The sequence below is a fragment of the Microbacterium sp. SA39 genome, from assembly GCF_000967865.1.
Classification (GTDB): Bacteria; Actinomycetota; Actinomycetes; order Actinomycetales; family Microbacteriaceae; genus Microbacterium.
This window is the reverse complement of record NZ_JXRU01000027.1, coordinates 1-54,489: the sequence shown is the minus strand read 5'-3', so window position 1 is coordinate 54,489 and position 54,489 is coordinate 1. Positions and strand designations below refer to the sequence as shown.

The window sequence follows — 54,489 nt, the reverse complement described above, 5'->3', positions numbered from 1 at the left end:
AAGTGACAGATGCCATTGTTGTTTCTCCTCACCGGCAGGTACGTGCCGGACGATCCGTAGTGATGGAAGTGGCGGAATGAACCGCCATGACCCGTCTTTGGGTCGGGATCAGTATGACATGAACCGTGGCACCTGGGTATTTCTCAGCCTGGCTGGTTAACATCGAACCTGGCCGCGCATTGCGGCGATCGTCGCTCCGCGCGATGGTCGGGGCCAACCCGGACCCCCTCAGACTTTCAAGAGGAACGATGTCGAGCGACGAAACGCCGAACGTCCCCACGCCTCGCAATTCTCGCGAGGCCGTGCGGGAGAAGGCCCAGAAGGTGCACGCCCAGCAGTCCAGGGCTCGACTGATGCGACGAATCATCATCGGTGCCGTCGCGATCATCGCCGTCGGTGCGGTGGGCACCGCCGTCACCCTCGCGGTGTCGGCGCAGGTCTCCAAACCGCAGCTGACTCCGACAGGCATGGAGTCTGACGGCGTCATCGTGAACGACATCGACGCGATCGCGGCGTCCGATGAGACGCTCGGGACGCCCGTGCCGGAGCCGACCGAAGCGGCTGCGACCGCCACTCCGACTCCGGCTCCGGAGCCGACCGCGCCGGAGCGCGTCGAGATCCACGTCTATGTCGACTACCTCGCACCGGATGCGGGCGAGTTCGAGCGCGCGAACGCGCGCCAGCTCGCGAGTTGGATCAGTGAGGGTGCGGTGACGGTCAGCTACCATCCCGTCGCTCTTCTGACCGCCAGCTCGAACGGCACCAAGTACTCGCTCCGCGCGGCGGCGGCGGCTGCGTGCGTCGCGACGCACTCGCCGGACAAGTTCTATGCGTTCAACCGCGACCTGCTCAGCAACCAGCCGAAGGTGGGCACTGACGGCTTCTCGGACGCTCAGCTGGCCAACGCTGCTGCCGCGGTCGGAGTCGACGACGCCAAGGCCGTCCGGTCCTGCATCGAAGACGGCGACTTCGTGACCTGGGCGAAGGAAGCGACGACCCGCGCCCTCGACGGGCCTCTGGCCGGCTCCGATGACCTCGTGCTCTCTTCCGCTCCCATGATCGTCGCGAACGGTGAGGCGTACGTCGGAGCACTCGACGATCCGGCGGAATTCTCGAACTTCATGCTCACGATCGACAACGATGCTTCCCAGCAGTCGAACGAGACGCCGACGCCGACCCCCACTCCGACCGCAACCCCCACTCCGTAGTCTCGCGGGCTCAGCGGGTCAGCTCGCGCTGACGTTCTGACGCCGTAGAATCGATGAGGCGCGCGGAATCACGCGATCCGCCGACTTGGCGCAATTGGTAGCGCACCGTACTTGTAATACGGGGGTTGCAGGTTCGAGTCCTGTAGTCGGCACAATCATCCGCCCGATCGTGTCACGGTGACCAGTTTCTCGACACGCGCGGAACCCCGAGACAGCCAGTACGAGCACCGCGACCCACGGTCCGGCGACCATGATCGGATCGAGCCACGCGTGCCGGAGGTTCAACCTCCCACGTCCGAAGCGCGAAGCCACCGGGTGGTGACGGAACTCGGCCAGCACCCCCGTCTGCGTCATGGGCTGGTCAGGCCGACAGGTGAGAAACGACCGGGCGTGAGCGCCGATCGATTCCACACGGTCGCCGAGCACGAGGATCATCCACCGAACGTTCTTCGTCTCGCTGAGATGGTCGTACGCGAAGCGCCGGATACGTCCGGAGATGCCGTGGAGTGGCTGGGCCGTTCCATAGACCGGTGGCAGCATCTCCGCGTCGCCCCGGATGTGATCGGCTGATCGTCGCGACGCTCTGCGGTCCACTGAAAACCCCGGAGCGATGTGGGGGCATGGGCTTGCCTCAACGCGGTCGAAGGGAGTAGGGCGCTCCCGCGCCTACGACCGGGGGCGCGCCGACGCGGCCCGCACGAGGACCCGTCTGCCCGCTGAGGGCTGCAACACGCGGTCACACGGAAATACCTCGGGATCGAGCGCCGTTGTCCCGAGCATGACTCGTATCGGAACCAGTGACCTCAACGTCTTCCCGCTGTCCCTCGGCGGCAACGTCTTCGGCTGGACGGCCGACCGCGACACATCCTTCGCCGTGCTCGACGCGTTCGTCGCAGGAGGTGGCGACTTCGTCGACACCGCGGACTCCTACAGTTCGTGGGTTCCGGGCAACTCCGGTGGGGAGAGCGAGACGCTCGTCGGCGAGTGGCTGGCGTCGAGGAAGCCCCAGAACGTGGTCGTGGCGACCAAGGTCAGTCAGCACCCGGAGTTCCTCGGGCTCTCCGGGGCGAACGTGCGCAAGGCCGCAGAGGCGTCGCTCTCCCGCCTCGGCGTCGACGCGATCGATCTCTACTACGCGCACTTCGATGACGAGACCGTGCCGCTCGAAGAGACGGTCGCAGCCTTCGGGCAGCTCGAGACCGACGGACTCATCCGTCATGTCGCGGTCTCGAACTACACCGCCGAGCGGATCGGTGAATGGATCGGCATCGCCGACAGGCTCGGCGTAGCGCGGCCGGTCGCCGTGCAGCCGCACTACAACCTCGTGCACCGGAACGTCGTCGAGGAGACGATCATCCCGGTGGCGGAGGAGTTCGGGCTCGGCTTGATTCCGTACTACTCGCTGGCCAGCGGCTTCCTGACCGGCAAGTACCGCTCGACGGATGCCGGCGGCCAGGCCTCACCGCGGGCGCAGGGGGCGGCGAAGTACGCGACGGACGCAGGGCTGCGGATCATCGACTCGCTCGAGGAGATCGGGCGGGCCCACGACGCATCCATCGCTGCGACGTCGCTCGCCTGGCTGCGCGCACAGCCCACGGTCGCCGCGCCGATCGCGAGCGCGAGCTCCGTGGAGCAGGTGCCGGACCTGCTGGCGGGCGGGCGACTGGAAGTCACCGACGACGAGGTGCAGCGGCTGAACCGCGTCTCCGATTGGACACCCGCAGGGGCCTGACAGACGAAGAGCGCCCCGGCTGCTCCGGTCAGGCGTCTCCGACCAGCCCCAGCCGGTGCGCGAGGATCACGGCGTGAATGCGATCCCGCGCCTCGAGCTTGGCCAACACTCGGCCGACGTGCGTCTTGACGGTGGACTCGCCGACATAGAGGGTCTGAGCGATCTCGGCGTTCGTCAGGCCTCGGCCGATCGCCAGGAAGACGTCGCGCTCGCGCTCGGTCAGGTCCGCGAGCCGCGACGTCTCCGCCGGATCCACCGGGGGTCGCCCGGCCCCGAGCTGCGGAGTGACGTGCTCCAGCAGCATCCGGGTGATCCGCGGTGCAAGCGCCGCGTCGCCGCGGTGGACTGCTCGGACGGCCGCGATCATCTCGTGGCGTTGCGCATCCTTGAGCAGGAAGCCGCTCGCCCCCGCGCGGATCGCTCCGAAGGCGTACTCGTCGAGGTCGAACGTCGTCAGCACGAGGACGCGCGTCCGCGGGTGATCGCGCACGATGGCCTGAGTGGCGGCGATACCGTCCAGACCCGGCATCCGGATGTCCATCAGCACGAGGTCCGGATCGAGGGTGGCGGTCTGGGCGATGGCAGCGCGTCCGTCGGCTGCCTCTGCCACCACGGTGATGTCGGGCTCGGCCTCGAGGACCATCCGGAATCCGACGCGGATGAGTTCCTGGTCGTCAACCAGAAGAACTCTGATCGGCTGCGTCATCCGCTCTCCTCCGTCGCATCTGGCTGTCGGGCGATGTCACCCGTCGGCAATTCGGCGCGGAGCAGCCAGCGCCCCCCACCGTCCGCTTCCGAACGTACATGCCCGCCGACGTGCGCGGCGCGTTCCGCGAGACCGCGTGCGCCGAAACCGTCGTTGCCGACAGGACCGCTGACGCCGTCGTTCGCGATCTCGATGGTCACCGTCTCGGGTGTGTAGTCGACGCGAACGGCGATCGCCGTCGCGGTCGGCGCATGGCGCATGGCGTTCGTGACACCCTCCTGGACGATCCGTCCGACCGCGTGGGCGACCGCAGGGCACACCTCTGCGCTTCCGATGACCGTGAGCGTCGCGGGGAAGCCCGCTCGCTGGGCCGCCGCGACCGTGTCATGCGGCGGCGTCGGTTCCAGCGGAGCGAGAGGTGCGGGTGAGTCGACGTCGCGGAGCACGCCGAGCATCGAACGCATCTCGGTCAGCGCGCCTCGTGCCGTCTGCGCCGCCGAGGCCGCTGCCATCCGCGCCTGCGTGTGATCGGGAGTCGACACCGCCCCTTCGGACAGGGCGACGATCACGGTGAGCGAATGCGAGACGATGTCGTGCATCTCGCGGGCGATGCGGGCACGCTCTGCCGCTGCCGCCAGTCGCGCCTGCTGGTCGCGTTCGACCAGGAGCTGGCGCGACCTGTCGATGAGCGCGGTGAGATAGCGCTTCCGCTCGCCGACGTTGACGCCGATCAGCGTGCCGATGAGACCGAAGACGACGATGCTCAGCATCGAGTCGATGCCGCCCTGGAGAGTGATCAGGTTGAGGCCCATGAGAAGGAGGGCCGTCGCTGTCACCGTCGTGGTCCCGATCGCGAACGCCGTCCAGGCGGCGCGTGTCGAACCATAGACCGCCAGTGCGTAGCAGGCGAAGAGCGGAAGAGGGGGTCCGCCCGGGCTCGGGAGCAGCATCAGCACCATCGCGAGCATGCACCCTGCCACGAACGGCACGAGTGGATGACGTCGCCGCACGAGCAGGGTCAGAGAGGCGGCGACCATGAGGACCGGGAAGATGAAGGGCGGCACGTCGCTTGCCGGAAGCTCCTGCGGGATCTCGGTGATTCCGACCGTGGTGGAGGACAAGAGCAGACAGATGCCCACGATCACCACATCGGCGAAGACCGGATGGCGTGCCCAGAACCGCCGGAACAGGCCGGGCGCACGCGGAAGCCGCAGCTCCTCGTCCTCGCGGATCGAGTCGCTGCGGCTTCGCGTTCTCTTCACAGGGCTGACTTTACGCGTCACGGGTGCGGAGCACTGCCCACGCGGAGAGCATGCCGGCTGCGACCCATCCGGCCAGCGTCAGGTAGGCGACCGGAACGTCGAGGCCGGAGCTGCCCGGCATGATCGCGCTCTGCGCCGCCGAGGAGGGGAGGTACGCCGCTGCCTCTGCGAGCCACAGGCTCGATTCCCCGGAGAAGGCGAACAGGCTGAGCACGATCGGGAGCACGAACAGCAGTCCGACCGTCGCGGCGATGGCACCCGCGCCGGATCGGAGTATGAAGCCGAAGGCGACGCCGATGAGGGCGAACACGGCCATCGACAGCGACGCCATGAGGATCGGCAGGTACGACGCGGCAGGGTCGGACCAATCGATGCTCTGATCTCGCGATGACACGATCAGTGCGACCGCCAGCGCGGCGATCACGAAGATGATCAGCGAGGAGATGAACATCACCGCCGCCGTGACCAGTGCCTTCGCGGCGAGGACCGAGCCGCGCGCCGGGTTGGCCGTGAGCGTCGAGCGGATCATCCCGGTCGAATACTCTCCGGTGACGGAGATCGCGCCGAGGATGCCGGCCAGCAGCATCGTGAACTGGATCGGCGAGACGACGGCCTGGATGGGCGCGAAGGCGGGATCGACGACGTTCTGCGCTATGAGGATGGCGATGCCGACGGTGAGCAGCCCCGTGACGCCGATCGACCACCAGGTCGAACGCAAGGTCGCGAGCTTGATCCATTCGCCGTGCAGGGCGCGCACGAAGGTGAGCCGGTGACGGGTGTCCACGCGGTGCGGAGCGACGGTGGGAGCCTGGACGGTCATGAGATCTCCTTGGTCCGGTACTCGACGGCGTCGCCGGTGAGGGCGAGGTACGCGTCCTCCAGCGATCCGGTGGTAGGGGTGAGTTCGTGCAGCGGGATGCCCCGCTCGGCGGCCAGGTCGCCGATCCGTGCGGCCGGCAGGCCCACGATGTCGAGAAGGTCGGGCGCGGAGCTCACGACCTCGACGTCGGGGCCCCCGACGGCGGCGACGAGATCAGCTGCGCGGGGTGTACGCACTCGCACCGTGTTGGTCGTCCAGGCGCGGACGAGCTCTGCGAGGGGAGCATCCGCCAGTACCTTTCCGCGTCCCATGACGATGACGTGGTCGGCGGTCTGCGCCATCTCGCTCATCAGGTGGCTCGACAGCAGGACCGTGCGACCCTCGGATGCCGCGTGCCGCACGAACTGACGCACCCACCGCACGCCTTCGGGGTCGAGGCCGTTGACCGGCTCATCGAGGATCAGCGTGTGCGGGTCGCCGAGGAGTGCCGAGGCGATGCCGAGGCGTTGCCCCATGCCGAGCGAGAACTTGCCGGCACGCTTCCGCGCGACGCTGCCGATGCCGGCGAGATCGATGACCTCGTCGACGCGTGTGGCGGGGATGCCGTGGGTCGCGGCCATCGCGCGGAGGTGATCGCGGGCGGTCCTGCCCGTGTGCACCGCCTTCGCGTCGAGCAGCACGCCGACCTCGGTGAGCGGCGCGCGGAGCTGGCGGTACTCGCGGCCGGCGACGGCGGCCCGGCCCGACGTCGGACGGTCGAGTCCGACGATCATCCGCATCGTCGTCGACTTTCCTGCGCCGTTGGGGCCGAGGAAGCCGGTGACGCTGCCCGGCTGAACGGTGAACGATACGTCATCGACGGCCGTCTTGTCTCCGAACCTCTTCGTGAGGCCTTCTGCTGTGATCATGTGGTCCACGCTACGGACCGGGGCGGGGGTGCCGCGTCCTCCCCAGGTACCTTCCTCCGCGCACGGGGGTCCTCCCGGCGGAGGACGCGAGCGGTGGGAGCCGTCGATCAGGGGCGCGGACGAGCCTGCACGCGGGCGGCCATCTCGTCGGAGGCGATGACGGCCTCGTCGATGATCTCCCTGGTGGCGGGGGCGGTGAGCCAATCGCGGCTCAGCGAGGGAGGGATGAGCAGCGGCATGCGATCGTGGAGTTCGACGAGGTGGGCGGGCGCCGGGCGCATCACGATCGAGTAGCAGGTGAACCAGGCCCCGTCTGTCGTGCGCCCGCGCTGGGTCACGGCGGCCATCCCGAACAGAGCTCCGTCGTCGACGATGAACTCGTTCCACTGCCGGGATGGCTTCTGCATCTCGTACCAGCTCGTCGCGGGCACGATGGCCCGGGTCTTCGCGCCACCGGGGCGATCCTGCAGACGCTCGGAGCGCGTGTTGATGGAGGGGAACTTCGCGGGCTCGCCGTTCACGAGGAAACCCCACCACGCGGGCTCCAGCGTCGGAGCGGTCTCGGGCTGCACGACGATCGGATTGAGATTGCGAAGGTTCTTGCCGGTCGGACGCACGGTCTCACCGGCGTTCTCTTCCGCCCAGACCCGCAGCCCTTCCAGGACGGCGTCGTCTGCCGCGGCGAGGAGCTCCGCGTCGGTGAAGCGGGGATCGAGGCCATAGCTCGCGCACATGTCGCCAGCGTAGCCGTGGCCGCCGACATCCGGTGCGCGATCCCGGATGGTGCGCTCGGGTAGGGTCGACGGGTGCCCGAAACCCGCCGCGTCCCCGTGCCGCTGGCGCTCGGCGGAGCCGTCGCGATCGGCGTGATGACAGCCGTCCAGGCGCGCATCAACGGGGTGCTCGGAGTCAAGGTCGACGACGGCGTCGTCGCCGGGCTCATCTCGTTCGCCGTCGGCCTCGTCGCGCTGATCCTCGTCATCGCCTGCATCCCGTCCGCCCGGCGCGGCGTCGTGCGACTCGGTCAGGGCATCCGACACCGGCGGATCCCGTTCTGGATGCTGCTCGGCGGCGCCTGCGGCGCCCTCACGGTCTCCACGCAGGGGCTCACCGCCGGGGTGCTGGGCGTCTCTCTCTTCACAGTGGGCGTCGTCGCGGGGCAGACTCTGCACGGTCTCGTGCTCGATCGGATCGGCTTCGGTCCTGCCGGGGTGGTCGCCGTCACCCCGGGGAGGATCGCGGGGGGATTGCTCGCGCTCGCCGCGGTGGCCGTCTCGCTCGCCGGCGACGTCCTCGCCTCTGTTCCGCTGTGGATGCTGCTGATGCCGTTCGCGACCGGTGTGGGCATCGCCTGGCAGGGGGCGACCAACGGACGGCTCGCGCAGCAGGTCGGGTCGCCCATCGCCGCGACCCTGATGAGCTTCATCGCCGGGACGGTGGTGCTGCTCATCGCGGCCGGGCTGAGCATCGCCGTCCGGGGCCTCCCCGAGGCGCCGCCTGCCGAGCCGTGGCTCTACTTCGGCGGCTTCCTGGGCGCCGCGTACATCCTGCTCGGCGCCGTCATCGTCGCGCACACGGGAGTGCTCCTGATGGGGCTGGGCTCGGTGCTCGGCCAACTCCTGACGTCGGTCGTCATCGATCTGATCTGGCCGACCGCCGCCGGTCCCGCTCTGTGGCAGATCATCGCGATGACCGCCATCGCCGTGGCATCCGTCGTCGCCGCGCGGATCCGTCCGCGGCGCTGAGATCTACTTGCTCTTCGGCTTCTTGGACTTCTTCGGCATCCGGGTGACCAGCTTCCGCGCATCGACGGCCTTCCGTCGACCGGGCCTGCGTCCGGACGGCTTGCGGCCGACATACAGCCAGCCGAGGAGCTCTTCGTTCTTGCCGAGCCCGTGGGCCTTCGCGACGGCCTTCGACCGGGTGTAGTGCCCGGTGCGCCAGAGCACGCCCCACCCGGCCTCATCGAGCAGCAGACTCAGCACGTGGGCCACGCCCGAGGCGACCGCCTCCTGCTCCCAGCGCGGGACCTTCTCGCTCTTGCGATAGCTGGCGACGACGGCGATGAGCAGAGGCGCGCGCAGCGGCTTGGTGGACGGAGACTTGTCGCCCTCCGCCTTGGCGATGGCAGCGCCGAGCACTTCGCGGTCTGCTCCGCGCAACTCGATCAGTCGCCAGGGGCGGAGCGAGGAGTGATCAGCGACTCGGCCCGCGGCCGCGACGAACGTGAGCAGCTCTTCCCGCGACGGGGCGGTGTCTTCGACCTTCGACCAGGACTGACGCGCCCGGACGGCGTCGAGTGCGCTCACGACTCGTCGGGGGTGAAGTTCATCGCGATCGAGTTCATGCAGTAGCGATCACCCGTGGGCGTTCCGAATCCGTCCGGGAAGACGTGACCGAGGTGCGAGCCGCAGTTGGCGCAGCGCACCTCCGTGCGCACCATGCCCAGGCTCGAGTCCTCGATGAGCTGGACCGCTTCCGGGCGGATCGACTCGTAGAAGCTGGGCCAGCCGCACCCGGAATCGAACTTCGTGCCGCTCTTGAAGAGCTCGGCATCGCAGGCTCCGCAGGTGTAGAGCCCGGAACGTGATTCGTCGAGCAGCTCGCCCGTCCAGGCGCGCTCCGTCGCGGCCTGGCGCAGCACGGCGTACTGCTCGTCGCCGAGCTCTTCGCGCCATTCGTCTTCGGTCTTGTCCACGCTGTACGACATATGTCCTCCTGAGTCCCCTCCATTCTCTCCCGTCGCGCGGACCTTCGGGTGCGCCGCGTCACAATGGACGGATGACGGATGCTGTCCAGCAGCGCTACGCGCGCTTCGCCAAGGAGGAGGCTCCCGGCCGCAGTGCGCTGTACGAAGAGTGGGCGGCCGGCGTTGCCTCCGACCCCGAGGTGCAGCGGCTCATCGCCCGGATCCCGGAGAACCGGCGGCAGCCGCCTCTCGTGTTCGCGGTGTCGCGGATGCTCGGCGCCGGGCTCGAGGGATACCCGGCATGGCGGCGGTTCGTGGTTCGGCACGCCGATGACCTCGTGGCGGAATGCACGGCGCGGCAGCTTCAGACCAACGAACCGCTGCGGCTGGCCGCCCTGCTGCCGGTGTTGGCGGAGATCGACGGGCCGGTAGCCCTGCTCGAGATCGGTGCCTCCGCCGGACTCTGCCTTTATCCCGACCGATACTCCTATCGGTTCGAGGGGGAGGACGGTCGGCTTCGGGTAGCCCTCGACCCGGCGGACGGGGTCTCGAGCGTGGTCCTCGAGAGCCGCGTGACGGGAGAGATCCCTCCGCTGCGCCTGCCGGAGGTCGTCTGGCGAGCGGGTATCGACCTCGCGCCGCTCGATGCCGCGGACGAACGGGACCGCCGGTGGCTGACAGCCCTCGTGTGGCCGGGGGAGACCGGACGGGAGGAGCGCATCGGGGCGGCGCTCGACGTCGTGGCATCCGATCCTCCGCATCTCGTCGCCGGAGACGCTCTGGCAGGGCTCGAAGCGCTCGCCGCGGAGGCTCCTCCGGGGGCGACGCTCGTCATCACGACGCCCGGAGTGCTCGTGCACATTCCGCGAGCAGCTCGCGAAGAACTGGTCGAACGCATCTTCCGTCTGCGCGCACGGTGGGTCACCATCGACCCACCCGGTCTGCTGGACGTGTGGGAGCCTCGGGTCGAGGCTGCGGACTGGCCGGGGTTCGTGGTCGCGCTCGACGGGCGCGTCCGCGCTGCCGCGGATCCGCTCGGGCGATGGTGGGAGTGGCGCGCGTCCGATTCGACGGCTGCGTCCTAACCTGGAGCCATGCTCGGAGACCTCACGGAACGTGATCGCGCGATCCTCGCCCTCGAGGCGTCCTGGCCGCGTCACGGCGGGGCGAAGGAAGAGATCATCCGCGCCCAGCTCGGCATGAGCGCGGCTCGCTACTACCAGCTGCTCGGGCGCCTGATCGAGTCCGACACCGCCCTCGAATACGACCCGATGCTGGTGCGGCGGCTCCGGCGCATCCGCGACACGCGTGCCGCCGGACGTACCGCCCGCACCCCGAGATTCGTCGGCTGATCCCGGACGCTCGCGATCCCGCTCCGCGCCGCCGAAGGGAATGACAGGAACGTGCCGCTAGCATCGAGGGGTGTCCAAGCCCAGCAGCGATCGCTTCGATGACGTCCCCCGTTCTTCCGGACGTGTAGGGGCGCACCGCGCCGAGGTCCCCGGAATGAACGGCTGGGTCGTGCTGCTGTGGTCGTTCGTCGCGGCCCTCGTGCTCATCATCGCCGGCATCTTCGGCTCCCTCGTGGTCATGGGGCGCATCTCACTGTTCCCCGAGGCGGTGCCGAGCGCGGTGCCGACCCCCGAGGAGACCGGTGTCGTCGACACCACCATCTCGGTGATGATCCTCAACGCGACCCCCGAAGAGGGCCTGGACACGCAGATGCGGGATGTCCTGATCAACGGAGGCTGGGCCGCAGACAGCGTCTTCGCGAGCGACAGCGCGAGCCAGGACTTCGCCACCACCACCGTCTATTACGTGGCTGAGGAGGACGAGCTCGCGGCGATCGGCCTGGCCGGTGTGATCGGGGGTGCGGAGGTGCAGCAGAGTGACTTCTACGCAGCGCTCAACGACACCGGCGCCAAGCAGCTCACGGTCGTGATCGGCCTCGATCGAGCGACCACCGTGCCCGAGACGCCCGCCGAGACACCCGCCCCCTGACCTCGGCAGACGCCCCTCGTCCGGCGGCTTGCACTCGAAGGGGTCGAGTGCCAGAATGGCGTTAGCACTCGCACACTCTGAGTGCTAAACCCAACGTCTACGTCCAGGAGGGACGAAAAAACTCATGGCAAAGATCATTGCTTTCGATGAGGAGGCCCGCCGCGGCCTCGAGCGCGGCCTCAACATCCTCGCCGACGCGGTCAAGGTGACCCTCGGCCCGCGCGGCCGCAACGTCGTCCTCGAGAAGAAGTGGGGCGCCCCCACCATCACGAACGACGGTGTCTCCATCGCCAAGGAGATCGAGCTCGACGACCCGTACGAGAAGATCGGCGCGGAGCTCGTCAAGGAGGTCGCCAAGAAGACCGACGACGTCGCCGGTGACGGCACCACGACCGCCACGGTCCTGGCTCAGGCGCTCGTCCGCGAAGGCCTGCGCAACGTCGCAGCCGGCGCCGACCCGATCTCGCTGAAGCGCGGCATCGAGAAGGCCGTCGCGGCGATCACCGAGGAGCTGCTCGCCAGCGCCAAGGAGATCGACTCCAAGGAGCAGATCGCCGCCACGGCATCCATCTCCGCCGCTGACCCCGCGATCGGCGAGCTCATCGCCGAGGCGATCGACAAGGTCGGCAAGGAGGGTGTGGTCACCGTCGAGGAGTCGCAGACCTTCGGCACCGAGCTCGAGCTCACCGAGGGCATGCGCTTCGACAAGGGCTACCTGAACCCCTACTTCGTCACCGACCCCGACCGCCAGGAGGCGGTGTTCGAGGACGCGTACATCCTCATCGCGAACCAGAAGATCTCCAACATCAAGGACCTTCTGCCCATCGTCGACAAGGTGATCCAGGACGGCAAGGAGCTCGTCATCATCGCCGAGGACGTCGAGGGCGAGGCTCTCGCGACCCTCGTGCTCAACAAGCTCAAGGGCATCTTCAAGTCGGTCGCCGTCAAGGCTCCCGGCTTCGGCGACCGCCGCAAGGCGCAGCTGCAGGACATCGCGATCCTCACCGGTGGTCAGGTCATCACCGAAGAGGTCGGCCTGAAGCTCGAGAACGCCACGCTCGACCTGCTGGGTCGTGCGCGCAAGGTCATCGTCACGAAGGACGAGACCACGATCGTCGAGGGTGCCGGTGAGGCAGCCCAGATCGAGGGTCGCGTCACGCAGATCCGTCGCGAGATCGAGAACACCGACAGCGACTACGACCGTGAGAAGCTGCAGGAGCGTCTGGCGAAGCTCGCCGGCGGCGTCGCCGTCATCAAGGCGGGTGCGGCGACCGAGGTCGAGCTCAAGGAGCGCAAGCACCGCATCGAGGACGCTGTCCGCAACGCGAAGGCTGCTGTGGAAGAGGGCATCGTCCCCGGTGGTGGCGTCGCGCTCATCCAGTCGGGCACGAAGGCTCTCGACGCTCTCTCGCTCACGGGCGACGAGGCGACCGGTGCGAACATCGTCCGCGTCGCCATCGAGGCGCCGCTCAAGCAGATCGCGCTGAACGCCGGTCTCGAGCCGGGTGTCGTCGCGAACAAGGTCTCCGAGCTCGCCCCGGGACATGGCCTGAACGCGGCCACGGGCGAGTACGTCGACATGTTCGCTGCCGGCATCATCGACCCGGCGAAGGTGACCCGGTCGGCTCTGCAGAACGCAGCCTCGATCGCGGCACTCTTCCTCACCACCGAGGTCGTCGTCGCCGACAAGCCCGAGAAGGCTTCGGCCCCGATGGGTGACCCGTCGGGCGGCATGGACTTCTGATCCACCCCGCTTGACAGAACGCCCCCGGCTCCGGCCGGGGGCGTTCTGCGTTTCGAAGGGCTGTGCGCCCGACTCTCAGCGGAAGAGGCTCGCCGAGTACTGATCGGCATCCGCGTACTGCACGGCAGCCGAGCCGAGCGAGGTGCCGATCGAGTCGAGCACCTGCTCGACGTGCAGCTGCGCGCCCTGCCACTGCTCGGCGCAGCTCTGGAACGCATTGGATGCGTTTCCCATCCACGACGACTGCAGCTGTCGAAGCTGCGCCATTAGGGTGGTCGATTCGCCGCGCAGCCGTTCCATCGTGGCTCTGGTGGCCGCGTGTGCGGATTCGACGGCGTCGGTGTCGACGGTGAAGACAGACATGGGAACTCCTTCTCGTTGGAGCTCCGACGTTATGCGGCGGCGGGTGACGGCATCCGTCGTCGGCGTGCGATTCGTCGGCAGCTGTGCAGAACCGACATCGGGCGGTGCCGGTGCAGGGAGTCCCTACAGCTCGAGGCGATCGAGAGGCTGCGTGTCTTCGAGCAGGTGCGCGGGTGTGGCGCGCGACGGAGCGAGGGGGAAGGTGACCGTGAACGTCGCGCCACCGCCCGGTGTCTCCGAGACCGTGACCGCGCCGTGAAGGGCCTTCACGATCGACGCCACGATCGCGAGCCCGAGTCCCGACCCGCCGGTCTCTCTGGCGCGCGAGGTGTCGGCGCGCCAGAACCGCTCGAAGATCTGTTCGCGGATCTGCGGGGGAATGCCCTCGCCGTGGTCCACGACCGCGATGCTCCCCGTGCCTCGAACCCGGTCGGAGTCGACGACGATCTCGATCGGACCGTCCTCCGGCGAGAATCTCCGCGCATTGCCGAGCAGGTTCGTGACCACCTGGCGCACCTTGTTCTCCTCGCCGAGAACGATGGGCGGAGTGCGCACGGGGAGGTCGGGGACCTCCGTGAAGTCGATGGCGGGCGGCTGCTCCGGTTGACGCGGCCGGCGCCGCAGCCGCGCGAGAGCAGCCCGTGAGAGACCGCGGGGACCATGAGTGGCCGTCGACGCCGTCTGCGGTTCCGGAACCGGGGTGCTGAGTGTGATCACGGGCAGTGAGACCGCGACGGTGCGGTCGATGACCGTCACGGTGCGGCCCGGCGCCGCTGCCCGCACGTCGAGCGCCGCATCACGAGCGATCGGACGCAGATCCAGTGGTTCGATCGCGGGCTCGCGTTCTTCGTCGAGGCGGGCGAGCGCGAGCAGATCCTCGACGAGGACGCCCATCCGGATCGCCTCCTTCTCGATGCGTTCCATGGCGCGCGCCGTGTCCTCCTCGCCCTGGATCGCCCCCATCCGGTACAGCTCCGCGTAGCCGCGAACGCTCACGAGGGGAGTGCGCAGTTCATGGCTGGCGTCACCGATGAACCGGCGCATGTGCTGCACCGTCCGATCGCGCTGCGCGAGGGAGCCGTCGACGCGGTCGAGCATCGTGTTGATGGCACTGTTCAGCCGTCCTACCTCGGTGGTCGGCTCGAGGTCGGTGAGGCGCTGCCGGAAATCGCCCGCTGCGATCGACATGGCAGTCGCCTCGACCTGGCCGAGTCGGCGGAAGGTGAGCGTGACCAGCCCGCGGGTGAGGAGCGCCGCGATGAGGATGGTGATCAACGCGATCGTGATGTAAATGCCGAAGTACTTGCTGATGATGCTGTCGACTTCCGAGAGCGGCATCGCGACCATCTGAACCCGCAGACCTCCGCCCTCGGAGTTCTGCGTCGCCACCGCGGCGCGGTACATCGCTTTGCCCTGCCCCGGGAGATCGAAGACCGTATCGGCCTCGGATTGCGCCTTCTGCAGCGAGTAGGTCTCGGGGAAGAGCGGAGCCTCCTCGCTCGACCCCCCGGTGGACGCCTGCCGTATGCCCTCGGCGTCGTAGACGGCGAAGGCGAAGTCGCGCGGCCGCTCGTCCTTCGCCGTGTAGATCGTCGAGCCGTCGACCACGGTGGGATCGAAGTATCGCTCGACCAGATCGCTCGACACGAGCGCGGGAAGCTGCGCGTCGATGTTCTGAACGAGTGCGGATCGCAGAATCGGTACCGTGCCGATTCCGGCGACGAGCAACCCGAGTGCGAGAACGGCGACGGTGACGCCGGTGACCTTCGCCCTCAGGCTCGTGCGACGCCACCATCCGGTGACCGCATCGGGCCTGTGCGCCATGCGGTCCTCCCGTGTGCGGCGTCTTCGCCGTCGAGCGGCATCGAGTGTGGTGCGGTGGTCAGGCCGTCTTGCCGACCTTGAGCATGTAGCCGAAACCGCGCTTGGTCTGGATCAGCGATTCCTCGGTGTGCGGATCGATCTTGCGGCGGAGATAGGAGATGTAGCTCTCGACGATGCCGGCATCGCCGTTGAAGTCGTATTCCCACACGTGATCGAGGATCTGCGCCTTGGACAGCACGCGGTTCGGGTTGAGCATCAGGTAGCGCAGCAGCTTGAACTCGGTGGGGCTGAGCTCGATGGCCTCCTTGCCGACATGGACGTCGTGCGTGTCCTGATCCATCGACAGTTCCCCGGCGCGGATGACCGACTCCTCGTCTGCCTGCATCGTGCGGCGGAGGATGGCCTGCGCCCTGGCGACGATCTCGTCGAGGCTGAAGGGCTTGGTGACGTAGTCGTCGCCACCGGCGTTGAGTCCCTCGATCTTGTCTTCGGTGCCGTCCTTCGCCGTGAGGAACAGGATGGGCGCGGTGAAACCGGCACCGCGGAGCCGCTTCGTCACACTGAACCCGTTCATGTCGGGGAGCATGACGTCGAGGATGATGAGGTCCGGCTCCTCCTCGAGGACGGCCGAGATGGTGGCGGCGCCGTTGGCCACCGTCTTCACCTGGAACCCGGCGAAGCTGAGACCTGTGGAGAGCAGGTCGCGGATGTTGGGCTCGTCATCGACGACCAGGATGCGCGCATCAGTCATGTCCCCATTATGGTGACTTCGGCCATGGGGATGCTGACTATTGTCCGGAACGGCGCAGATGCGATGCACAGGTGCACCCGGAAGGATCGAGGGATGAGTTGGATCGCATTCCACCGCCTGGCACATCTGCGACCCCGATATCGCTGGTGGCGGATGCTGCTGACCGCGCTTCTTGCCCTCGTGTTCTACGTGGTGATCCTGCTCATGGTGCTCGTGCCCGTCGGCATCGTCTCCGCGCTGGTGCCGGAATGGGGCGCCGAGGTGCAGTCCCTGCTGGGCACGATGGCGTTCTTCGACCTCGACCGGCCCTGGCTCCTCGTGGCGCTGGTTCTGCCGCTCATCCTGATGATCCCACCGCTGCTGCTCGCCTCGCGCATCGTCGAAGGTCGCGGCGTGGGGCTGTTGTCATCGGTCACCGGCCGTCTGCGCCTCGGCTGGCTCGGCAGGAGCCTGTTGCTCGCCCTCGGGGTCTTCGCGGTGTACTTCGCCGTGTCTCTGGCGGTATCGGCGGCGACGGGGACCGATGTGACGCCGGACTTCTCGCACCCGGGCCTGTGGACCATGGTGCTGCTCGTGCTGCTGCTGATCCCGTTCCAGGCCGCAGCCGAGGAGTACGTCTTCCGCGGCTACCTCATGCAGCTCGTCGGCGGCTGGCTGCGGCATCCGGCGTTCGCGATCCTGCTGCCGGTCCCGCTCTTCGTGCTCGGTCACGGATACGACGTCTGGGGCGCTGCGAGCGTGGGCGTCTTCGCGGTCGTCGCCGCCTGGCTGACCTGGCGCACGGGCGGCCTCGAGGCGGCCATCGCGCTGCACCTCGTCAACAACGTGCTGATCTTCCTGTTCGGCTCGGTCGGCATGGTCGACGCGAACGCCACCACCGGAACGCCCGTCGATCTCCTGGCCTCCACGGCTGCGATGGTCGTCTTCGCGTTCTTGGCCGACCGCTGGGCCGGCGGACTGGGAGTCGCGCGAACGGCCATCGCGCCGCCCGCCACGGTCTCCCGCGGAGCGGACGGCACACATCACCTGGAGCCGGTGCTCCACGGCTGAGGCGTGCGCCGCGCAGGTCAGGCTGCGATCGCGTCGGCGTCCATGATCGTGTAGCTGTATCCCTGCTCGGCGAGGAAGCGCTGACGATTCTGTGCGTAGTCCTGATCGATCGTGTCGCGGGCCACGAGCGTGTAGAAGCTCGCCGTGTGCCCGGACTGCTTGGGTCGCAGCAGGCGACCGAGGCGCTGCGCCTCCTCCTGGCGGGAGCCGAACGAGCCGGACACCTGAATGGCGACGGACGCCTCGGGCAGGTCGATCGAGAAGTTCGCCACCTTCGAGACGACGAGCAGCGAGATCTCGCCCTCGCGGAACTGCCGGTACAACTCCTCCCGTTCGTCCACGGGGGTCGCGCCGGTGATCTGCGGAGCGTCGAGCGCGGCAGAGAGAGACTCGAGCTGATCGAGATACTGCCCGATCACGAGGATGCGCTCACCGGGGTGCTTCGCTATCAGCTCGCGGACCGCCTGCACCTTGGCCGGCGCGGATGCCGCGAGACGATACCGCTCGTCGTCGGTCGCGGCCGCATACTCCAGTCGGTCGCTCGGTGGCAGATCGACCCGCACCTCGTAGCAGGCGGCGGGGGAGATGAAGCCCTGCGCCTCGATCTGCTTCCACGGCGCGTCGAACCTCTTCGGGCCGATCAGGCTGAAGACGTCGCCCTCGCGTCCGTCCTCGCGCACGAGAGTCGCGGTGAGCCCGATCCGTCGCCGGGCTTGCAGGTCGGCGGTGAGCTTGAACACCGGAGCCGGGAGCAGATGCACCTCGTCGTACACGATGAGGCCCCAGTCGAGGGCGTCGAGAAGCGCCAGGTGCGCGTACTCGCCCTTTCGCTTCGCGGTGAGGATCTGGTACGTCGCGATCGTGACCGGCTTGACCTCCTTGGCCTGGCCGGAGTACTCGCCGATCTCCTCGGCCGTGAGGCTCGTGCGCTTGAGCAGCTCGTCGCGCCACTGTCGGGCGGACACCGTGTTCGTCACGAGGATCAGGGTCGTGGTCTTGGTCGCCGCCATGGCGCCAGCGCCCACGATCGTCTTTCCTGCGCCGCAGGGGAGCACCACGACGCCGGAGCCGTCCTTCGAGAAGGCGTCGACGGCATCCTGCTGGTACGGACGGATGTGCCATCCGTCCTCGGCCAGGTCGATGTCATGCGGGGTCCCCGGCGTGTAGCCGGCGAGGTCCTCTGCCGGCCAGCCGATCTTCAGCAGCTCCTGCTTGATCTGTCCCCGCGCCCAGGCGTCGACGACGAAGGTCTCGGGGTTCGGGTGACCGATCAGCAGGGGCTGGATGCGTTTGTTGTTCGCGACCTGGGTGAGCACCGCAGGGTCGGACGAGCGCAGGATCAGCGTTCCCTCGTCGTCGCGCTCGATGACCAGGCGCCCGTAGCGGTTCACCGTCTCGCGCAGATCCACCGCGACGGAGGGCGGCACGGGGAAGCGCGACCAGCGATCGAGCGTATCCAGCATGTCTTCCGCGGTGTGGCCTGCAGCGCGCGCGTTCCACAGCCCGAGACGGGTGATCCGGTAGGTGTGGATGTGCTCGGGGGCACGCTCGAGCTCGGCGAAGATCGCGAGTTCGTGCCGTGCGCTCTCCGCGTCGGCGTGGGCTACTTCGAGCAGCACGGTGCGATCGCTCTGGACGATCAGGGGGCCATCAGACATAGCTGTCCAGTTTACCGGGCGGGAGACGGCGCGGGCACTACGGCGCGACGATCGTCGCGGCCCGGATGCTGGACACCGGCAGCGTGCGCTCGACATCCGCCGCGCGATCCCGTCCGCGAAGCCGGCCGCCGCCGATCCCGGTCGCCTCGAGCAGCAGCTCTCTCGTCGATCCGTCCGGCATTCCCACCGTGACCTGCAGGACAGCCTTGGCGCGGACCGCCGCCTCCAGCTCGCGGTCGAGCCAGGCGGCGTCGGCATCCGGTCCCTGGTGGGCGCGCAGGCGGGAGATCAGCGCGTGCAGATCGACCGGCGCCGTCGCCGGCGGTGCAGGCGGAGCAGCGGGGTGCCGTTCCCGCACCGGGATCACCCCATCCGGACCGACGAGCGTCGCCGGGTAGCGCGCATCGGTGAGCGCCCAGTAGACCGTCTCGCGTCCGACGCGCGTGGTCAGAGCATCGGCGTGCGCGGCGAGGGCGAGGGGCCGCAGCGACTGATCCACGGCCATGGCCTGGATCAGGTGCAGGTCGGTGCTCTCGATGCGCGTCCGACCGCTCTCCTCTTCGGTCGAGACCCTGACCAGCCCGTGCCGCTGTGCCGTCCGAGCGACCAGGTAGCTCAGCGGTTGCGGGATGCCGGTGAGGGAGATCCCCTCGAGGAATTCGAGGATCGACTCCTCCGTTTCCCCAGCGACGAACGCGTGCGCCATCGACTCCGCGGTGAAGCGGTACGACGAGGCCTGTGCTGCGGATTCGCGGGCGGCGATGGCGCGAAGCCGGACATCCAGTGCCGGCTCCAAGGGTCCGGGGGCGATCGCGGTGAGATCGTTCTGCAGGAAGATGCGGTCGACCTCGGCGGGGAGCAGGTGCACGAGGGCCTCGGGTTCGGGGTCCTCGCCCCGGCGGACGGCGGCGGCCCATTCGGGTTCCGTGCCGTCTTCGGTGATCAGCCCGAGGAGGCGCGCGGCCTCGCGGAGCGTGCGAGAGCGATCCGGCCATGTCGCGTCCCACGGATGCGCGTGCGGCCAGGCCTCCGGGGGGATCCATCCGCCGCTCTGGGTGCGCACGCCGCGGGGGAGCGACTTGCGGAACGCGGCGACGAGCAGGGTCCAACGCTCCGCGACCGATGATCGCAGCCAGCCCTCCGTCGCAGCGGTGGTGCGCAGCCGACGATCGGCGGCGACCGCGAGACCGGCGTCGATCGCGATGGCGAGCAGAGTGTCGACGACGTCGGCGGTGATGCCGGAGTCGGTGAGCTGGCGCTTCTCTCCGGCGCTGATGCCTCCCCCTGCGAGCAGCGCGAAAGGTGACTCCCTGGCGACGAGCAGCACGTCGGCCAGGACAGCGACCGAGGTGAACGCGCGTTCGGCAGCGTGCGCCGAGGTCGCCTCCGACGCCGGTCCGGGCGCGGCGGCCTCACCGCTTTCGAGGGCCCGGCGACCGGCGAGCAGGGGGATCACCGGGGCGTAGGGGGTGCCGTCCGGTCGCAGCAGGGCGAGCGCCGTCAGCGCTTCGCGCTCGCGGCCCGGATCCTCTCCCGTGGCTGCGCGAAGCAGGGCCGTCGCCTCAGCGGCCGTCAGAAGCGGGAGAACCTTCGTCAGCGCGGATGCGTCCAGCAGCGCCTCCGCGGCATCGAAGAAGTCCTGCCAGGGCACGTCGGGTCGGACCCCGCGCGATGCCAGGAGGTGGGTGAGCGCGTCGTCGCTCGCCGCGGCCAGCCAATCCGCCAGCGGTCGTGCGTGAGTGCTCATGGGCGATGCCTCAGGAGCGCGACGCTGCGCGACCCTTTCGGATGAAGCTCATCACGAGCAGCGTGATGATCATGACGAAGGCGACCGGAAGACCCCAGAACGGAATGGCCGCGATCAGTGGCCACGCGCCTTCGCCGAAAGCCGACTGATCCATGCCGACGGCAGTGCCGATGATGATCGCGAAGAAGCAGACGACGGATGCCGCGGCGATTCCGAGCGCGGAGAACGCGAGGATACGATCCAGCGGGCGGACGGGAACCTCCGGTTCGGTGTTCTGCGTGCTCATCCGCCTCAGCCTACTCGCACCGGAGCCTTCGAATCGGCAGGCCGCGCGACCGGTAGGCTGGGAGGGTGCGCGCATCAGGGCGTGCACTGTTCCGCACACCGATTTCAGCGAGGTTCGCCCATGCCCACCGGCAAGGTCAGGTTCTACGACGAAGACAAGGGCTTCGGCTTCATCGCCAGCGATGACGGCCAGGACGTCTTCCTGCACGCCTCAGCGATGCCCGCGGGCACCGCGGTGAAGGCCGGTGCGCGCGTGGAGTTCGGCGTGGCCGACGGCAAGCGCGGCCTGCAGGCGCTCTCGGTGCGGGTGCTCGAAGCGCCCCCGAGCCTGGCGAAGGCGAAGCGCAAGCCCGCCGACGACATGGCGGTGATCGTCGAGGACCTCGTCAAGCTGCTCGACGAGATGGGCGGAGACCTGCGCCGCGGGCGCTACCCGTCATCCGGCCACGGCCGCAAGATCGCAGCCGTTCTCCGCAAGGTCGCCGATGACCTCGAAGCCTGACGCCGACGCGCGTCTCGTCGACGCTCACGATCTCGCGCTGGATGCCCTTCGCGAGATCACGCCGGCGACGTCCATCGGGCCGGCCGCAGGTTACCTCCTCGAGGACGACGGCTCGGTGTCGCTGCGATTCGAGAACAGGCTCCCCGGTTACCCCGGGTGGTTCTGGACCGCGACGGTCGCCCGTGTCGAGGATGAGGAGCCGACCGTTCTCGAGGTCGAGCTGATTCCCGGTGACGGTGCGCTGCTCGCACCGGAGTGGGTGCCCTGGGCCGAACGTCTCGCGGAGTACCGCTCGCACCAGGCAGAGCTCGCGGAGCGGGCCGCCGCCGAGGGGGTGGAGTCCGTCGAGGGCGCTGACGCCGATGAGGACGACGCCGATCTCGACGACGATGAGCTCGAAGACGACGATCTCGACGACGATGAGCTCGACGACGACGACGACGATGCCGAACTCGGAACGGTCCTGCACGCGGGCGACGTCGACGGCGTCGACATCGACGAACTCGACCCGAGCGTGTCCCACGAGGATGCCGTGGACGACGATACCGATGAGGACGACGACGAGTCAGAGCACGACGAGTCAGACGACGACGCGGTCGACTCCGACGACGAGGAGTGACTCGGGCGCTCAGGCGCCCAGGTTCTCCAGCACGTAGTCGATCGACCGGGTCAGCTGACGGATGTCGTCGGGTTCGATCGAGACGAACGTCGCCACGCGGAGCTGATTGCGCCCGAGCTTGCGGTACGGCTCGGTGTCGACGATGCCGTTGGCGCGCAGCGTCTTCGCGATCGCCGACGCGTCGACCTCCTCGTCGAAGTCGATCGTGACGACAACCGGAGACCGGTGTGCGGCATCCGCGACGAACGGCGTCGCGAAAGCGGATGCCGCGGCCCAGTCGTACAGCACGGCGGAGGACTCCGCGGTGCGTGCTGCCGCCCAGGCGAGGCCGCCGTTGCCGAGGATCCAGTCGAGCTGACTGTCGAGCAGGTGCAGCGTCGTCAGCGCCGGCGTGTTGAGCGTCTGATTGAGTCGCGAGTTGTCGACCGCGTGCTTGAGGCTCAGGAATTCGGGGATGTAGCGGTCGGATGCGGCGATGCGCTCGATGCGCTCGATCGCAGCGGGGGACACCGCCGCGAACCACAGTCCGCCGTCTGAGCCGAGGTTCTTCTGCGGAGCGAAGTAGTAGACATCGGCCTCGGTGATGTCCACGTCGATGCCACCGGCGGCGCTCGTGGCGTCGATGACCGTGAGCGCGCCGTCTGCCCGGACGCGCTCGACGGATGCCGCGACTCCGGTCGACGTCTCGTTGTGCGGCCAGGCGTACACGTCGACGCCATCGACGACCTCAGCGGTGGCGAGAGAGCCCGGCTCCGCCTTGCGCACGTCCGGGCTGTCGAGCCACGGTGCGCCGGCGGATGCGGCGAACTTGCCGCCGAACTCGCCGAACACGAGATTCTGGCTGCGCTTCTCGATGAGGCCGAACGACGCGGCATCCCAGAAGGCGGTGGAGCCCCCGTTGCCGACGATGATCTCGTAGCCCTCCGGGAGTCGGAAGAGGGCGGAGAGCTGCTCACGCACGCTCCCGACGAGGTTCTTCACCGGTGCCTGGCGGTGCGAGGTGCCGAGAATGCTCGCACCGGCGGTGACCAGCGCCTCGAGCTGCGCACCGCGCACCTTCGAGGGACCGCAGCCGAAGCGGCCGTCGACGGGCAGGAGGTCACGCGGAATCTCGATCGCCATGGGTCGATTCTAGGGGGCGCGCGTCAGCGCTCCTCACCGGCGGACGATCCGATGTCCGCCCAGGAATGTAGGCTTGCCTAAGACACTCGGAGGGCCTGCACATGACCGATCTGATCGACACCACGGAGATGTATCTCCGCACGATCCTCGAACTCGAGGAGGAGAACATCGTTCCGTTGCGCGCGCGCATCTCGGAGCGGCTCGGCCACTCGGGTCCCACGGTCTCGCAGACCGTCGGGCGGATGGAGCGCGACGGTCTCGTCGTCGTCTCCGAGGACCGCACCCTCGAACTGACCGACGCCGGACGCCGCAAGGCGGTCAACGTGATGCGCAAGCACCGCCTCGCCGAGCGCCTGTTGTCCGACGTGATCGGGCTGGACTGGGCGTTCGTGCATGAAGAGGCCTGCCGCTGGGAGCACGTCATGAGCGAGCAGGTGGAGCGTCGCCTCGTCGAGCTGCTGGGGCACCCCACCGAATCTCCATACGGCAACCCGATCCCGGGTCTCGACCAGCTCGGAGATCTTCCGGCGCGCACCTTCGACGAAGGCGTCATCGGTCTCGTCCAGAAGCTCAACGCGGCCGGCGAGCCGGTCGACGGGACCGTCCGGCGGCTCGCAGAGCCCGCGCAGGTCGACCCCGAGCTGCTGGAGCAGCTGCGCGATGCCGGTGTGATGCCGGGCGCCCGCGGCGACTTCCGGTTCAGCGAGGGGTACGTGCTCATTCAGATGGAGGGCAAGGAAGACGGGCTCGAACTCCCCGTGGAGCTCGCCTCGCACATCTTCCTCGTCGGCGAACCGGCCTGATCGTCCGCGAGAATCCGCGCTCTGCGTCGATTGCCAGGGTTCTCGGGGTGACATGATCGTTATCTTCCGGTAACCTCGGTGAAGTCGTCAGCGAAGAAGCCCGCTGGCGGATACCCGCGAAGATCGCCTTTCCAGGCTCGTCGTCTTCACGGCAGGAACGCACAAAGTACCCGAGCTACATTCGTGCCACGAGAGCAGAGTGCCGACGAGCCAGCGCCACCCGAAGGCGTGAGGGCCCAGGAGGACCAAGTTTTGGCCGTAGACATCGAATCGACCGCGAAGACATCTGAAGACCGAGTACCCGCCCGCCGCACCACTGCGCGGGCGACTGCTCGAAAGGCCGTCAAGCCACTCCGATCCGTCGCCATCTTTGCGGCCGTCGGTGCACTCGTCGCCGGTATCGCGCTTCCCGCCTTCGCGTCGTCGAAGCCTTCCGAAGCCGCCCCGACCACTGTGCAGCAACTCGCCGCCGTCGACGCGCAGTCGCTCGTGGTCGCCTCGCAGGCGACCGCCGCCCCACTCAACCGTGGCACCTTCACCGCCACGACTCCCGAGGAGATCGAGAAGAAGAAGGCCGAGGAGGCCGCCGCAGCACGGGCCGCCGCTGCCGCCGCGACGGCGTCGACATCGGGCCCGAGAAACTTCAACACCGCCGGATATGCTCTGGTCTCTCCCGGATCCGGTGAGGTGCGCTATCCGCTGCCGGGCGGTTCCTACAGGGAGGGTCGTACGATCGGCGGCGGCCACAACGGTGCCGACATGCTCGCCCCGGCCCTCACCCCCATCTATGCGACGGCCGCCGGTGTCGTCCGCGCCTCTGCCGAGAGCATCGGCGGGTACGGCGTCTGCGTCATGATCGACAGCGTCGTGGGCGGCCAGCGGGTGCAATCCACCTACGGGCATATGACCTACGGTTCCCGTCAGGTCGCGGCCGGCCAGACCGTCGCCGCCGGACAGCTGATCGGCTACGTGGGCAGCACCGGACGCTCCACCGCCAACCACCTCCACTTCGAGGTGTGGATCAACGGCGGAATGGTCGAGCCGTACTCATGGCTCGCCGCCAACGCCGGCTGAGCGCAGGACACGCACCTGTCCGTTCATCTCCCGTTTCGCCCCACCCTCAGTCGTATGGGTTAGCCTGAACCCGTTGTCGTACTGGCGGGAGAGGCAGATGGAGCGAATATCGAGCATCCGAACCATGGATGCCCTCGGTCGTCACGTCCTCCTGCATAGCCCGCAGGGATGCCACGGCGTTGCCGTGCGCGAAAGGCGCTGTCTTTAGACAGCGCCTTTTTTCGTCCCTGCGATCGCTCTGCCGCCTGCGCGACCTCGTGTGAGTCGAGAGTGCCGGGAAGCCGTCCCGGCGGATCGAGAGGATGACGAATGCGCACACTGGTCCTGAATGCCGGCTACGAGCCGTTGGCGATCGTGTCGTTCAAGCGAGCACTCGTGCTGGTGATGAACGACAAAGCGACCGTGATCGAACGCGTGGAGGGCGACCCTGTCTGGGGGAGCCATGGCGTGTACGAACGCCCGGCGGTGATCATCCTGTCGCGCTACGTGCGGATACCGAACAGCAGACGGGTGCCGGTGACCAGGCGCGGTGTGCTCCGCCGCGACGATCATCGCTGCGGATACTGCGGGAAGGCGGCATCCACCATCGATCACGTTCTCCCGCGGTCGCGCGGCGGCGCCGACTCCTGGGAGAACCTCGTCGCGTGCTGCCTGCGCTGCAACAACGTCAAGAGCGACCGGACACCCCAGGAGATGCGCTGGCAGTTGCGGTTCACGCCACGCCCGCCGCACGGCACCGCGTGGACCGTCCGCGGGACCGAGCGCAGCGACCCCCGGTGGGAGCCGTACCTCGCACTCGCCGCGTGATCGCCGAGCGGGTGGCGTGGATATGCGAAGAGGGCCGCCCGTTCGGGCGGCCCTCTTCGCACGTCGTGCCCGCGACAGGATTCGAACCTGCGACCTGCCCTTTAGGAGAGGGCTGCTCTATCCCCTGAGCTACGAGGGCGCGCTCCAAGTCTAAGCGACCGTGCACGGCACCCCGCGCTAGTGCCTGCCGTGCCGCCACAGCTTCGACGGCCACCAGATGACCTTCCCGAGGTCGTACGCGAGCGCAGGAACCAGGAGCGAACGCACCACGAAGGTGTCGAGCAGCACGCCGAACGCCACGATGAACGCGAGCTGCACGAGGAACAGGATCGGAATCACCGAGAGCGCGGCGAACGTCGCGGCCAGCACGAGTCCGGCGGAGGTGATCACCCCACCCGTGATCGAGAGCCCGCGCAGCACTCCTTCGCTGGTGCCGTGTGCGCGCGACTCCTCGCGCACCCGGGTCATCAGGAAGATGTTGTAGTCGATTCCGAGCGCGACGAGGAAGACGAAGCCGAAGAGCGGGACGGCAGGGTCAGCACCGGGGAACTGGAAGACCCCGTTGAACACGAGCGCCGAGACTCCCATCGCCGTGCCGAACGACAGCACGGTCGTGAGGATCAGCAGCACCGGCGCGACGATCGACCGCAGCAGCAGCATCAGGATGAACATGATCACCGCGAGGATGACGGGGATGATGAGGTTCCGGTCGTGGATCGACGCGTCGTTCGTGTCGATCGAGGTCGCCGTGACGCCACCTACGAGAGCATCGAGGTCGTCCAGCTCCGTGCGGAGTTCGCGCACCGTGGCGGCCGCGGCATCCGAGTCCGCGGCATCCTTCAGCGTGGCCTGCAGGAGAACATCACCGTCGACGGTCGTCGGCGCGGGGACGGGCGTCCCGGGCGGGCCCACGGCCGTCAGACCGTCTTCCGTCACGGGGGCGGTGCCGGAGGGGGAGTCCGCGGCGGTGACCGCGACACCCTCGATGCCGTCGCTGGCGAGGAGGATGTCGGCCGCGTCCTGCAGGCTGTCCTCTGCGACCACGACGTATGCCGGACTGCCAGAGCCCCCGGGGAAGTGCTCGCCGAGCGCCGCCTGGCCGTCGCGCGCCTCGGAGGCCCCGAGGACGAGGTCGGACTGCGGGATGCCGACCGCATCGAGCTGCGTCACCCCGGCGGCTCCCACGAGGAGTACGAGAGTCGTCAGCACCCAGATCACGCGCGGACGTCGTCGGATCAGATTCGCCAGACGCGCCCACAGCCCGGTCGTGCGCATGCCGTGCTCGGCCTCCACGACCTCCGGCTCGAACTTCGGGCGCCGCGGCCAGAAGACCGCGCGACCGCACAGCAGGAGCAGAGCCGGAAGCAGGGTGAGGGAGGCGAGCATCGCGAACACGATGCCGATCGCGGCCACGGGCCCGAGGGTGCTGTTCGATTTCAGATCGCTGAGCAGCAGGCACAGGAGGCCGGCGATCACGGTGCCGCCCGAGGCCACGATCGGCTCGAACGAGCCCTTCCAGGCAGCCATGACGGCTGCGCCCTTGTCCTGGACGACCCGCAGTTCCTCGCGGAATCGCGCGACGAGCAGCAGGGCGTAGTCGGTGGCCGCGCCGATCACGAGGATGAAGAGGATGCCCTGGGTCTGACCGCTGAGCAGCAGGAGCTCGAGTTTCGCGAGCCACCAGACGACGAGCAGCGCAACGCAGAGTGCGAAGAGGCTCGTGGAGAGCACGACGAGCGGCAGCAGGAACGAGCGGTATACGAGGACGAGGATCACCAGCACGGCGAGCAGCGCGACGCCGAGGAGCAGGCCGTCGATGCCGGCGAAACCCGCGACGAGGTCGGCGCTGAAGCCGGCAGGTCCGGTGATGTAGACCGTAACGTCATCGGGAATCGCTGCGCGCAACTCCTCGCCGAGGGCGGCGGTCGCGTCGGCGAGTTCGGCGTCGCTCTCGATGGGGATGAACGCCTGCACGGCGAGCCCGTCCTCGGAGGGAAGTGCGGGGGAGACATCATCGCCGACCCCCTCGATGGAAGGCGCGTCGGCGACGGCATCCGAGATCGCATCGAGTTGTGTCGCGGTGAGCTCCTGCTCGGACGTGAACACGGCGATAGCCGGGATCGAGTCGCTGTCGCTGAACTCGCCGAGCAGCTTCTGCACCTGCGTGGCGTCGGCTGACTCGGGAAGGTAGGTCGTCTGGTCGTTGGACGACACCTCGTCGATCTTGCCGAACAGCGGTCCACCGAGCGAGGCGCCGACGAGCCAGACCAGGATCAGTGCCACCGGGATGAGTACGCGCACCCAGGAGGGTCGACGGGTGCGCTCTCGCGAAGGGGGCGCGGGCGCGCGATCGGGATGGGACATCGGGTTCCTTCCGGAAGGACGATCAGAGTTCAGGAGACCCACGCGAGGATGAGGATCATCGTCGCGAGGAAACCGGCGAAGTAGTTCAGGGCGATGAAACGCCGCCATGCGCGGTTCGTCGATCCCGACGTCGCGTCGGTGACTGTCCACCACGGCGCTGCATTGAGCAGATACGGCAACGCGAGGAGGGCGGCCAACGGGCCGGGCCACGGCGTGAGGAGCATCGACACCCCGGCGACCGCCCAGAGAGCGAGCGACAGCCGCACGGTGGCGCGTGCGCCGATGACGGTCGCGATGGAGGAGATCCCACCTTCGCGATCCGGACCGATGTCCTGCACCGCGCCGAACGCGTGCGCGGCCATCCCCCAGAGGAAGAAGGCGGCGAGTGTGAGAGCGGTTCCAGACGTGACCTCTGCCCCGGCGAGGGCCAGACCGACGATCGCGGGACTGACGAAATGCGTGCTCGAGGTGACCGAATCCAGGAACGGCCGCTCTTTGAACCGCAGCACCGGGGCCGAGTAGGCGATCACCGCGAACACGCTCACTGCCAGCCAGAGCCACGACGCGGGGTTGCCCACGATCACCAGGTACGCGAGGAAGGGAAGGTTCGTCAGGACCGCAGCCCACAGCGTCGCGCGATGGATGCGGGGCGCGAGCAGGGCACCCTCCATGCCGCCCTTGCGGGGGTTGGCCAGGTCGGACGCGTAGTCGAAGACGTCGTTGATCCCGTACATCGCGAGGTTGTACGGGATGAGGAAGTACAGCGTGCCGATGACGAGCGTGAGGTCGAGCTCGCGGGTGCTCAGCAGATAGGCGGCCGCGAACGGGAAAGCGGTGTTGATCCAGCTGATCGGGCGGGACGACAGCACGATCTGGGCGAGATCGCGCCCCACCGTCACGACGCCTCCTCGACGGCGTCGTCCCGGCGTTCGCGCGCGTGCCTCCGCGCGCGCAGCGCGGCCCAGACGGCGGGCAGCAGCAGTGCCCCCGCGAGCGGGTAGGCGAAGTCCTCGACGGGAGCGAGCCCGATGTACAGACCCAGCAGGTGGTCGGGCGAATAGCGGAACAGCCCCGTCGCGATCATCACGGTGTCGAAGACGGCTGTGAGGATGAAGAGGACGACGACGGTCAGGGCGATGGCGGCGGGGCGGGGCCCTCGCCGACGAGACACCAGCGACAGCGCGATGCCGGCCAGCGCGGCGGCGGCGAGGAAGCACGCGGCGAGCTGGAGGTAGGTCATCGCCGGTCCTTCCCCGAGGTGCGAAGGGCGCGGCGGTGGGAGAGCACCCGGATGGCTCCGGTGTAGATCACCATCGTGCACAGCACCAGGAACAGCAGGAAGACGGGCTCCTCGATCGGCAGCTCCGGCGCCAGCACGATTCCGGTCGCGATCGCGGCTTCTCCACGGAAGAAGATGCCGCCGGCGATGCCGGCCGCATCCCAGGCGAGGAAGAACGCGAACCCGACGACCGTCACGATGGCGGCGGAGACGGCGTCACGCCAGAAGAACAGGCGGAACCGCCGGTCGAGCAGCAGCATGCACCCGGAGAACAGGATCAGGGCGCCCAGGTAGACAGCACCCATCACGGCGTCCCCCCGTTGCGAGGCACCTGAGCTGGCTCGGGCAGCGGCCCCGCACTGTGATCGCCGCGCACGCGCTTCAGCACGATCTCGGCGCTGATGAGGCACATCGGGACACCCACGCCCGGAGCGGTCGTTCCGCCGGCGTAGTAGAGACCGCGCACTCGGCGAGAGGCGTTCTGCGCGCGGAACATCGCACTCTGACTGAGGATGTGCGCCGGTCCCAGCATCCCGCCATGCCAGGAGTTGTAGTCGTCTCGGAAGTCGGCCGGTCCGGTCGTCTCGCGAATCACGATCCGCTCGCGGAGGTCGGGGACGCCCGCCCAGTCCGAGATCATGTCGATGGCGGCATCGGCGGCGCGTTCGACTTGCGGCGAGCCGGTGCCGTCGGCGCCGCCGTGACCGAGGTTGACATCGGCCGGGACCGGGATCAGCACGAACAGGTTCTCGTGCCCTGCCGGCGCGACGTCGGGGTCGGTCGCGCTCGGACGGCACACATAGGTCGATGCGGGGGAGGGGACCGACGGCTCGTCGCCGAAGATCGCGTCGAAATTCTCGTCCCAGTCGTCGGTGAAGAACAGGGAGTGGTGCGGAAGCTCCGGCAGGGAACCGCGGATGCCGAGCATCACGAGCACGCCGCCGGGACCGCTCGTGCGGCGCTGCCACCACGATTCGGGGTACGACTGCAGCTCGCGGGGGAGCAGGACCGTCTCGGTGTGGTGCAGATCCGCGGCCGACACCACGATGTCGGCGGTCTCGACGTGCTCGACCCCGTCGGCGTCGATCCAGCTGACGCCGGTGGTCTCGGGGCCGCCGGGTCCCGTGCGAGTGCGGATGCCGGTGACGTCCGCGCCGGTGACGATGCGCACGCCGGAGTCGCGCGCGAGGTCACCGATCCGCTCGATCACCCGCCAGAAACCGCCCTGCGGATAGCTCACCCCCTGGTCGAGGTCGAGCGCGCTCATCAGGTGGTACATCGCCGGCGCGCTGCGCGGGTCCGTGCCGAGGAAGACGGCCGGATAACCGAGGATCTGTCGGATCACCGGGTGGGTGAAGCGGCGGGCGGCGAACGCCTGCAGCCGTGTGCCGAGCAGCGAGAACAGCCGGGGGAGGGCGCCGAGGACCTCGGGTGCCATGAGGGTGCGGAGTCGGGTGAACGGGTTGTACAGGAAGTACTTCTCCGCCATCGAGCTCGCCTGGTGCGCCGAGTCGAGATAGTCCTCGAGAGCCGGGGCGGACCCGGGTTCCATCGACTCGAACAGCCGGGACACCGCCGCGCGCCCTGCCGGGACGGTCACGGCAGGCTCCGCGCCGTCCGAGGAGTCCGGCGAGCGGAAGACGCGGTAACCGGGATCGAGGAGCGTGAGGTCGAGCTGCTCGGCGGTGGTCGTGCCCATCATCGCGAAGAAGTGGTCGAACACCTCCGGCATGAGATACCAGGACGGGCCTGAGTCGAACCGGAACCCGTCGCGCTCCAGGGTTCCCGCGCGGCCGCCGATCCGATCGTTCTTCTCGAGCACGACGACCTCGTGCCCGTCGCGGGAGAGCAGGCCGGCAACGGCGAGCCCTCCGACGCCGGCACCGATCACCACGACGCGGCTCATCGCTCCCGCTCCACGGCGGTGGTGAGGAGCGCACGAACCGCCAGCACGGCCTTGACCGGATCGGGAACCCGCACCCGTCGGAGGTAGAGCACCTCGGCAGGCGTCTGCTCGACGCGCCGGGTGAGGGCCGCGAACAGTGCGAGGGCGCTGCGCACGGCCGCGCGTGCGTCCTTCGGGAGGAGGGGGATCGCCAGCCGGGCGTCGTCGAGCTGCGCGTGCACGGTGGCCACCCAGGCGTCACGATCCGCGTCGGTGAGCCGGGCGGTGCCGCCCAAGTACCCGCGCTGGAGCCGGTCGGTGTCGTCGGCCAGATCCCGGAGGAAGTTCACGTTCTGGAAGGCCGCGCCGAGCTGCCGTGCGCCGCGCACGAGGTTCTCGCGCTCGGCATCCGTTCTATCTGCCTCGCGGAGGAAGACCTGCAGGCACATGAGGCCGACGACCTCCGCCGATCCGTACACGTAGCTCGCGTGGGCATCGGCGTCGAAGGCCGCGAAGCCCGCGTCGGCAGCGATGTCGGCCGTCATCGAATCGAAGAAGGGCTGCGTCAGATCTTCGCCGATCCCGCACTCCCGTGCCGTATGCGCGAAGGCATGCAGGATGAGGTCGCTGCTGTAGCCGCTGCGCATCGCACGGTGCGTCTCGGCGATGTAGGACGCCAGCGCCGCGGTCTGAGCGGGCGCATCGAGCCCGGCCTCGGCCGCGACGCCGTCGACGATCTCGTCGGCGATGCGCACCATGGCGTAGATGTTGCGCACGTGCTGTCGGTGACGACGGCCGAGCAGGCGGGTGGCGAGCCCGAACGAGGTGGAGTACGCGCGGATCACACCCGTCGTGGCGATCTCGGAGGTGCGGGTGAAGCGACGGAGAGCGCCGTCTTCCTGACGGCCGGCGGACGTGCCGCTCATACCGAGCGGCCCTCGATGCGGGAGGTGAGTCGGAGGATCGTCCGACCAGCGGAGGGAGAGATGGTACCGGCGGCCTCGGCCTCGGCGAGAACGGTCGACACAGCCCCGAACTGCTCCTGTACGAGACTGCGGACGAACTTCTCGGCACCGCATTCGCGGAGTCGGTCGCGGATGTCGGTCGCCTCCGCCGTGCTGAGATCCATGGATCCGAAGCGCAGTTCGATGCTGGGCCAGTGACCGGTCATCCGGGCGTACGCGATGATCGCCGTCTCCTTGCCCTCGCGCAGATCGGAGAAGGCGTCCTTGCCGTGCGCCTCGGGATCGCCGAAGACCGACAGCAGGTCGTCCTGGAGCTGGTACGCGAGCCCGAGGTGCCGACCGATCGCCGTGAGCTGCTCCTCGGCGGCTGGGGGCGAGCCCGCGAGCACGGCCGCCGCTCGGAGCGGTAGGACGAACGAGTACGTGGCGGTCTTGTAGGCGCTCGTCGAGAGGATCGTGCGGAGGTCGGGCGCGATGATCCCGTCGCTCAGACCGATGTCGGTGTGCTCGCCGGCCACCGTCTCGAAGATCGTCTGCTCGAGCAGAGCGAGGAGTCGGACACGTGCCTTGCTCGACACCTCTGCCCGTGCGAAACCCAGGACCGCGGATGCCAGGAGCAGGTCGCCCATGAGGATCGCGCTGGAGCGGGCCCAGTGCAGCGCGGGCTCGGCGGGTTCGGACACGCGGCGCTCGACGAGCGATCCGATCAGGTTCGGGCGACGTCGCCGGATCAGGTCGCCGTCGATCACGTCGTCATGCAGCAGGAAGGCGAAATGGAGCAGCTCGACGTGGACGGCGACATCGATCGCGCGCTCCACCTCGGTGTCGGTCAGGCCGGAGGGCGTGAGAGAACGGAGCAGGTCGATCAGCAGCCGGGGCCGGATGAGCTTGCCGCCGAGTGCGTGCTCTGCAGCGGCCTGCCACAGCGCGACGAATTCCGTTCCGTAGTGCTCAGCGGCCGAGCTGCGCTCCGAGAAACGGCGTCGCAACGCTTCTTCGATCCGGATGCCGAGGTCCTCTTCGGTCGCCGTGGTCGTCATGGATCAGACCTCGCCGATCGCGCGGAGGAGCGGGATCTGCTCGCTCATCCACGGGCTGAAGGCGAACGGGGCTCGCGCGACCACATCCACGAGATCATCGACCTCGATCCAGGCCCACTCCGCGACCTCATCCGGGTCTGCCGAGGGATCTCCGTCGACGACGGCGACGTGAACGGGGCAGATCTCGTTCTCGACGATGCCGCTCGCGTCGATCGCGCGATAGCGATAGTCAGGAAGGACCAGGCGGAGGCCGTCGAGTTGCAGGCCGAGTTCGGCGGCACCGTGGCGTCGCACCGCCGCAGTGATCTCCTCGTCGGGACGCGGGTGCCCGCAGAAGCTGTTCGTCCAGACGCCGGGCCACGTGCGTTTGCCGAGGGCTCGCCTGGTCACCAGCAGGCGACCGCGAATGTCGAACACGTAACAGGAGAAGGCGAGGTGCAGAGGCGTGTCGCCGGTGTGCACCTCGCTCTTGAGACGGATGCCGATGGCCGTTCCGTCTTCAGCGAGGAGTGTCACATGGTCCATGGCAGCTCCTCGTCGCGCTCGTGTCTTTTAGCTAACTTGGTAAGTAATCAAATTAGCATGAAACTCTTCGTGTGTAACATGATCGCATGGACACGGAGGCCGGCACCACCCCGCGGGCAGAGACGCCCGACGGTCTCAGTCATGCGGCGATCTACGACGTCGAAGCGAGTGATCCGCGCAGCACCCTGATCGACCGGTCGGGTGTGCCGCCCGAGGACCTCCGCCAGATCGCTGCCGTCATGGAGGCGCTCGCCGGGCTCCGCGACGCCGAGCAGCGGCTCTCTCAAGCGTCTCGACGATACATGCGGCTCAACGAGACCGACATGCGGGCCCTGCACTATCTGATCGTGTGTGCGAACAAAGGCCTGGTCGCGACGCCGAGCGGCATCGCGCACCATCTGGGCGTCTCCACCGCGGCCACCACGAAGCTTCTGGACCGGCTCGAAGCGGGCGGACACACGCATCGAGCGCCTCACCCGACCGACCGACGCGCTCTCGCGATCACGATCACGCCGGAGACGCGGCATGCGGCGATGGAGACGGTAGGGCGTCAACAGGCCAAGCGGTTCTATGCCGCGGCCCGTCTGAATCGGGAGGAGCGAGACCTCGTGATCCGCTTCCTCGCCGACATGACGCAGGAGATCACGCTTCGAGACGAGCCCTGGTTGAAGAAGACAGTGGACTAGAGCGCTCCTGTGAAGGAACGCCCCAGCCCGCTGCCGCCGGTCAATGTGCGGCGTTGTACGCCTCGACCACGGGGCCGGGAATGCGGCCGCGCTCCGAGAGCGAATAGCCGTTCTCGTTCGCCCACGTGCGGATGGACGCGACCTCGGGGTTCCGCGCCGGGCGCTTCCGCTGAGCGGACGAGCGTGCCGAGCCCGACGAACGGGAAGAGGTCGACGACCCGGCACGGCGCCCCGCCGCGATGTAGGGCTCGAACGCCTGCCGCAATTCGTCCACGTGCGCCGCATTCAGATCGATCTCATACGACGTGCCGTTGAGAGAGAAATGCACAGTCTCTCCCTCGCCGACCTCCAGCACGCTGCCATCGATATCGTCTACGAGTTGATGAACAATTCTTCTAGCCATGGGACGGACATTACCCTCGGCGCATATCGTGGGCAAGAAGAAATGCGGAACATGTCGTCTATTCGTGTCCCGTGTCGATGAGTTTGAGGCCGACGATGCATCCGACCAGGCCCATCAGCAGCAGGATTCGCAGCCATGACACCTCGGTGTCACCGGTGATCATGGCCCAGATGACTGTGAGAGATGCCCCGATCCCGACCCAGACCGCATAAGCCGTTCCCGTGGCGATATCGCGCATCGCGAAGGCAAGGCCGAACATCGACAGCCCAAGACCGACGAAGAAGATCACACTCGGCCAGAGCTTGGTGAGCCCTTCGGACTTTCCGAGCGCCGTGGCCCAGATGGCTTCGAGGACTCCGGAGATGATGAGCACGATCCACGACATGATCGGTCCTTCCGGACCAGTCTTTTCGCTCACCGGGTACTGGTCTACCTCGTCCGGGGTCGGAGTTCGCCGACCGCCTCCGATGGTAGTCGATGCCGCTGGGCACGGCCTGGGCACTCAGGGCAGCAGGCCCGCCCGGCGGGCGCGGGTGACGGCGGAATGACGTGTGGAGGCATCCAGCTTGGACATCGCGGTGCCGAGGTACGCCTTGACCGTGCCCTCGCGGAGCCCCAGTTGCGCGGCGATCTCCGCGTTGGTGGACCCGAGAGCAGCGCACGCGAGCACGTCCGTCTCGCGCGGTGACAGGTGAATGGTGGGCACGGGTCCGGTCGCCGCGGGGACAGCGTCGCCGGCGAGACCGACGAGGCGGCGCTCGACCTGAGCGATCCGGGCCCGCAGTGCGGCATCGTCGATGTCCGCGGCGATGCTGCGCAGTTCGGCGAAGCTCTCACGCAGCTCCTCGCGCTGCGGTGCCGGTACGGCGTCCGCCCCAGGGGTCGAAGAGCGAAGCCGTCGCTCGACCTCGTCTCGGATGCGCAGCTCGTCGGCCACCGACTGCGCGACCTGCATCGCCGGGGCCGTCGTCACGCCGCCCACCTGCTCCTCGTCCCAGGCACCGGCGTAGAGGACTCCGCGCGGTCGCCCCTGTACCACGATGGGCAGCGCCAGGAGGGTCCGCAGGCCCTCTCCCAGCACGAACACGTCATAGTCGTGGGTGATCTGCCGAGAGGAGCCGTAATCGCTCGTCATCCGAGGGCGGAGTTCCATCATGGCCCGCCCTCCGAGTCCTCGCTCGGGGCGGACGCGGAGGCCGTCGAGTGCTCTGGTGCGATTTCCGACGATGCTCGTGACACTGACGACGCCCTCGGCGATGAGGCCGCCGAAGGCGACGGGGAAGCGCGTGCGCCGGGCGAGCTCGCGCACCGCGTTGGCTACGAGTTCGTCCTCGGACTCGAGGGCGACCGATGAACTCACGACTACCTACTTTCGGGGGTGACGGCACCGTTCCCCGTTTCGTAGCGTCGACCCTATCACTCGCGCGACCCCGTCGCGCGTGCACCGGACATGTGGCAAGGAGGCCCCATGAGCGACCAGATCCCCGCGGGTTCGAACAGCACGATCGACTACATCGCGATCGAGGAATCACCGAGATTCCGAAGATTGAAGAGAACGCAGAGGTCATTCATCTTCCCTCTCGCCGCGTTCTTCCTCATCTGGTATTTCGCCTACGTGTTGCTCGCGGCATTCGCGACCGACTTCATGGCCCAGAGGGTGTGGGGCGATATAACGGTCGGATTGCTGCTCGGCCTCGGGCAGTTCGTCACGACGTTCGCCATCACCATGGCGTATGTGTCGTTCGCGAACAGGAAGATCGATCCGCTCGCCACGGAGATCCGCGAAGAGCTCGAGAAGGCGCAGGGTCAGGCATGAACATCGTCCCGTTCGCGACCGAGACGGTCGCCGTCGAGAGCAATCCGATCCTCAACATCTCGATCTTCCTCGCATTCGTGGCGGTGACATTGTTCATCGTCATCCGCGCCAGTCGCAACAACAAGACGGCCGCTGACTACTACGCCGCCGGCCGTTCGTTCACCGGACCCCAGAACGGGTTCGCGATCGCGGGCGACTATCTGTCCGCGGCATCCTTCCTCGGCATCTGCGGAGCGATCGCGATCAACGGCTACGACGGCTTCCTCTACTCCATCGGCTTCCTGGTGGCCTGGCTCGTGGCACTGCTCCTCGTGGCGGAGCTGATGCGCAACACGGGTAAGTACACGATGGCCGATGTGCTCTCGTTCCGGCTCAAGCAACGCCCGGTGCGGATGGCGGCGGCGATCACCACCCTGGCCGTGTGCTTCTTCTACCTGCTCGCTCAGATGGCGGGCGCGGGCGGCCTGGTGTCCCTCCTGCTCGGCATCGACGGCAGGCTCGGTCAGTCGATCGTGATCGCCGTGGTCGGCCTGCTGATGATCGTGTACGTGCTGATCGGCGGGATGAAGGGCACGACCTGGGTGCAGATCGTGAAGGCTTTCCTGCTGATCGGGGGCGCCCTCGCGATGACGATCTGGGTGCTCGCCATCAACGGATTCAACCTGAACACGCTCCTCGAAGCGGCGGTGGCGAACTCCGACAAGGGCGACGCGATCTTGGCTCCGGGCCTGCAGTACGGAGCGAATCCGTGGGACTTCCTCTCCCTCGGCATGGCGCTCGTGCTGGGAACGGCGGGGCTGCCGCACGTGCTCATGCGGTTCTACACCGTGCCCACTGCGAAGGAGGCTCGGCGTTCCGTCGTCTGGGCGATCTGGCTGATCGGCGGTTTCTACCTGCTCACGCTCGTGCTCGGCTACGGTGCCGGTGCGCTGGTCGGAGCCGACGTCATCGCCGCGGCGCCTGGCGGCGTGAACTCGGCGGCACCTCTGCTCGCACTCGAACTCGGCGGGCCGGTGCTCCTCGGCTTCATCTCCGCGGTGGCGTTCGCCACGATCCTCGCGGTGGTGGCCGGACTGACGATCACGGCGGCCGCCTCGTTCGCGCACGACATCTACGCGAACGTGATCCAGAAGGGGAAGAAGGATGCCGAGGGCAACCCCGTCGAGGCTGATCCGAACGCCGAGGTGCGTGTCGCCCGGCGCACGGTGATCGTGATCGGCATCCTCGCGATCATCGGCGGGATCGGGGCACAGGGTCAGAACATCGCCTTCCTCGTCGCGCTGGCCTTCGCCGTCGCGGCATCCGCGAACCTGCCGACGATCCTGTACTCGCTCTTCTGGCGACGTTTCTCGACCCGAGGTGCGGTGTGGAGCATGTACGGGGGCCTCGGGTCGGCGATCCTGTTGATCGTTTTGTCTCCGGTGTTCTCGGGAACTCCGACGTCGATGATCCCGGGTATCGACATCGCGATCTGGCCGCTCAACAACCCGGGCATCGTCTCGATCCCGCTCGGGTTCCTGCTCGGGTGGCTGGGGACGATCACGAGCAGCCGGAAGGAGTCCCCGCAGTTGGCGGCCGAGATGGAGGTGCGCTCGCTCACCGGCTTCGGGGCGGAAAAGGCTACCGAGCACTGACCGCATCATCCGAGCACGTGGACCCGGCGGCCTACTCGCCGGGTCCACGTCGTCTCAGGGGGCGAATCAGCGGATCGACCGATCAGTCGACTCGAGGTCGAGGAGGAAGCGCTTTCGATCGGGATGCGCTCCGTATTGCCCCACGGAGCCGTCGGAGCGCACGACGCGATGCACGGGGACGATGATCGAGAACGGTGTCAGACGGCAGGCGGTGCCCACGGCGCGAGCCGCGCCGGGGTGACCTGCGAGCACGGCCACCTCGCCATAGCTGAGCGTCTCTCCCCATTCGATGCGGCAGATCGTCTGCAAGGCGACTCGGGGGAAGCCTTCGACGACCCGCCAATCGAGGCGGAGGTGCTCGTCGAAGCGGACGGGCTCGCCCTCGAAATAAGCGGCGAGCAGATGAGCGAGCTCATCGGCCGCGCCGGGGTCTGGTTCGGGAACCGCACGCAGCTGGCGTGCGGCGCCCTCGAGGAGCCAGGGAACAGAGGGGTCCTCGGATTCGGAGAGATCGAAGCGCACGATGCCCTCGTCGGAGAACACCGCGAGGGCGTCGCCGAACGGCGTCGGTGCGAAGTCGTAGCGGAAGGTCATGCCCCCATACTGACCGGAGGCGATCGCTCCCAGGCCCCGTTCGCACGCCCTCGGTGGAGAACATGTCGCGCATCAGTCGGCTTGCAGGAGGAGTGCCGACCCCGGAGCAGGCCAGAATTCCGGTGAAACCCGCCTGGGATACCCGAGCTCCCGTGTTCGCCCGCCTAGGGTGTCAGTGTGTGGCGACGTGAAGACAGGTCTGCGGATGACGCAGTGGCGGCCGCCTCCGTGACCCTCGGCGATCTGCAGGAGACCAGCACCGGCGTCGTCATCGCGCACGCGGCCGAGGCCGAGCGCACGCGGCTGCGCGCGGAGGCCGCCGATCTCGGCGGGCCCTCGCCTCTCGTCAGTTTCCGCGACGGGCCCGAGTCCGGCATCGATATCTCCAAGGCGCACCCCGGCAGCCTTCCGCAGTTCATCACGGGAAAGTCCACGCTGCTGTCCAACCTTTTCCGAGACGAAGTGGGTCTGCGTACCGCCCGGCTCGCCGCGGAGCGGATCACAGCCAAGAACACCGAGCTGCGCACCGTGCGTGGGATCGAGGCCGTCCACCTCGCCGTCGGCGTCGCGCGCTGGCGTATCGGGGGAGCGGGGTTCGCCGCACCCGTCCTTCTTCGACCGCTCGCCATCCGCCGCCACCACTCCGACTTCGAGCTCAAGCTCCAGGGGGCGTTCGAGGTGAATCCCGAACTCGTGCGGATCGCCCGGGAGCACTTCGGGATCTCGATCGATGCCGCATCCCTCGCGGCGCTGGCCTACGAAGGCGGGATATTCAAGCCGCAGCCCGTGATCGACGCGCTCAGGGCGACGACCCGGTCGATCGACACCTTCTCGGTGGAGCCGCGTCTCGTCGTGTCCACGTTCGCCGACGTCGCCGGTGTCATGTCCCGCGACGGCGGCAGCCTCGACCACGTGGTGCTGAACGCGCTCAACGGTCATGTCGACGACCGAGAGCGCGTCATGGCACCGCGTGCGACGCCGCACCACACCTCTCCGGACGACCGCGCGCCGGCATCCGACAATCTCCTCCTCGACGCGGATGCCGAGCAGGAAGCGGTGCTCGCGCGGATCGCCGCCGGACACTCGCTCACCGTCGCGACTCTTCCGGGGACCGGGGGAACGCAGACCGTCATCAATGCGCTGGGCGAGCTCGTGCGCGGCGGCAAGCGCGTGCTCGTGGTGTCGGCTCGCCGTTCCACGCTCGACGGCGTACGCCACCGGCTCGCCGGCATCGGTCTCGACAGCCTCGCGATCTCACCGGCCAGTGTGCGTCGCGACCTCGTCCGCGCCATCGGCCGCAACGAGAAGGCCGCATCCCCGAAGGTCAGCGAGGTGGACGACGCGCTCGTGCGCCTGCGAACCGTGCTCCGCGACTACCGGCAGGCGCTGACGGCGCCCATCGCCGGCACCGAGGCAACCGTGTTCGACGCGACCCGCCACCTCACCCGGCTCGCCTCACTCCCGGAGCCGCCGTCGACGACGGCACGGCTCGGTCCGGATGCTCTTCGTCGCCTGGCCGCCGACCGGACGGAAGCCGCAGAAGCTCTCGCCCACGCAGCACGCCTCGGCGAATTCCGGTTCGGCCCCGGCGACTCGCCCTGGTACGGCGTCTCATTCTCGAGCACCGAGGCCGCCAGAGCAGCCCATGAACTCGCCGGCCGACTGCATTCCCGCAGCGTCCCGACGCTCCTCGAACGCGGCTACGAGCTGATCGCGCAGACGCACATGCGACCGTTCGCGACGATCGACGAGCTCGGCGAGTACCTGCGTCTGCTGGAGGGCATCCGCGACTCCCTCGACCGGTTCAGTCCCACGGTCTTCGAGCGACCCCTCGGCGAGCTCATCCAGGCGCACGGCTCGCGCCGGGACTCTCCGGGACTTTCCGCCGCCAATCGTCGACGTCTGCGCCGTCTCGCCAAGGAGTATGTCCGGCCCGGCGTCCACGTCACCGAGATGCACGAAGCGCTGCTGCGCATCCAGGCGCAGCGCACGCACTGGCAGCGCTGCGTCGACGCCGGCGTCGCCCCGGAGGTTCCGCTCGGACTCGCCGATGTGGCTTCATCGTGGCAGCGGGTCGAGGCGGAGCTCGCCGAGCTCGACACCGCTCTCCGCCGCCGCGAGCCGCTCGCCACGCTTCCGGTCGCCCGACTCGTCCGCACCCTGGCGGGCCTCGCCGAGAAGTCCGACGTGTTCGACAACCTGGTCGAGCGCGCGCAACTGCGCGATCGTCTCGCCCTGCTCGGCTTGGAGCCGCTGCTCGCCGAGCTCTCCGTCCGCCATGTGTCGGAGTCCCGGGTCGGGGACGAGCTGGAGTTCGCGTGGTGGCAGTCGCTGCTGGAATGCGCGCTGCAGGAGAATCGTGCGCTCCTCGGCGCGAACACTGCCGTCGTCGACCGGCTCGAGCGCGACTTCCGACTCGTCGACGAGGCACATGCCGCGATGGCAGGGCCTCTGCTCGCCTGGCAGCTCGCGAACCAGTGGCGGATCGCCATCGTCGATGAGCCGCAGCAGTCGCAGCATCTCCGGCGGGCGCTGACCCAGCCGACCACCACGACCGCGGAGGTCGTGAGCGCCGCTCCCGCACTCGTCGAGGTGCTCGCACCGGTCTGGATCTCCTCGCCGTATCTCGTGCCGGAGATCCCCGACTCGGTCGAGTTCGACACCGTGCTCCTGGTCGACGCCGCGGCCATCAATCTCGCGGAGGCGACGCCGGCCATCCGGCGCGCGCGCCAGGTCGTCGCTTTCGGGGATCCCATCACTCAGCGTCCGACGCCGTTCCACATCGCGGTCGACCCTGTGGACTCCTGGGAGGCGGAAGTGCCGTTCGACGACACCTCCGTGTTCGAGCGCCTGTCGGAACTGCTTCCGGTCATGACCCTCACGCGCAGCTACCGCGCAGGCGGCGAGGATCTCGCCGAACTCATCAACGACGCCTTCTACGGCGGCGAGATCGTGTCCCTGCCGTGGGCGGGGTCGTACCTCGGCCGCGGCAGCCTGACGGTCGACTACGTCGAGGGCGGGACCGGGACACCGGATCCGGTGTCCGGTGCGGTCGAGAGCCCGGATGCCGAGGTCGCCAGGGTCGTGACACTCGTCGTGGAGCATGCCGTGCACCGGCCGACGGAATCTCTCATGGTCGTCACGGCGAGTACGCGTCACGCCGAGCGCGTGCGTGCAGCGGTGACGTCGGCGTTCGCAGGTCGATCCGATGTCGCCGACTTCGTCGGGCGTGACACCGCCGAGCCGTTCGCTGTTCTCACCCTCGAGGAGTCCGTCGCCGAGAGCCGGGACCGAGTGATCTTCTCCCTCGGCTTCGGACTCACCAAGCACGGTCGTGTGCTCAGCGACTTCGGAGATCTCTCGACGCCGGACGGCGAGCGGCTGCTCACCGTGGGCATGACCCGCGCGCGGCGCTCGATGGTGATCGTCTCGTCCATCCGCCCCTCGTCCTTCGACGATGGGCGTCTCGAGCATGGCGCGGCCACGTTGATGTCGATCCTCGGCGGTCTCGCCGGGCGCAGCAGGGATGCGCGCCTGGAGGATCTGGCCGATCCGCTCACGCTCGCGCTGGCACGCGAGCTGCGGCGCCTGGGAGCATCCGTCGATGTCGACTACCGCGGTCTCCTGCCGCTCGTCGCTCAGCACGACGGAAAGGCGGTGGTCATCGAGTCGGATCCGGAGTCGCGGGGCGAGTCGCTGCGGGAGACGCTGCGCTTGCGGCCGCACGTGCTCCGGCGCTTGGGCTGGCACTACGTTCGGGTGCACGCGTTCGATCTGTACAGCGACCCTGCGACCGCCGCGATGAGGATCGCCGGGGTGCTCGGCATCTCCGAATCCGCGCCGCGGGCCGAGAACGACACGCAGCCCATCGATGTCGTCGACACCGAGAATGACTGAGCAGCCCGACGACCGTGCGAAGCGTCAGCGCGTAGTACGGGTGGCGGGGGCCCGACGGGCGCGGCTCACGCCGGTTGCCGGCAGCGATCCGGAGCCGGAGTCCGGTCCCGAGGCGGTCGGGGCAGAGGGGTCGGCCGAAGATCGCCGGCCGCGCGGACCGAAAGGTCCGAACGACGACCGGCTGATCCAGGACGTGCCGCCGCACTACTGACTGCTGCGCTGAACCTACTGAGCGCTGCGCTGAGCCTTCAGCAGGTCGCGGATCTCGACGAGCAGCTCTGCCTCGGTGGCGGCGGCGGGCTCGTCCTGCGGCTCTTCGGCCCCGGTGCCTTTACGCGCCTCGACGTGAGCCTTGAAGGTGTTCATCGGCAGGACGAAGACGAAGTAGACCACCACGGCGACGGCGAGGAAGCTGATGATCGCCGAGATGAGGTCGCCGAGCGGGAAGGTCACCTCGTTGCCGTAGATGTTCGTCAGCTTCGGGCCGAATTCTCCGGCCGCATCTGCCTCGAAGAACAGCGAGACCAGCGGCGTGATGATGCTCGCGACGACCGAGTTGACGATCGCCGTGAACGCCGAGCCGATGACGACAGCGACCGCGAGGTCGATGACGTTGCCGCGGAGGATGAAGTCCTTGAAACCCTTGAGCATGGGCACTCCCAACGAGTCGAGACCTCAGGAAGAGGCCGGAGTCGATGCAGCTGCCGGTGCGGCGCTCGTCGTCGACTCCGTCTTCGATGATGCCGAACCGTCCTTCGTTCCGTCTGATTTGGCGCGCGAGTCCGTGCGGTAGAAGCCGGAGCCGTTGAAGGTGACGCCGATGGAGCCGTACTGCTTGCGCAGGGTGCCGCCGCACTCGGGGCATTCGGTGAGCGCGTTGTCGGAGAAGCTCTGGACGGCGTCGAACTTGTGGCCGCACGACGTGCAGGCATAGGCATAGGTTGGCATTGAAGGTCCTTGCGGGTCAGCGTCGCGTGGGCGACAGTTCGAGGGTCTGCGTCGGGGTCACGACGCCGTTCACCGGCTGGTCGTGCACCTCCCGCGGCAGGAAGTCGAGTATCTCGGAATCATAGATGACCGCGTACACCGGCGGGCACTTCTCCATCGAGCCGATGGTCTTGTCGAAGTAGCCGCGGCCCCAGCCCATGCGCATGCCGTCCCGGTCGACGGCTGCGGCCGGGATGATCATCAGGTCCACATCATCGACGGCGATCGGACCCAGCACCTCGCCCGTCGGCTCCGGGAGCCCGAACAGACCCTCGGCGACCTCATCGTCGTCGGTCGCGACCGCCCAGTCGAGCAGACCGTCCGCGCGGGTGATCGGGAGCAGGACCCGGATGCCGCGGCGCACGGCGCTCGCCACGAACTGCCGTGTGCCCGGTTCGGTGGTGGAGGAGAGGTAGCAGGAGATCGACCGTGCCCCGAGTCCTTCGATCAGCGCGTCGAGGCGCTCAGCGATGGCGGATGCCGCGGAGTCGCGCTGCGAATCGGACAGGAGCTGACGACGCTCACGGAGTTCCGCGCGGAGCGCGCGCTTCTCGTGTTCGACGTCGTTGGACATGGCTCCGAGTCTACGGCGGCGCCGACCGCTAGGCTGTGAGGATGGGTGAGCACAAGATCAAGGCCGTCATTCCCGCGGCAGGACTGGGGACGCGGTTCCTGCCTGCGACGAAGGCGATGCCGAAGGAGATGCTCCCTGTCGTCGACAAGCCGGCCATCCAGTACGTGGTGGAAGAGGCGGCCGACGCAGGGATCGATGACATCCTCGTCATCATCGGACGCAACAAGAACGCGATCTCGAACCACTTCGACTCGGTCCCCGAGCTCGAGGTGAAGCTGCTGGAGAAGGGCGACGACGGTCGACTGGCGAGCGTGGTGAAGTCGAGCGATCTCGCCGACATCCACTTCGTGCGCCAGGGAGAGCCGAAGGGGCTCGGGCATGCCGTCCTGCGTGCACGCACACATGTCGGCGACAGCTCCTTCGCCGTGCTCCTCGGCGACGATCTGATCGATGAGCGGGACCCGCTGCTGACGGACATGATCGCGGAGCACGAACGCTCCGGAGCGGCGGTGATCGCGCTCATGGAGGTCGACCCGGCCAGCATCCACATGTACGGCGCCGCCGCCGTCGAATCGATCGAGGGATCCGAGAACGTCCGCGTCACAGGGCTGGTCGAGAAGCCGGCGCAGGAGGACGCACCGTCGAATCTCGCCATCATCGGCCGTTACGTGCTGCCGGCATCCGTCTTCGAGATTCTCGAGCGCACGGAGCCCGGCAAGGGCGGCGAGATCCAGCTCACCGATGCTCTGCAGGAGATGGCCGCCGACACCCACGGCCCCGGCGTCGTCGGAGTCGTCTTCCGCGGACGCCGCTACGACACGGGCGACCGCGTGGACTACATCAAGGCCATCGTGCAGCTCGCATCCGACCGGGAGGACCTCGGTCCGGAACTGCGCCCGTGGCTGAAGGAGTTCGCGGAACGCCTCTAGGCGACTCTGCGGGCGTCGGGACGACTCATGGATCTGGCGACGGGAATGCGGCACGGACAGATCGAGCTGCGGCTCGTACGCACGAAGGATGCCCGTCCGCTGCAGCACGAGCTGCTCGCCAATCGCTCGTGGCTGCAGCCGTGGGAGGCGACCGTTCCTTATGGATCGGTGTCGTTCGACATGCGTCTCAGCATCCGCCGGCTGCTGCAGCAGTATCGGGACGGCGCGGGTTATCCCTTCGTCATGGAATACGACGGTGAGATCGCGGGTCAGCTCAATGTGTGGGGTGTCGCCCGCGGTTCGTTGTGTTCGGCGACCATCGGATACTGGGTGAGCGAACGATTCGCCGGACGGGGAATCACCCCGACGGCCGTCGCTCTCGCCACCGACGCGTGCTTCACCGAGTACGGCTTGCACCGGATGGAGATCTGCATCCGGCCGGAGAACGCGGCGAGCCTTCGGATCGTGCAGAAGCTCGGATTCCGGTACGAGGGGCTGCGAAGGCGATACATCCACATCGACGGCGACTGGCGCGATCACTACGCGTTCTCGCTGACGCGGGAGGATGTTCCGCAGGGTGTGCTCGCGCGCTGGCTCAACGGGCAGGTGCCACCGGATGCCGCTACGGTGCCGCCGTCGGATCGCATCGCACTCTGAGGGTCGGTTCAGGGGACGTTCGGAAACGGAGTCGTCGCGACACGCTCCGCCTGCACGGCGCGGCGCCCCTCAGCGCTTACCGTTGTCCCTATGGATGGGCCGGTGCTGAGCGGGGGAGTGATCGTGCTCGTCGCTGTGCTCCTGTGGATGCTCTATCTGCTGCCTTCCTGGCGCGGCCGTTACCAGTACAACGCCGCGGAGCGGAATGCCGTCAGACTGAATCAGGCGCTGCGCGTACTCGCGGAGACGAGCGAGACGCCCGGCGAAGTGCACATCGAGCTGAATGCGCGAACGGTCCTCGCGCAGCAGAAGCTCGCCAAGCGGGTGCAGTCGGAACGTGAGTCGGCCGAGCTCGAGGCTCTGCGACAGGAGCTGGCGGCGACACGCGCCGACCCGGTGATCCGGCAGGCGCGGGCACGACGTCGGGTGCGGATCTTCGCCACGAGTGCCGTACTGATCGGGTTGGGCGTGGCAGGTCTCGGAGTGTGGCAGATTCTGGCCACTGGAATCCAGACGCTGGCGTGGGTCGGGGGATCGGTCGTGGCGATCGCCGCGGTGGTCCTGCAGCGGATGGCATCGGTGGCGCAGCGGGCGGCACGTCGCCCGCAGGTCTCCGCCGAGCCGGCCCGTGAGCGTGTCGCACCCGAGTTGCACGATCAGGGACGCGCCACGTGGACGCCCCGCCCGCTGCCCGAGCCCCTCATGACCGTCGCCGGTTCGCGCGCTCAGGCTGCCCGGGCCGAGATCGAGGCTCAGGAGGAGCGTCGCACGGCGGCCCGCGTCGCCGCTCTGCGGGAGCGGGCGGAGCAGATCGCGCCCCCGGCGCCGGTCGCCATGCCGGCGGCTTCCTCGCCCTACGCGAAGATGGGTTTCGTCGACGATGCCGAGATCGAGGCGCACGTCCGAGAACTGCTCTCCCGACGGGCGGCGGGCTGACCCGTGCGCGATGCGAGCGGCTCCCGCGGCGTGATAGCGTAGAAGCCGTTCACGGGCCTATGGCGCAGTTGGTAGCGCGCCTCGTTCGCATCGAGGAGGTCAGGGGTTCGAATCCCCTTAGGTCCACCGAGAAGACGGCCGATCAGACATGAGAGATCATGACTGATCGGCCGTTTCTGCACTCTTGCGTGTCTGAACCGGGGGGCTTTCTGGTCCTCCACACGATTCTCACCATCGATGCAACACTTCGGGGATGATCGGACATGAGCAGTAGTGAACGGATCATCGGAGGAAACCCATGGACGACACACAGCTCAACCGGCTGCTCACTCCACGTGACAAGTGGGCTGAGTCGCCGGAACTTTTGGACGCGATGCTCGAACGTGTCGCCACGAACGCTGCTGAGCAGCACGCACGCCCCCCGCGTCGTCGGCGGGGCGCCCGCATCGCCGCCACTGTGGGCGCACTTCTGAGCGTCGGGGTTCTCGCAACCGCGTGGGACGGGTTCTCGTTGGCAGAGGCAGCGAAGATCCTCGGCAAGAAGCCGGCGACCGTGCGCAGTAGGTACTCACGTGCACGCGCGAAGCTCCGGGCTGACCTGACTGCGAACGTGATGCCATGAGCAGGAAGATCCAGCGGATGAAGCGTGCAGCACCGATCCTCGTGCCGGCGCTCGTATTTGGGCTTGCGGGTTGCTCCGGTATCGGTGCGGAACGTCTGGACGAAGCGCCTCCGGAGCTCGACGGCGTCGCCAGCCCGGAGATGGAGCCGACAGTCGTGTGGTCTGACGACGGCGAATCGTGGCTGTTCCTCACATTCGGGAGCTCGTCGTGTCCGAATGAGCCGCGAGGCCTCCATGAAACCGGTGAGCGAGCCTTCGAAGTCACCTTGGAGAGCGCAGGCGGGTGGTTCTGCACCGCGGACGTCGGTCCGGCCATTTACAGAGTGCCCGCGCCCGTCTCTCCCGGGGATCCGATCACTGTCGACCTCGGCTACGGGGTCATCGTCACCCTTTGAACAGGAGTCGGGCACGTGACCATCGCAGGTTATCCGTAGCACCGTCGCGATTCGCGCACGGCAAAGGTCGGCGCCGAGACTTCACAGTGCTCGTGGCATGTAGGCCGAATCCTGACGAACAGGCGAGATCGAGGCGAGAGCGATGATGCCATGACCGGTGACGCGTGTTCCGCCGGTGTGGAGGAGAAGTGCGTCGTACTTACTGAGGGCGACATCCTGGACGGATAGCCGTCCGTCCAGCAACACGAGAATCGTCGTGTGCTCGTTTGCGAGGTCGATGGTTTCCGCTCCCTCGACACGGTGTGCGCTCAGCGACCCGTGGTGGAGCCCGCGCTCGACCATGAGGTTCAGGTCCAGCGTGGGTCGATCCACCCCTGTCGACGCCGCTGATGCCTCGCCGGCGAACGCGGCGACCTGCCAGTGCTCGAGCAGCTGAGTGGTGCCGTCGATCATGAGACCGATGCCATCGGCGGACAGAGCCATCAGCCAACGGTCGACGCCAGGAAACTCCGAGAAGGTGACGTCGGCCTCGACCGTGGCGATGCTGAGAGTCCACGCCGGGAGACTGTCGGCCCGGGTTTCCGACGATTCGACGGCGATCTCCTCGGCGACGCCGAGGCCATTCCGCCACCGATAGCGTCGGCGTCCGGCAGCCGGGAGGACCGTGAAGCCGGCGCCTCCTCCGGCGCTGCCCGATTCCTCGCTCATGAGATTGCCACCGCTACGGCTGCTCCGCGTGTTGCCGCCCGGACCGCGTCCGCGGCGGCGCCCAGCCAGGGGATTCGTCCGTTTGCGATGACGATGGCGGCATCGCTGAGGCGGTTCCCGTGCGTGTCGTGGGGTCCGGCGCCGGGCGTCACGTCGATGACCCGAGTGCAACGATGGCTTCCGCGAGCAGGGTCTCCGGTCGGGCGCTCCGCCCCGTGAGACGCCCACGTTCGGCGACGACGCGGCCACCGACGACGACGCGTTCGACATCCGATGACGTCGCAGTCAACGCGAGCTGGGCCGGGTCGCTCCCCGTCGTGCGAAGACTCGTGGTGTTGACCTCCACCAGGTCGAGCGGGTCGCCGACCGCGAGCGTGTGCCGCCCGAGGCCGAGCGATTCGTACCCGGCTGCGGTACCGGCGGTGAGGAGTTCGGTCGGTGTGAAACGACCCCGCCGTCCCGAGGCCAAGCGCTCACCGGCTTCGAGGCCGCGCAGTTCGAGGAAGGGGTCGATGACGGCGTTCTGGTCGGAGCCGACGGCGATGCGCGCGCCTGCGTCGGCCAGGCGGCGGGCCGGACCGATGCCGTCGCCGAGGTCGGCTTCGGTCGTGGGACACATCACGATCGTCGCCCTGGCGCGCCCGATCGCCTCGATGTCGGCGTCGGTGAGGTGGGTGGCGTGGACGAGGCTGAGGCGCTCTTCGAGGGCACCGAGCGCGGCGATCAGTGCCGTCGGCGTGTTGCCGGTGGCGGCGAGGGTGTCGACGTTCTCCTGAGGTTGTTCGGACAGGTGCAGGTGCAACGGGACATCGGCGGGCAGGGAAGCGAGGATTGTACGCATGGCGTCGATCGGCACCGCTCGCACGGAGTGCAGCGCCGCGCCGAGCGTGACGAGCCCGGTCGAACCGTGGGTGGCGGCCAGAGTGTCGCGGAGTGCATGCCAGCGCGCCAACCAGCCCTCGGCGTTGCCGTCGCCGAAGGCAACCTGCTCGGGCAGCAGCGGTGTCGCAGGCCCACCGGCAGGTCCGATTCCACTCGCGAGGTATGCCGTGTCGAGCAGCGTGAGCCGGATGCCCACGTCCACCGCTGCATCCGACACCGCGAGCTCCATGGCATGCCTGGTCGGATAGGGGATGCCGTCGGCTTGGTGGTGCACATAGTGGAACTCGCCCACGGCCGTCCATCCGGAGACGAGCATCTCGCCGAAGACAGCGCGGGCCACACGGCGGTAGAGCACGGGGTCCAGACTGGCCGCCGCCGCGTACATGGCTTCGCGCCACTGCCAGAAGTCTCCTCCGTCGGCATGCGTGCGACCGCGAAGGAGCCGGTGGAAGGCGTGTGAATGCGCGTTCGCCATGCCGGGGACGACGGTGCCGAGGACCCGGTCGTCCGCTCGCGCGTCGACGTCGTGTTCCACGGACGCGATGCGACCGCCGTCGTCAGACGTGAACCGAACACGAGCGATCGCACGACCGTTGATGATCGCGGTCGAGGCCCAGAGGGGGCGGCGGGCCTCCGGCGCGGCCGGGCTGCTGCCGCCGAGCTCGCCCGTCACAGCACGCTCCGGAGCAGCGACTCGAGTGCTTCGACACCCGCGATGCAGTCCTCCGCCTCGGCGAACTCCTCGGGGGAGTGAGACACCCCCGTCGGGTTCCGCACGAAGACCATCGCCGTCGGAACACGGCCGGACAGCACCCCGGCATCGTGACCGGCGCCGGTCGGCAGCAGCGGTACTCCTCCAAGCGTGCCGACGAGTTGCGCGGCGAGGGCACTGTCGAACTCGACGAGGCCGGACCACGACTCCTCGATCAGCTCGACCGTGCAACCGGAACCAGCGACCACCTCCTGCACCCGCGCCTCCATGTCGGCGACAAGCGCTCTCGTCTGCGCGTCGCTCGACGCCCGGGCATCCACCCATGCGTCGACGGCGGATGCGATGACGTTGGTGCCACCGGGGACGATGCGCATGCGCCCGACGGTGGCGCGTGCGTCTTCCGTGGCCAGTGCGGCCTGTTCGACCGCGAGTACGGCGCGTGCGGCGGCGACCACCGGGTCGCGACGCTCGCGCATGCCGGTCGCCCCGGCGTGGTTGCCCTGGCCGTTCACCCGGAGGCGCCACCGGCCGTGGGCGAGGATCGACGAAGCGATCGCAACAGGCGAGCCGAGGTCGATGAGTCCGCGTCCTTGCTCGACGTGCAGCTCGATGAAAAGTCCGATACGAGCGAGTGCCTCGTCGTCGCGGCCCAGGTGCTCGGGAGCGAGGCCGGCGGCGGATGCGGCCTCGGCCACAGTGACGCCGTCTGCGTCGGTCAGCGCGCGGGCGGCGTCCCCGGAGATGGCACCCGACAGAAGCCGTGACCCTAGGCAGGCCACGCCGAATCGGGAGCCCTCCTCCTCGGCGAACACCACGACGGCAAGGGGGCGACGGGGACGGAATCCACTGGCCTGCAGGCGGGCGACGGCGTCGAGCGCGGCCACCACCCCGAGAGGCCCATCGAAGGCCCCACCACCGGGCACGGAGTCGAGATGGCTGCCGGTGACGACTGCGTCGGGGCCCGGCGCGCCCCACCATGCCCAGAGGTTGCCGTTTCGATCCGTCTCGACATCGAGTCCGAGGCGGGCAGCGCGGGCGGTGAACCACTCTCGCAGCTCGAACTCCGCCGTCGTCCAGACGTGCCGTGAGAATCCGCCGCGCGCTGCGTCGACGCCGACTCCCGAGATCTCGTCGAGCCCGGCAAGTCGGCCGTGGGCGAGCAGGCCGCCGGTCACTGGCCCTCCCACATCGGTACGCGCAGGCCGCGCTCGCGGGCAACCTCAGCCGCACGTTCGTAACCGGCGTCGACGTGGCGCATCACGCCGGTGCCCGGGTCGTTCACGAGGACGCGGGAGATCTTCTCGGCTGCGAGATCGGTGCCGTCGGCCACGATCACCTGCCCGGCGTGGATGGAGCGGCCGATCCCGACCCCACCGCCATGGTGGATCGAGACCCACGTCGCGCCTGACGCGGTGTTGAGGAGGGCGTTGAGGAGCGGCCAGTCGGCGATCGCATCAGAACCGTCGGCCATGGCCTCGGTCTCGCGGTAGGGCGAGGCCACGGAGCCGGAATCGAGGTGGTCGCGGCCGATGACGACGGGTGCGCTCAGCTCGCCTGAGGCGACCATCTCGTTGAACTTCAGACCGGCCAGGTGCCGCTCCTGATAGCCCAGCCAGCAGATGCGTGCGGGCAGACCCTCGAATGCGATCTTCTCGCCGGCCGAGGTGATCCAGCGGCGCAGCTTCTCGTCCTCGGGGAAGAGCTCGAGAATCGCGCGGTCGGTGGCAGCGATGTCCGCCGGGTCGCCGGAGAGCGCCGCCCAGCGGAACGGACCCTTGCCTTCGGCGAAGAGTGGCCGGATGTACGCCGGGACGAAGCCGGGGAAGTCGAACGCTCGCTCGCAGCCACCGAGCTTCGCTTCGGCGCGGATGGAGTTGCCGTAGTCGAACACCTCTGCGCCGGCATCCTGGAAGTCGACCATCGCCTGCACCTGCTTCGCCATGGAGAGACGTGAGCGGCGCGTGAAGTCGACCGGGTCGGCGGTCGCCTCCGTCTGCCAGTCGGCGAGCGCGGTGTCTTCCGGCAGGTAGGCCAGCGGGTCGTGCGCGCTCGTCTGGTCGGTGACGATGTCGATGGCGACGCCCCGACGCAGCAGCTCCGGGAAGACAGTCGCGGCATTGCCGACAAGGCCGACTGACAAGGCGCGCCGCTCGGCCTTGGCGGTGAGCACCCGCTTGACCGCGTCCTCGAGGTCGTCGGTCATCTCGTCGAGGTAGTGGTGCTCGACGCGGCGTTCCAGGCGGGTGGGGTCGACGTCGACGATGAGGACGACGCCCTCGTTGAGCGTCACGGCGAGCGGTTGCGCTCCGCCCATGCCACCGGCGCCACCTGTCAGGGTCAGCGTCCCGGCGAGTGTCCCGCCGAAACGCTTGTCGGCGATCGCGGCGAAGGTCTCGTAGGTGCCCTGGAGGATGCCCTGGGTGCCGATGTAGATCCATGATCCGGCAGTCATCTGCCCGTACATGGTGAGTCCCTCGGCTTCGAGCTTTCGGAACTCAGGCCAGGTCGCCCAGTCGCCGACGAGGTTCGAGTTCGCGATGAGCACGCGAGGCGCCCACTCGTGCGTGCGGAAAACGCCGACGGGCTTGCCGGACTGCACGAGCAGGGTCTCGTCGGCCTCCAGCCCCTCCAGCGTGCGGACGATCGCGTCGTAGGCCTCCCAGTTGCGTGCCGCTTTGCCGGTGCCGCCGTAGACGACGAGGTCTTCGGGGTGTTCGGCCACCTCGGGATCGAGGTTGTTCATGAGCATCCGGAGCGGTCCCTCGGTCTGCCAACTCCTGGCTGTGAGGGTGGTGCCGCGGGCGGCGCGGATGGTCCGGGCGGGGGTCGGCATGCGCTGTTCCTTCGTTGTGTCGTGCGAACGCGGGTGAATGACTGCGGAGAGGGCCGTCAGCCGTGGGCTGGCGAGACGGCGTTGATCGACGGCGAGCGACCCGTCCGGGTAGGCGCTCTCGACGTTCGTGGAGCGAATCATGCGCGTCCCTCCAGGAGATCCGAAGCGTCGTCGGGGACGGGCGCCGACGTGTCGTCGGTATGCCCGGTGTATGAGGCGAGACCGCCGGAGAGGCGCTCCGTGGCCTCGACGAGGAGATCGCCGTAGGAGGTGGCGAGATCCTTGGTCATCCGATAGCTCGGGATCACGAGGCTGAGGGCCGCCACGACTCGGGCTCCCGAGTGGATGGGGGCGGCGATCGCCGTGACGTCGGACTCGACACCCTGCTCCACCGTGACATAGCCGATCGCCGGGGTCAGGCCGGTGAGTGCGGCGCCCGCAGCCGAGCCGTCGAGGGGAATCGTGCGCCCGACCCAGCTGGCGTGCCGTACGGAGTGCGTGCCCTCTGTGATCGCCAGGTAGAGGGCTGTGTCTGCGTGGCCCGCCACGCTCAGGTAGGCGGACTCGCCGGTGCGTTCGACGAGATCGAGCATTTCCGTATGGCAGAACCCGACGAGTGATTCGTGGTTGAGTGCCTGCGTGCCGAGCTGCACCACGCGGCTTCCGGGCCGGTAACTTCCGTCGGCATCCTTCCGGACGAAACCCGTCGACTCGAGGGTGCGGAGGAGTCGAAGGGCAGTGCTGGGCGAGAGGTCCACGAGGCGGGAGCTCTCGGCAAGGGTTGTGCGTCCGCGGTCGCACACAACGGCGAGGAGCGAGAGCGCACGCTCCACGGTCCGAGTCGACGATTCAGCCACCGATTCCTCTCCTGTCGAGTCACTCGTCATGACCCGGCTACTTCCGCCGAGCGGCTCAAATGATTCCATCAAGTAAAACTCGAATGTCATCTAATGGCACAACTGGCTATGAGCAAGGATGGTGCACACCTTACCGAAGCGCAAGGCCGGATGTGGGGGCGGACAACTCATCTCCGAACTGGGTCGAAGCGACCAGTCCTCGCTGATCAGGTGATGCCGGGCGACGCCCGAGATCGCGCCGAGCTTCAGCGCTGCAGGAGTTGCTCGTCGGCCGACACCCGGCGACACGCCCGGCGGTCAGCCCGGATTTGCCGGATCCCCGGGATCCGCGTAACTTATTACTTGTTCGCCCCAAACGGTTGAGCGGAGGTCCTCGGACCGGCTCCCGTCAAGTAACGGACACCCCCCCGAATCCAGAACCACTCATTGAGTGTTCCAGATGAAGGAACTGCCTCGAACCCTGGAGCAGGTCGCCGGAAGGCGATTTGACAGCGGGAACGAGATCAGTAAGATAGAGAAGTTGCCCTTCGGGCCTGGCTGTGATGGCTGGGTCGTGGGAGCATCCGATCCTTGAGAACTCAACAGCGTGCACTTGTCAAATGCCAAATTATCCTCGTCTCCACGTCTCGTGGGG

Annotated in this window: 58 protein-coding genes, 3 tRNA genes and 1 riboswitch (1 of these 62 only partly in view); of the genes, 25 read left to right on the top strand and 36 right to left on the bottom strand. The window is 68.2% G+C overall.

Annotated elements, in window-relative coordinates:
* Positions 1-16, bottom strand: the 5' end (the start) of a protein-coding gene (locus RS85_RS04140) for an ABC transporter ATP-binding protein (RefSeq protein ID WP_046012162.1). Its footprint begins 1,088 nt before the window's first position; 16 of the gene's 1,104 nt are visible here — the first part of the coding sequence; its start codon is at positions 14-16; its stop codon lies beyond the left edge, outside the window.
* Positions 17-248: 232 nt separating this feature from the next.
* Here RS85_RS04140 and RS85_RS04135 point away from each other — a divergent pair, with 232 nt between their 5' ends.
* The 3 genes from RS85_RS04135 to RS85_RS04120 all read left to right on the top strand — a co-directional run bounded on the left by RS85_RS04135 (position 249) and on the right by RS85_RS04120 (position 2,940).
* Positions 249-1,208 carry a DsbA family protein gene (locus tag RS85_RS04135; protein ID WP_046012161.1) on the top strand — a complete coding sequence of 320 codons (960 nt, stop codon included), beginning with the start codon at positions 249-251 and terminating at the stop codon, positions 1,206-1,208.
* A 79-nt stretch (positions 1,209-1,287) separates the two neighbouring features.
* Positions 1,288-1,360 (top strand) — tRNA-Thr (locus RS85_RS04130).
* 626 nt (positions 1,361-1,986) lie between these two features.
* A complete protein-coding gene (locus RS85_RS04120) occupies positions 1,987-2,940 on the top strand; it encodes an aldo/keto reductase (RefSeq protein ID WP_046012159.1) in 954 nt (317 codons plus the stop codon).
* Between the two features lie 28 nt (positions 2,941-2,968).
* On the opposite strand, the gene RS85_RS04115 is transcribed toward RS85_RS04120, so the two are convergent.
* The 5 genes from RS85_RS04115 to RS85_RS04095 all read right to left on the bottom strand — a co-directional run bounded on the left by RS85_RS04115 (position 2,969) and on the right by RS85_RS04095 (position 7,370).
* Positions 2,969-3,646 carry a response regulator transcription factor gene (locus tag RS85_RS04115; RefSeq protein WP_046012158.1) on the bottom strand — a complete coding sequence of 226 codons (678 nt, stop codon included), beginning with the start codon at positions 3,644-3,646 and terminating at the stop codon, positions 2,969-2,971.
* Complete coding sequence (locus tag RS85_RS04110; protein ID WP_052703377.1) at positions 3,643-4,908, bottom strand: sensor histidine kinase; 1,266 nt, start codon at positions 4,906-4,908, stop codon at positions 3,643-3,645. Before RS85_RS04110 ends, RS85_RS04115 begins: the two co-directional genes overlap by 4 nt.
* A gap of 10 nt (positions 4,909-4,918) precedes the next feature.
* Positions 4,919-5,728 (bottom strand): ABC transporter permease subunit, encoded by an 810-nt coding sequence (locus RS85_RS04105; RefSeq protein ID WP_046012157.1) that lies wholly within the window; start codon positions 5,726-5,728, stop codon positions 4,919-4,921.
* Positions 5,725-6,636 (bottom strand): ABC transporter ATP-binding protein, encoded by a 912-nt coding sequence (locus RS85_RS04100; RefSeq protein ID WP_046012156.1) that lies wholly within the window; start codon positions 6,634-6,636, stop codon positions 5,725-5,727. The genes RS85_RS04105 and RS85_RS04100 overlap by 4 nt, the downstream gene beginning before the upstream one ends.
* A gap of 107 nt (positions 6,637-6,743) precedes the next feature.
* Positions 6,744-7,370: an SOS response-associated peptidase family protein gene (locus tag RS85_RS04095; protein WP_046012155.1), complete on the bottom strand. Its 627-nt coding sequence runs from the start codon at positions 7,368-7,370 to the stop codon at positions 6,744-6,746.
* Positions 7,371-7,472: 102 nt separating this feature from the next.
* Between RS85_RS04095 and RS85_RS04090 the strand changes: the two genes are divergently transcribed.
* Entirely contained in the window at positions 7,473-8,381 is a 909-nt protein-coding gene (locus RS85_RS04090) for a DMT family transporter (protein WP_046012229.1), read from the top strand.
* Between the two features lie 3 nt (positions 8,382-8,384).
* Here RS85_RS04090 and RS85_RS04085 read toward each other — a convergent pair whose 3' ends face one another.
* Complete coding sequence (locus RS85_RS04085) at positions 8,385-8,945, bottom strand: nitroreductase family protein (RefSeq protein WP_046012154.1); 561 nt, start codon at positions 8,943-8,945, stop codon at positions 8,385-8,387.
* Positions 8,942-9,346 (bottom strand): peptide-methionine (R)-S-oxide reductase MsrB, encoded by a 405-nt coding sequence (gene msrB / locus RS85_RS04080; protein ID WP_046012153.1) that lies wholly within the window; start codon positions 9,344-9,346, stop codon positions 8,942-8,944. The genes RS85_RS04085 and msrB overlap by 4 nt, the downstream gene beginning before the upstream one ends.
* Before the next feature lie 71 nt (positions 9,347-9,417).
* Here msrB and RS85_RS04075 point away from each other — a divergent pair, with 71 nt between their 5' ends.
* From RS85_RS04075 to groL, 4 genes are all read left to right on the top strand, one after another.
* Positions 9,418-10,410 (top strand): DUF2332 domain-containing protein, encoded by a 993-nt coding sequence (locus tag RS85_RS04075; protein WP_046012152.1) that lies wholly within the window; start codon positions 9,418-9,420, stop codon positions 10,408-10,410.
* Positions 10,411-10,419: 9 nt separating this feature from the next.
* Positions 10,420-10,677 (top strand): DUF3263 domain-containing protein, encoded by a 258-nt coding sequence (locus tag RS85_RS04070; RefSeq protein WP_046012151.1) that lies wholly within the window; start codon positions 10,420-10,422, stop codon positions 10,675-10,677.
* 70 nt (positions 10,678-10,747) lie between these two features.
* The gene (locus RS85_RS04065; protein ID WP_327037200.1) at positions 10,748-11,326 is read left to right on the top strand and encodes a LytR C-terminal domain-containing protein; all 579 of its coding nucleotides are present in this window, start codon (positions 10,748-10,750) and stop codon (positions 11,324-11,326) included.
* 124 nt (positions 11,327-11,450) lie between these two features.
* Positions 11,451-13,070: a chaperonin GroEL gene (gene groL / locus RS85_RS04060; protein ID WP_046012149.1), complete on the top strand. Its 1,620-nt coding sequence runs from the start codon at positions 11,451-11,453 to the stop codon at positions 13,068-13,070.
* Positions 13,071-13,145: 75 nt separating this feature from the next.
* Here groL and RS85_RS04055 read toward each other — a convergent pair whose 3' ends face one another.
* The 3 genes from RS85_RS04055 to RS85_RS04045 form a co-directional block, all read right to left on the bottom strand.
* The gene (locus RS85_RS04055; RefSeq protein ID WP_046012148.1) at positions 13,146-13,433 is read right to left on the bottom strand and encodes a WXG100 family type VII secretion target; all 288 of its coding nucleotides are present in this window, start codon (positions 13,431-13,433) and stop codon (positions 13,146-13,148) included.
* Between the two features lie 123 nt (positions 13,434-13,556).
* Positions 13,557-15,257 (bottom strand): sensor histidine kinase, encoded by a 1,701-nt coding sequence (locus RS85_RS04050; protein ID WP_082087484.1) that lies wholly within the window; start codon positions 15,255-15,257, stop codon positions 13,557-13,559.
* A gap of 58 nt (positions 15,258-15,315) precedes the next feature.
* Entirely contained in the window at positions 15,316-16,008 is a 693-nt protein-coding gene (locus RS85_RS04045; RefSeq protein ID WP_046012147.1) for a response regulator transcription factor, read from the bottom strand.
* Positions 16,009-16,101: 93 nt separating this feature from the next.
* Between RS85_RS04045 and RS85_RS04040 the strand changes: the two genes are divergently transcribed.
* A complete protein-coding gene (locus RS85_RS04040; RefSeq protein WP_160298609.1) occupies positions 16,102-17,058 on the top strand; it encodes a CPBP family intramembrane glutamic endopeptidase in 957 nt (318 codons plus the stop codon).
* A 17-nt stretch (positions 17,059-17,075) separates the two neighbouring features.
* On the opposite strand, the gene RS85_RS04035 is transcribed toward RS85_RS04040, so the two are convergent.
* The 3 genes from RS85_RS04035 to RS85_RS04025 are packed head-to-tail and all read right to left on the bottom strand — an operon-like array spanning position 17,076 to position 20,749.
* The gene (locus RS85_RS04035; RefSeq protein WP_046012146.1) at positions 17,076-18,716 is read right to left on the bottom strand and encodes a DNA repair helicase XPB; all 1,641 of its coding nucleotides are present in this window, start codon (positions 18,714-18,716) and stop codon (positions 17,076-17,078) included.
* A gap of 37 nt (positions 18,717-18,753) precedes the next feature.
* A complete protein-coding gene (locus RS85_RS04030; RefSeq protein WP_046012145.1) occupies positions 18,754-20,463 on the bottom strand; it encodes a helicase-associated domain-containing protein in 1,710 nt (569 codons plus the stop codon).
* Positions 20,464-20,473: 10 nt separating this feature from the next.
* On the bottom strand, positions 20,474-20,749 hold the full coding sequence (locus tag RS85_RS04025; protein WP_046012144.1) for a hypothetical protein: 276 nt from the start codon (positions 20,747-20,749) through the stop codon (positions 20,474-20,476).
* Between the two features lie 120 nt (positions 20,750-20,869).
* Here RS85_RS04025 and RS85_RS04020 point away from each other — a divergent pair, with 120 nt between their 5' ends.
* Together RS85_RS04020 and RS85_RS04015 are read left to right on the top strand one after the other, a co-directional pair.
* Positions 20,870-21,250 carry a cold-shock protein gene (locus tag RS85_RS04020; protein WP_046012143.1) on the top strand — a complete coding sequence of 127 codons (381 nt, stop codon included), beginning with the start codon at positions 20,870-20,872 and terminating at the stop codon, positions 21,248-21,250.
* Positions 21,234-21,869: a DUF3027 domain-containing protein gene (locus RS85_RS04015; protein ID WP_046012142.1), complete on the top strand. Its 636-nt coding sequence runs from the start codon at positions 21,234-21,236 to the stop codon at positions 21,867-21,869. The genes RS85_RS04020 and RS85_RS04015 overlap by 17 nt, the downstream gene beginning before the upstream one ends.
* Positions 21,870-21,878: 9 nt before the next feature.
* Here the strand turns inward: RS85_RS04015 and serC are convergent, their stop codons facing one another.
* Positions 21,879-22,991 (bottom strand): phosphoserine transaminase, encoded by a 1,113-nt coding sequence (gene serC / locus RS85_RS04010; protein ID WP_046012141.1) that lies wholly within the window; start codon positions 22,989-22,991, stop codon positions 21,879-21,881.
* Between the two features lie 101 nt (positions 22,992-23,092).
* On the opposite strand from serC, the gene RS85_RS04005 reads away from it, so the two are divergent.
* The 3 genes from RS85_RS04005 to RS85_RS03995 all read left to right on the top strand — a co-directional run bounded on the left by RS85_RS04005 (position 23,093) and on the right by RS85_RS03995 (position 25,675).
* Positions 23,093-23,794 (top strand): metal-dependent transcriptional regulator, encoded by a 702-nt coding sequence (locus RS85_RS04005; protein WP_046012140.1) that lies wholly within the window; start codon positions 23,093-23,095, stop codon positions 23,792-23,794.
* A gap of 252 nt (positions 23,795-24,046) precedes the next feature.
* A complete protein-coding gene (locus tag RS85_RS04000) occupies positions 24,047-24,868 on the top strand; it encodes a M23 family metallopeptidase (RefSeq protein WP_052703373.1) in 822 nt (273 codons plus the stop codon).
* 309 nt (positions 24,869-25,177) lie between these two features.
* Positions 25,178-25,675, top strand: coding sequence for an HNH endonuclease (locus RS85_RS03995; RefSeq protein ID WP_046012139.1), 498 nt, complete (start codon positions 25,178-25,180; stop codon positions 25,673-25,675).
* Between the two features lie 66 nt (positions 25,676-25,741).
* Here RS85_RS03995 and RS85_RS03990 read toward each other — a convergent pair.
* The 9 genes from RS85_RS03990 to idi all read right to left on the bottom strand — a co-directional run bounded on the left by RS85_RS03990 (position 25,742) and on the right by idi (position 33,733).
* Positions 25,742-25,814: transfer RNA gene (locus RS85_RS03990), tRNA-Arg, on the bottom strand.
* A 38-nt stretch (positions 25,815-25,852) separates the two neighbouring features.
* Positions 25,853-28,039 carry an MMPL family transporter gene (locus RS85_RS03985; protein ID WP_046012138.1) on the bottom strand — a complete coding sequence of 729 codons (2,187 nt, stop codon included), beginning with the start codon at positions 28,037-28,039 and terminating at the stop codon, positions 25,853-25,855.
* Positions 28,040-28,068: 29 nt separating this feature from the next.
* Positions 28,069-28,938: a prenyltransferase gene (locus tag RS85_RS03980; protein ID WP_046012137.1), complete on the bottom strand. Its 870-nt coding sequence runs from the start codon at positions 28,936-28,938 to the stop codon at positions 28,069-28,071.
* Complete coding sequence (locus tag RS85_RS03975; RefSeq protein ID WP_046012136.1) at positions 28,935-29,279, bottom strand: lycopene cyclase domain-containing protein; 345 nt, start codon at positions 29,277-29,279, stop codon at positions 28,935-28,937. Before RS85_RS03975 ends, RS85_RS03980 begins: the two co-directional genes overlap by 4 nt.
* On the bottom strand, positions 29,276-29,623 hold the full coding sequence (locus RS85_RS03970) for a lycopene cyclase domain-containing protein (protein ID WP_046012135.1): 348 nt from the start codon (positions 29,621-29,623) through the stop codon (positions 29,276-29,278). The genes RS85_RS03975 and RS85_RS03970 overlap by 4 nt, the downstream gene beginning before the upstream one ends.
* Complete coding sequence (gene crtI / locus RS85_RS03965; RefSeq protein WP_046012134.1) at positions 29,623-31,224, bottom strand: phytoene desaturase family protein; 1,602 nt, start codon at positions 31,222-31,224, stop codon at positions 29,623-29,625. The genes RS85_RS03970 and crtI overlap by 1 nt, the downstream gene beginning before the upstream one ends.
* Complete coding sequence (locus RS85_RS03960; RefSeq protein ID WP_046012133.1) at positions 31,221-32,129, bottom strand: phytoene/squalene synthase family protein; 909 nt, start codon at positions 32,127-32,129, stop codon at positions 31,221-31,223. Before RS85_RS03960 ends, crtI begins: the two co-directional genes overlap by 4 nt.
* Positions 32,126-33,208 (bottom strand): polyprenyl synthetase family protein, encoded by a 1,083-nt coding sequence (locus tag RS85_RS03955; RefSeq protein ID WP_046012132.1) that lies wholly within the window; start codon positions 33,206-33,208, stop codon positions 32,126-32,128. Before RS85_RS03955 ends, RS85_RS03960 begins: the two co-directional genes overlap by 4 nt.
* A 3-nt stretch (positions 33,209-33,211) precedes the next feature.
* Positions 33,212-33,733 carry an isopentenyl-diphosphate Delta-isomerase gene (idi, locus tag RS85_RS03950; protein ID WP_046012131.1) on the bottom strand — a complete coding sequence of 174 codons (522 nt, stop codon included), beginning with the start codon at positions 33,731-33,733 and terminating at the stop codon, positions 33,212-33,214.
* A gap of 86 nt (positions 33,734-33,819) precedes the next feature.
* Here idi and RS85_RS03945 point away from each other — a divergent pair, with 86 nt between their 5' ends.
* The gene (locus RS85_RS03945) at positions 33,820-34,419 is read left to right on the top strand and encodes a MarR family winged helix-turn-helix transcriptional regulator (protein WP_082087482.1); all 600 of its coding nucleotides are present in this window, start codon (positions 33,820-33,822) and stop codon (positions 34,417-34,419) included.
* A gap of 40 nt (positions 34,420-34,459) precedes the next feature.
* Here RS85_RS03945 and RS85_RS03940 read toward each other — a convergent pair whose 3' ends face one another.
* From RS85_RS03940 to RS85_RS03930, 3 genes are all read right to left on the bottom strand, one after another.
* Positions 34,460-34,822 (bottom strand): histone-like nucleoid-structuring protein Lsr2, encoded by a 363-nt coding sequence (locus RS85_RS03940; protein WP_046012130.1) that lies wholly within the window; start codon positions 34,820-34,822, stop codon positions 34,460-34,462.
* Positions 34,823-34,880: 58 nt separating this feature from the next.
* A complete protein-coding gene (locus RS85_RS03935) occupies positions 34,881-35,207 on the bottom strand; it encodes a DMT family transporter (protein WP_046012129.1) in 327 nt (108 codons plus the stop codon).
* Between the two features lie 11 nt (positions 35,208-35,218).
* A riboswitch (guanidine-III (ykkC-III) riboswitch) is annotated at positions 35,219-35,286 on the bottom strand.
* A gap of 38 nt (positions 35,287-35,324) precedes the next feature.
* On the bottom strand, positions 35,325-36,182 hold the full coding sequence (locus RS85_RS03930; RefSeq protein ID WP_046012128.1) for a LuxR C-terminal-related transcriptional regulator: 858 nt from the start codon (positions 36,180-36,182) through the stop codon (positions 35,325-35,327).
* 108 nt (positions 36,183-36,290) lie between these two features.
* Here RS85_RS03930 and RS85_RS03925 point away from each other — a divergent pair, with 108 nt between their 5' ends.
* On the top strand, positions 36,291-36,638 hold the full coding sequence (locus tag RS85_RS03925; protein ID WP_046012127.1) for a DUF485 domain-containing protein: 348 nt from the start codon (positions 36,291-36,293) through the stop codon (positions 36,636-36,638).
* Positions 36,635-38,272, top strand: coding sequence for a solute symporter family protein (locus tag RS85_RS03920; RefSeq protein ID WP_046012126.1), 1,638 nt, complete (start codon positions 36,635-36,637; stop codon positions 38,270-38,272). The genes RS85_RS03925 and RS85_RS03920 overlap by 4 nt, the downstream gene beginning before the upstream one ends.
* 66 nt (positions 38,273-38,338) lie before the next feature.
* On the opposite strand, the gene RS85_RS03915 is transcribed toward RS85_RS03920, so the two are convergent.
* The gene (locus tag RS85_RS03915) at positions 38,339-38,866 is read right to left on the bottom strand and encodes a methylated-DNA--[protein]-cysteine S-methyltransferase (protein ID WP_046012125.1); all 528 of its coding nucleotides are present in this window, start codon (positions 38,864-38,866) and stop codon (positions 38,339-38,341) included.
* A gap of 213 nt (positions 38,867-39,079) precedes the next feature.
* Here RS85_RS03915 and RS85_RS03910 point away from each other — a divergent pair, with 213 nt between their 5' ends.
* Entirely contained in the window at positions 39,080-42,763 is a 3,684-nt protein-coding gene (locus RS85_RS03910; protein WP_235282330.1) for an AAA family ATPase, read from the top strand.
* Positions 42,756-42,974, top strand: coding sequence for a hypothetical protein (locus RS85_RS03905; RefSeq protein ID WP_046012123.1), 219 nt, complete (start codon positions 42,756-42,758; stop codon positions 42,972-42,974). The genes RS85_RS03910 and RS85_RS03905 overlap by 8 nt, the downstream gene beginning before the upstream one ends.
* Positions 42,975-42,988: 14 nt before the next feature.
* Here RS85_RS03905 and mscL read toward each other — a convergent pair whose 3' ends face one another.
* The 3 genes from mscL to RS85_RS03890 are packed head-to-tail and all read right to left on the bottom strand — an operon-like array spanning position 42,989 to position 44,324.
* Positions 42,989-43,414, bottom strand: a complete 426-nt coding sequence (gene mscL, locus RS85_RS03900; protein WP_046012122.1) for a large conductance mechanosensitive channel protein MscL — start codon at positions 43,412-43,414, stop codon at positions 42,989-42,991.
* Between the two features lie 24 nt (positions 43,415-43,438).
* Complete coding sequence (locus RS85_RS03895; protein WP_046012121.1) at positions 43,439-43,711, bottom strand: FmdB family zinc ribbon protein; 273 nt, start codon at positions 43,709-43,711, stop codon at positions 43,439-43,441.
* A 16-nt stretch (positions 43,712-43,727) separates the two neighbouring features.
* Positions 43,728-44,324 (bottom strand): 5-formyltetrahydrofolate cyclo-ligase, encoded by a 597-nt coding sequence (locus RS85_RS03890; RefSeq protein WP_046012120.1) that lies wholly within the window; start codon positions 44,322-44,324, stop codon positions 43,728-43,730.
* 41 nt (positions 44,325-44,365) lie between these two features.
* Here RS85_RS03890 and galU point away from each other — a divergent pair, with 41 nt between their 5' ends.
* The 6 genes from galU to RS85_RS03860 all read left to right on the top strand — a co-directional run bounded on the left by galU (position 44,366) and on the right by RS85_RS03860 (position 47,863).
* A complete protein-coding gene (gene galU / locus RS85_RS03885) occupies positions 44,366-45,253 on the top strand; it encodes a UTP--glucose-1-phosphate uridylyltransferase GalU (RefSeq protein WP_046012119.1) in 888 nt (295 codons plus the stop codon).
* A gap of 27 nt (positions 45,254-45,280) precedes the next feature.
* Positions 45,281-45,910 carry a GNAT family N-acetyltransferase gene (locus RS85_RS03880; protein ID WP_235282329.1) on the top strand — a complete coding sequence of 210 codons (630 nt, stop codon included), beginning with the start codon at positions 45,281-45,283 and terminating at the stop codon, positions 45,908-45,910.
* Between the two features lie 90 nt (positions 45,911-46,000).
* Positions 46,001-46,846 (top strand): hypothetical protein, encoded by an 846-nt coding sequence (locus RS85_RS03875; protein ID WP_046012118.1) that lies wholly within the window; start codon positions 46,001-46,003, stop codon positions 46,844-46,846.
* A 53-nt stretch (positions 46,847-46,899) separates the two neighbouring features.
* Positions 46,900-46,972: transfer RNA gene (locus RS85_RS03870), tRNA-Ala, on the top strand.
* 172 nt (positions 46,973-47,144) lie between these two features.
* Positions 47,145-47,468, top strand: coding sequence for an RNA polymerase sigma factor (locus tag RS85_RS03865; protein ID WP_046012117.1), 324 nt, complete (start codon positions 47,145-47,147; stop codon positions 47,466-47,468).
* Positions 47,465-47,863 (top strand): hypothetical protein, encoded by a 399-nt coding sequence (locus RS85_RS03860; protein ID WP_046012116.1) that lies wholly within the window; start codon positions 47,465-47,467, stop codon positions 47,861-47,863. The genes RS85_RS03865 and RS85_RS03860 overlap by 4 nt, the downstream gene beginning before the upstream one ends.
* An 81-nt stretch (positions 47,864-47,944) precedes the next feature.
* Here the strand turns inward: RS85_RS03860 and RS85_RS18910 are convergent, their stop codons facing one another.
* The 5 genes from RS85_RS18910 to RS85_RS03835 all read right to left on the bottom strand — a co-directional run bounded on the left by RS85_RS18910 (position 47,945) and on the right by RS85_RS03835 (position 53,831).
* Entirely contained in the window at positions 47,945-48,571 is a 627-nt protein-coding gene (locus RS85_RS18910) for a HutD/Ves family protein (protein WP_052703371.1), read from the bottom strand.
* A gap of 148 nt (positions 48,572-48,719) precedes the next feature.
* On the bottom strand, positions 48,720-50,126 hold the full coding sequence (locus RS85_RS03850; protein ID WP_235282328.1) for a formimidoylglutamate deiminase: 1,407 nt from the start codon (positions 50,124-50,126) through the stop codon (positions 48,720-48,722).
* Entirely contained in the window at positions 50,123-51,340 is a 1,218-nt protein-coding gene (locus RS85_RS03845; protein ID WP_082087481.1) for an allantoate amidohydrolase, read from the bottom strand. The genes RS85_RS03850 and RS85_RS03845 overlap by 4 nt, the downstream gene beginning before the upstream one ends.
* Positions 51,337-52,998 (bottom strand): urocanate hydratase, encoded by a 1,662-nt coding sequence (hutU, locus tag RS85_RS03840; RefSeq protein ID WP_046012220.1) that lies wholly within the window; start codon positions 52,996-52,998, stop codon positions 51,337-51,339. The genes RS85_RS03845 and hutU overlap by 4 nt, the downstream gene beginning before the upstream one ends.
* Before the next feature lie 137 nt (positions 52,999-53,135).
* Positions 53,136-53,831, bottom strand: a complete 696-nt coding sequence (locus tag RS85_RS03835; RefSeq protein WP_235282327.1) for an IclR family transcriptional regulator — start codon at positions 53,829-53,831, stop codon at positions 53,136-53,138.
* Positions 53,832-54,489 lie beyond the last annotated feature (658 nt).

What these genes read in the sequence shown, in the direction of transcription:
- RS85_RS04135 (WP_046012161.1), top strand. Translation starts at nt 249, where the DNA reads ATGTCGAGCGACGAAACGCCGAACGTCCCCACGCCTCGCAATTCTCGC.
- RS85_RS04120 (WP_046012159.1), top strand. Translation starts at nt 1,987, where the DNA reads ATGACTCGTATCGGAACCAGTGACCTCAACGTCTTCCCGCTGTCCCTC.
- RS85_RS04115 (WP_046012158.1), bottom strand. Translation starts at nt 3,646, where the DNA reads ATGACGCAGCCGATCAGAGTTCTTCTGGTTGACGACCAGGAACTCATC.
- RS85_RS04105 (WP_046012157.1), bottom strand. Translation starts at nt 5,728, where the DNA reads ATGACCGTCCAGGCTCCCACCGTCGCTCCGCACCGCGTGGACACCCGT.
- RS85_RS04100 (WP_046012156.1), bottom strand. Translation starts at nt 6,636, where the DNA reads ATGATCACAGCAGAAGGCCTCACGAAGAGGTTCGGAGACAAGACGGCC.
- RS85_RS04095 (WP_046012155.1), bottom strand. Translation starts at nt 7,370, where the DNA reads ATGTGCGCGAGCTATGGCCTCGATCCCCGCTTCACCGACGCGGAGCTC.
- msrB (WP_046012153.1), bottom strand. Translation starts at nt 9,346, where the DNA reads ATGTCGTACAGCGTGGACAAGACCGAAGACGAATGGCGCGAAGAGCTC.
- RS85_RS04075 (WP_046012152.1), top strand. Translation starts at nt 9,418, where the DNA reads ATGACGGATGCTGTCCAGCAGCGCTACGCGCGCTTCGCCAAGGAGGAG.
- RS85_RS04070 (WP_046012151.1), top strand. Translation starts at nt 10,420, where the DNA reads ATGCTCGGAGACCTCACGGAACGTGATCGCGCGATCCTCGCCCTCGAG.
- groL (WP_046012149.1), top strand. Translation starts at nt 11,451, where the DNA reads ATGGCAAAGATCATTGCTTTCGATGAGGAGGCCCGCCGCGGCCTCGAG.
- RS85_RS04055 (WP_046012148.1), bottom strand. Translation starts at nt 13,433, where the DNA reads ATGTCTGTCTTCACCGTCGACACCGACGCCGTCGAATCCGCACACGCG.
- RS85_RS04050 (WP_082087484.1), bottom strand. Translation starts at nt 15,257, where the DNA reads ATGGCGCACAGGCCCGATGCGGTCACCGGATGGTGGCGTCGCACGAGC.
- RS85_RS04045 (WP_046012147.1), bottom strand. Translation starts at nt 16,008, where the DNA reads ATGACTGATGCGCGCATCCTGGTCGTCGATGACGAGCCCAACATCCGC.
- RS85_RS04040 (WP_160298609.1), top strand. Translation starts at nt 16,102, where the DNA reads ATGAGTTGGATCGCATTCCACCGCCTGGCACATCTGCGACCCCGATAT.
- RS85_RS04035 (WP_046012146.1), bottom strand. Translation starts at nt 18,716, where the DNA reads ATGTCTGATGGCCCCCTGATCGTCCAGAGCGATCGCACCGTGCTGCTC.
- RS85_RS04030 (WP_046012145.1), bottom strand. Translation starts at nt 20,463, where the DNA reads ATGAGCACTCACGCACGACCGCTGGCGGATTGGCTGGCCGCGGCGAGC.
- RS85_RS04025 (WP_046012144.1), bottom strand. Translation starts at nt 20,749, where the DNA reads ATGAGCACGCAGAACACCGAACCGGAGGTTCCCGTCCGCCCGCTGGAT.
- RS85_RS04020 (WP_046012143.1), top strand. Translation starts at nt 20,870, where the DNA reads ATGCCCACCGGCAAGGTCAGGTTCTACGACGAAGACAAGGGCTTCGGC.
- RS85_RS04015 (WP_046012142.1), top strand. Translation starts at nt 21,234, where the DNA reads ATGACCTCGAAGCCTGACGCCGACGCGCGTCTCGTCGACGCTCACGAT.
- serC (WP_046012141.1), bottom strand. Translation starts at nt 22,991, where the DNA reads ATGGCGATCGAGATTCCGCGTGACCTCCTGCCCGTCGACGGCCGCTTC.
- RS85_RS04005 (WP_046012140.1), top strand. Translation starts at nt 23,093, where the DNA reads ATGACCGATCTGATCGACACCACGGAGATGTATCTCCGCACGATCCTC.
- RS85_RS03995 (WP_046012139.1), top strand. Translation starts at nt 25,178, where the DNA reads ATGCGCACACTGGTCCTGAATGCCGGCTACGAGCCGTTGGCGATCGTG.
- RS85_RS03985 (WP_046012138.1), bottom strand. Translation starts at nt 28,039, where the DNA reads ATGTCCCATCCCGATCGCGCGCCCGCGCCCCCTTCGCGAGAGCGCACC.
- RS85_RS03975 (WP_046012136.1), bottom strand. Translation starts at nt 29,279, where the DNA reads ATGACCTACCTCCAGCTCGCCGCGTGCTTCCTCGCCGCCGCCGCGCTG.
- RS85_RS03970 (WP_046012135.1), bottom strand. Translation starts at nt 29,623, where the DNA reads ATGGGTGCTGTCTACCTGGGCGCCCTGATCCTGTTCTCCGGGTGCATG.
- crtI (WP_046012134.1), bottom strand. Translation starts at nt 31,224, where the DNA reads ATGAGCCGCGTCGTGGTGATCGGTGCCGGCGTCGGAGGGCTCGCCGTT.
- RS85_RS03960 (WP_046012133.1), bottom strand. Translation starts at nt 32,129, where the DNA reads ATGAGCGGCACGTCCGCCGGCCGTCAGGAAGACGGCGCTCTCCGTCGC.
- RS85_RS03955 (WP_046012132.1), bottom strand. Translation starts at nt 33,208, where the DNA reads ATGACGACCACGGCGACCGAAGAGGACCTCGGCATCCGGATCGAAGAA.
- idi (WP_046012131.1), bottom strand. Translation starts at nt 33,733, where the DNA reads ATGGACCATGTGACACTCCTCGCTGAAGACGGAACGGCCATCGGCATC.
- RS85_RS03945 (WP_082087482.1), top strand. Translation starts at nt 33,820, where the DNA reads ATGGACACGGAGGCCGGCACCACCCCGCGGGCAGAGACGCCCGACGGT.
- RS85_RS03940 (WP_046012130.1), bottom strand. Translation starts at nt 34,822, where the DNA reads ATGGCTAGAAGAATTGTTCATCAACTCGTAGACGATATCGATGGCAGC.
- RS85_RS03935 (WP_046012129.1), bottom strand. Translation starts at nt 35,207, where the DNA reads ATGTCGTGGATCGTGCTCATCATCTCCGGAGTCCTCGAAGCCATCTGG.
- RS85_RS03925 (WP_046012127.1), top strand. Translation starts at nt 36,291, where the DNA reads ATGAGCGACCAGATCCCCGCGGGTTCGAACAGCACGATCGACTACATC.
- RS85_RS03920 (WP_046012126.1), top strand. Translation starts at nt 36,635, where the DNA reads ATGAACATCGTCCCGTTCGCGACCGAGACGGTCGCCGTCGAGAGCAAT.
- RS85_RS03915 (WP_046012125.1), bottom strand. Translation starts at nt 38,866, where the DNA reads ATGACCTTCCGCTACGACTTCGCACCGACGCCGTTCGGCGACGCCCTC.
- RS85_RS03905 (WP_046012123.1), top strand. Translation starts at nt 42,756, where the DNA reads ATGACTGAGCAGCCCGACGACCGTGCGAAGCGTCAGCGCGTAGTACGG.
- mscL (WP_046012122.1), bottom strand. Translation starts at nt 43,414, where the DNA reads ATGCTCAAGGGTTTCAAGGACTTCATCCTCCGCGGCAACGTCATCGAC.
- RS85_RS03895 (WP_046012121.1), bottom strand. Translation starts at nt 43,711, where the DNA reads ATGCCAACCTATGCCTATGCCTGCACGTCGTGCGGCCACAAGTTCGAC.
- RS85_RS03890 (WP_046012120.1), bottom strand. Translation starts at nt 44,324, where the DNA reads ATGTCCAACGACGTCGAACACGAGAAGCGCGCGCTCCGCGCGGAACTC.
- galU (WP_046012119.1), top strand. Translation starts at nt 44,366, where the DNA reads ATGGGTGAGCACAAGATCAAGGCCGTCATTCCCGCGGCAGGACTGGGG.
- RS85_RS03880 (WP_235282329.1), top strand. Translation starts at nt 45,281, where the DNA reads ATGGATCTGGCGACGGGAATGCGGCACGGACAGATCGAGCTGCGGCTC.
- RS85_RS03875 (WP_046012118.1), top strand. Translation starts at nt 46,001, where the DNA reads ATGGATGGGCCGGTGCTGAGCGGGGGAGTGATCGTGCTCGTCGCTGTG.
- RS85_RS03865 (WP_046012117.1), top strand. Translation starts at nt 47,145, where the DNA reads ATGGACGACACACAGCTCAACCGGCTGCTCACTCCACGTGACAAGTGG.
- RS85_RS03860 (WP_046012116.1), top strand. Translation starts at nt 47,465, where the DNA reads ATGAGCAGGAAGATCCAGCGGATGAAGCGTGCAGCACCGATCCTCGTG.
- RS85_RS18910 (WP_052703371.1), bottom strand. Translation starts at nt 48,571, where the DNA reads ATGAGCGAGGAATCGGGCAGCGCCGGAGGAGGCGCCGGCTTCACGGTC.
- hutU (WP_046012220.1), bottom strand. Translation starts at nt 52,998, where the DNA reads ATGCCGACCCCCGCCCGGACCATCCGCGCCGCCCGCGGCACCACCCTC.